Below are 57671 nucleotides of genomic sequence, written 5' to 3'. Positions count from 1 at the left end.
ATGCCCGCTGGCTCGGCGGCATGATGACCAACTTCAAGACCGTCAAGATCTCGATCAAGCGCCTGAAGGACATGGAAGCCGCCAAGGAAGCTGGCGCGCTGGAAACCATGAGCAAGAAGGAAGCGCTGATGTTCGAGCGCGAAATGGACAAGCTGCAAAAGTCCATCGGCGGCATCAAGGACATGGGCGGCGTGCCTGACGCCATCTTCGTGGTCGACGTCGGCTACCACAAGATTGCCGTGACCGAAGCCAAGAAGCTGGGCGTGCCCGTCATCGGCGTGGTCGATACCAACCACTCGCCGGAAGGCATCGACTACGTGATCCCGGGCAACGACGACTCGAGCAAGGCAGTTGCCCTGTACGTGCGCGGCGTGGCCGACGCGATCCTGGAAGGCCGTGCAAACGCCGTGCAGGACGTGGTTGAAGCCGCACGCGGCGGCGACGATTTCGTCGAAGTCGAAGAAGCCTAAAGGCTTGCTGCCGAGAGGACCCCGTACCGCGCGCATCGCAAGCTGACACATCATCGCTAGCCAACCGGCCCCTGGGCCGGGGCGCTGCGCGCAGCCGGGGGCTTTCCGGCAACCGAGGGGGCGAATCTTACGCCCCCTTTTTTCGAATTGTTGTCATCCGCCCCTGGCATGATCTGGCGCGGGTGAAGTTGAACTTACCTCCGGTCCCGGATCGCGCCACATCGACGGCGGGGTAGGGCGGGGCGAACCATTCAAGGAGTGACAAATGGCGGCAATTACCGCAAGCATGGTGGCAGAACTGCGCGCGAAGACCGACGCGCCGATGATGGAATGCAAGAAGGCCCTGACCGAGGCCGAAGGCAACCTGGAAAAGGCTGAAGAGCTGCTGCGCGTCAAGCTGGGCAACAAGGCCAGCAAGGCCGCTTCGCGCGTGACCGCCGAAGGCGTGGTCGTGTCCTTCATCGAAGGTACCACCGGCGCGCTGGTGGAACTGAACTGCGAAACCGACTTCGTGTCGAAGAACGACGACTTCATGGCGTTCTCGAACAAGGTCGCCGAGCTGGTCGCCAAGCAGAACCCGGCCGACGTGGCTGCGCTGTCGGCGCTGGAAATCGACGGCGTGACCGTGGAAGCCACCCGTACCGCCCTGATCGGCAAGATCGGCGAAAACCTGGCGATCCGCCGTTTTGCCCGCTATGCCAATGGCGGCAAGCTGGCTGCTTACCTGCACGGCACCCGCATCGGCGTGATGGTCGAGTTCGACGGCGACGAAACCGCCGCCAAGGACGTGGCCATGCACGTTGCCGCGATGAAGCCGGTGTCGCTGTCGTCCGCCGACGTGCCCGCCGACCTGATCGCCAAGGAACGCAGCATCGCCGAGCAAAAGGCTGCCGAATCGGGCAAGCCGGCCGAAATCGTCGCCAAGATGGTCGAGGGCTCGGTGCAGAAGTACCTGAAGGAAGTGTCGTTGTTCAACCAGACCTTCGTGAAGAACGACAAGCAGACCGTCGAGCAGATGCTCAAGGCCGCCAACACCACGGTCAAGGGTTTCACCCTGTACGTGGTCGGTGAAGGCATCGAGAAGAAGCAGGACGACTTCGCCGCTGAAGTGGCCGCCCAAGTGGCAGCTGCCCAAAAGGCCTGAAGTCCTGGCGGCCAGGGTGCCCGGTAGGGTGCCCCACCGGTCGCCGTATAATGCCGAGGGGCACCGCAAGGTGCCCCTCGGCACAAATGACCGCGCCGCGTTTACCCGTGCGGCGCGGGCTTGGTAGCCCGTTTCCGCAGTCGTCTGACCTGCCGTGCCCCAGGGGCGCTTTGAACGCGAGTTTTTCTTGTGTTATCGCGCTGTTGCCGTGCCGGAGCCAGGCCACCCCGAAAACCGGCTTTTATAGCGGCGGCACGCCGATCCGTGCCGCCTGCCTTCAAATTTCCGGCTCAACAGAACGAGCCGAACCAGCTCCGGGGATCAATATGCCAGCCTATAAGCGCGTCCTACTGAAATTGTCCGGCGAAGCCCTGATGGGCGATGATGCCTTCGGCATCAACCGCTCCACCATCGAAAGCATGGTCAATGACATCGCCGAGATCGTGAGGCTGGGCGTCCAGGTCGCGGTGGTGATCGGTGGCGGCAATATTTTCCGCGGCGTGGCCGGCGGGGCGGCGGGCATGGACCGCGCCACGGCCGACTACATGGGCATGCTGGCCACCATGATGAATGCGCTGGCCCTGCAGGATGCCATGCGCCACGCCGACATCGTGGGGCGCGTGCAGTCGGCCCTGCGCATGGACCAGGTGGTCGAGCCTTACATTCGGCCGCGCGCCATCCGCCAGCTGGAGGAGGGTAAGGTGGTGATCTTCGCCGCCGGCACCGGCAACCCGTTCTTCACCACCGATACCGCGGCGGCCCTGCGCGGCGCGGAAATCGGCGCGGAGATCGTGCTCAAGGCGACCAAGGTGGACGGCGTCTACACCGCCGACCCCAAGAAGGACCCCAGCGCCACGCGTTATACCACCATCTCCTTTGACGAGGCGATCTCGCGCAACCTGCAGGTGATGGATGCCACGGCATTCGCCCTGTGCCGCGACCAGAAGCTGCCGATCAAGGTGTTCTCCATCGTCAAGCCGGGTGCGCTCAAACGCGTAATCCTGGGCGAAGACGAAGGTACTCTGGTGCACGTATAAGTGCTGCACCAGGCGCTGGCGCGCTGCCGCCGAAGGTGGCGCGCGTGCCGGCAAAGAGTAGAATGATTCATTTTCGATCCCGCCGTCCGGGATCATGGTTACCCGTTTTCGGAGGTAAAGATGAGCGTCGCCGACACCAAGAAGAGCGTCGAGCAGAAAATGCAAAAGACCATTGAAGCGTTCAAGGCCGACCTGGCCAAGATTCGCACTGGTCGTGCACACACCGGTCTGCTCGACCACGTGCAAGTGGATTACTACGGCTCCCCGGTGCCGATCAGCCAGGTGGCCAACGTCGGCCTGGCCGATTCGCGCACCATCAGCGTGCAGCCTTGGGAAAAGAAGATGGTCAGCGCCATCGAGAAGGCCATCCGCGACGCGGACCTGGGCCTGAACCCGTCGACCATGGGCGAGACCATCCGCGTGCCCATGCCCATGCTGACCGAAGAGCGCCGCAAGGAACTCGCCAAGGTCGTCAAGGGCGAGGCCGAGGGCGCCAAGATCGCCGTGCGCAACCTGCGCCGGGATGCCAACGAGCAGTTCAAGAAGCTGGTCAAGGACAAAGCCATTTCCGAGGACGACGAGCGCCGCGGCCAGGACGATGTCCAGAAGCTGACCGACAAGTTCGTTGCCGAGATCGACAGGATGGTCGCCGAGAAGGACAAGGAGATCATGACGGTGTGACGCTTGATGCGGCGGCTTGCCAGCCGCCGCTGTGTCCGGTACCGTTTCCCATCATGCATCACATCAGTTCCACGCTCAGCGTCCCCGACTCTACCTATGTGCCCCGCCACGTCGCCATCATCATGGATGGCAACGGCCGCTGGGCGACCAAGCGGCACCTGCCACGCGTAGCCGGCCACAGCCGTGGCCTGGATGCCGTCCGGGCCGTGGTGGAGGCCTGCGCCGCGCGTGGCGTGCAGTACCTGACCCTGTTCGCGTTCAGTTCCGAGAACTGGCGCCGCCCGGCGGACGAAGTCTCGTTCCTCATGCGGCTGTTCATGACCGCGTTGCGCCGCGAGGTGGTCAAGATGCACGCCAACAATATCCGGGTGAGGGTGGTCGGCGACCTGAGTCGCTTCAGCCCGCGTATCCAGCAGCTGATCGCCGACGCCGAGGCCCGCACGGACAACAACACCGGCCTGACGGTGACGATCGCCGCCAATTACGGCGGCCGCTGGGATCTGCTCCAGGCCATGCGCAAGATGCTGGCGCGCTCGCCCATGCTCGATCCGGAGTCCGTTGACGAATCCATGCTCGCGCCGCACCTGGCCATGGCCTACGCGCCCGAGCCGGACCTGTTCATCCGCACCGGTGGCGAGCAGCGCATCAGCAATTTCCTGCTGTGGCAGCTGGCCTACTCCGAACTCTATTTCACCGACGTGTTCTGGCCGGATTTCAGCCCCGCCGAGCTCGACAAGGCGTTTGCCTCGTACCGGCAGCGCGAGCGCCGCTTCGGTCGTACCAGCGCGCAAGTGGTGGCACCACCCGGCCTTTCCGGCACCGCCTGAAGCCCGTTTTCCATTTTTTCACCGGAATCCCGCAGCGCATGCTTCTTACCCGTGTCATCACCGCCGTATGCCTGTTGCTGCTGATCCTGCCGATCCTGTTTCTGGCACCTCCGTCGGCGCTGGCCGGCCTGGTGGCGGTGATCGTCGTCCTGGCGGGCTGGGAATTCGGCCGCCTGATCGGGCTGCGCGGCTTCTGGCCCTATGTCTATGCGGTGGCCTGCCTGGTTGCCCTGATCGGCTGGCATGACGCCGCCGACCGCCAGGCGCTGACGCGCCTGCTGCAGATCGGCGTGGCCTGCTGGGGCGTCGCCGTGGTGCTGCTGGCGCGCGGCGTGCGCCAGGCGAGCCCGTCCTTTACCTTGCTGGGCGCCATTCTCGGCCTGTTCATGCTGCCCGCGTTCGGCCACGCCACCCTGATCCTGCGAGAGCTGGGCATCGGGGTGCTGCTGTCAGTAGCGGTGCTGGTCTGGGCGGCCGATATCGGCGCCTATTTCGTCGGCAAGGCCATCGGGCGGCGCAAGCTTGCCCCCACCATCAGCCCGGGCAAGTCCTGGGAAGGCGCCATCGGCGGCTGGCTGGTGGTGCTGCTGATCGCACTCGGGCTGGCCGCTACCCAAGCTTTTTCCCCGACCTGGTTCTCTCGCATGGCCGACCATAAGGGCCTGGCCGTCGTGGCGCTGCTGTCGACCCTGCTGGTGGTCGCCAGCGTGGTCGGCGATCTCTTCGAGTCGTTGCTCAAGCGCCAGGTTGGCATGAAAGACAGTAGCCGGCTGTTGCCCGGCCATGGCGGCGTGCTCGACCGGATCGACGCGCTGTTGCCCGTGTTTCCGCTGGCCGCCTTGCTGGCCATCTATCTTTGAGTTGATCTGATATGCGTCGTATTACCGTCCTGGGTGCCACCGGCTCGATCGGGGAAAGTACGCTTGATGTGGTCAAGCGCCACCCCGAGCGCTATGCCGTCCATGCGCTGACGGCGCACCGGCAGGTCGACAAACTGGCGGCGCAGTGCCGCGAGTTCCGCCCGGCGCACGCTGTGGTAGGCACCGCCCAGGCCGCAAGCGAGTTGCAGGCGCTGCTGCGTGCCGACGGCATCAAAACCGAGGTGGGCTATGGCGAAGCGGCCCTGGAAGCGGTGGCGGTCGATCCCGCGGCCGATTCGGTGATGGCCGCCATCGTCGGCGCCGCCGGGTTGCGTCCCACGCTGGCCGCGGCGCGGGCGGGCAAGCGCGTGCTGCTGGCCAACAAGGAAGCGCTGGTGATGTCGGGCCGGCTCTTCATGGATGCCGTGCACGAGCACGGCGCCACGCTGCTGCCGATCGACAGCGAGCACAATGCCATCTTCCAGTGCCTGCCGGCGGACGATCCGCGCCTGAGCGCGGGCGTCTCCAAGATCCTGCTGACGGCTTCCGGCGGCCCGTTCCGGACTCGGGACCCGGCTACCTTGCACGATATCTCGCCGGACGAGGCCTGCGCCCACCCGAACTGGGTGATGGGCCGCAAGATCTCGGTCGACTCCGCCACCATGATGAACAAGGGGCTGGAGGTGATCGAGGCGCACTGGCTGTTCGCCGCGCCGGCGGACCGCATCGAGGTGCTGATTCACCCGCAGAGCATTGTGCATTCGATGGTGTCCTACGCGGACGGCTCGGTGCTGGCCCAGCTCGGCAACCCGGACATGCGTACGCCGATCGCCTACGGGCTCGCCTATCCCGAGCGCATGCACGCGGGCGTTTCCCCGCTGGACCTTACCCGTGCCGGCGCGCTGACCTTCGAAACCCCGGATCTGGCGCGTTTTCCCTGCCTGGGCCTGGCGTTCGACGCCTTGCGGGCGGGCGGGGTGGCCCCGGCCATCCTGAACGCCGCCAACGAGGTTGCCGTCGAGGCGTTCCTGCAAGGCCGGATCCGTTTTACCGACATCGCGCGCATCGTGGCGCAGGTGCTGGCGCAGGCCTCGCCGGGCAGTGTCGACACGCTGGAAGGCGTGATGGACATCGACCAGGATGCGCGCCGCCGCGCTGGCGCCTTGCTGGAAAGCGCGCGTTCGTGCTGACGCCGGTGTCGGTGCGGCCGGGATCGGCGACAATAGCGGCGCACCGGCCGATGCTGGTGCACCGGTTGCCGGGCCTCGTGCCCGGCGTCTACTTTGTGCCATCGGGGCGTTCCAGCCCCTGACGACAAGCTGCCTGCCATGCAAACCGTAATTGCTTTCGTCGCCGCCCTTTGCATCCTGATCTATTTCCATGAAATGGGTCACTACCTGGCCGCGCGCCTGTGCGGGGTCAAGGTGCTGCGCTTCTCGATCGGCTTCGGGCGGCCGCTGGTGCGCTGGGTGTCCAAGGGGCGGGACCGTACCGAGTGGACCATCGCCGCGATTCCGCTCGGCGGCTACGTCAAGATGCTCGATGAGCGGGAGAGCGATCCGGGCCATGACGCGCCGCTCGATCCCGCGGACCTGCCACGCGCCTTCAACCGGCAACCGGTGGCCAAGCGCTTCGCGATTGTGGCGGCTGGTCCGCTGGCCAACTTTGCGCTGGCCATCGTGCTGTATTTCGTGCTGTTTGCCGGCGGCATGCGCGAGGCCGCGCCCATCGTCGCGGCGCCGCCTGCCGGCACCCCCGCGGCTGCGGCGGGCTTGCGCGAGGGCGACCGCGTGTTGGCGCTGCAGGCCAATGGCGAGACCGAGCAGGTGCGTTCCTGGAACGACCTGCGCATGGCCGTGTTCGCCCAGGGCTTTGGCGACGCCAGCGCGGTGCTGCACGTGCGCGCTGCCGATGGCGCCGAGCGCGATGTGAAGCTGCCGCGGTTGCCGAATACCGGCGGCAATCCCGAACAAGACCCGCTTGCCACCCTGGGGCTGGCCCTCAAGGGCGGGCCGGTGACGATCACTGAAGTCCTGCCGGACTCCGCTGCGCAACGCGCCGGCCTGCGCCAGGGCGATCGCGTGGTGGCCTGGCAAGGACACCCGCTGACCCAGGCTGGCGAACTGATCCGCGGGGTCAGGGCGCAGCCCGGCGCCGAGGTCACGCTTGGCATCGAGCGGGAGGGCCGGCGCCTGGATGTGCCCGTGAAGCTCGATACGGTTCCCGCGGCGCAGGGCGCCAGCGCGGCAGCCGCCGCCACTGGCAAGCTGGGCGCCGCGCTGAGCCAGGCGGTCGAGATGGAAACTGTGCGCTACCAGCCGGTCGAGGCGCTGAGCCGCGCGGTCGGGCAGGTCTGGAGCACCAGCGCGCTCTCGCTCAAGCTGCTCGGAAAGATGCTGGTGGGGCAGGCTTCGCTGCAGAACCTGAGCGGCCCGCTGACCGTGGCGGACTACGCGGGGCGCGCCGCCCACCTCGGCTGGCAGCCCTTTGTCGGCTTCCTGGCGTTGGTCAGTGTTAGCCTCGGTGTATTGAATTTGTTACCTATTCCGGTATTGGATGGGGGGCATTTGCTGTATTATTGCGTTGAATTTTTGACTGGCAGGCCCGTACCAGACCACTGGCAGGCTGTGCTGCAGAAGGTCGGCATCGCCTGCGTCTTGCTCCTGACTTCGCTCGCCTTGTTCAACGATGTCAGCCGGCTGTTTTTAGCGCGCGGCTAGACATAGGTTGCCGGCTGCGGCGTGCGGGTGTCACTGACACCCCGCGCCTGCCGAGCCAAGGCGCAGCCCCGTGAAGCATCGGAGCCCAATCCTGCATGGAATCAAAGAGGGGATCAAGATTGATCAGACATAAGCGCATCTCGCTGGGCGTGCTGGCGAGTGCCATCATCGCAGCCTGGACCCCAGTGAGTTGGGCCGCGGAGCCATTCGTCGTCAAGGACATTCGTGTCGAGGGCCTGCAGCGGGTCGAGCCGGGTACGGTGTTCGGCTACCTGCCGGTCAAGGTCGGCGAAACCTTCAGCGACGACAAGGGCGCGGACGCCATTCGTGCCCTGTATAACACCGGGTTCTTCAAGGACGTCCAGATCCGTTCCGAGGACGGCGTGCTGGTGGTCCAGGTGGAAGAACGTCCCGCCATTTCCCAGCTCGAATTCGTCGGCATCAAGGAATTCGACAAGGACACCCTGCGCCGCTCGTTGCGCGCGGTGGGCGTGGCCGAGGCCCGGTACTACGATAAGGCCCTGATCGACAAGGCAGAGCAGGAGCTCAAGCGTCAGTACGTGGCGCGTGGCTACTATGCCGCCGACGTCCAGACCACGATCACCCCGGTCGACCGCAACCGCGTGTCGGTGGTGTTCAATGTCGACGAAGGTCCGGTGGCCAAGATCCGCCAGATCAATATCGTCGGCAACAAGGCCTTCAAGGAAAGCACGCTGCGCGATGAAATGCAGCTGTCGACTCCGAACTGGCTGTCCTGGTACACCAAGAACGACCTGTATTCCAAGCAGAAGCTCACCGCCGACCTGGAAGCACTGCGTTCGTACTATCTGAACCGTGGCTACCTCGAGTTCGCCATCGAATCGACGCAGGTGTCGATCACGCCGGACAAGAAGGACATCTTCCTGACGCTGAACATCAAGGAAGGCGACCAGTACAAGGTGTCGGATATCCGCCTGGCGGGCGAGCTGCTCGGCAAGCAGGCCGAGATGGAAAAGCTGCTCAAGCTGCAGAAGGGCGAGGTCTTCTCGTCCGAGAAGCTGACCCAGAGCACCAAGGCCATTACCGACCTGCTGGGCACCTACGGCTACGCGTTCACCACCATCAACCCGCAGCCGCAGATCGACAAGGAAAAGCGTGAAGTCGCGCTGACCCTGATGGTCGATCCTGGCCGTCGCGTCTATGTGCGCCGCGTCAACGTGGTGGGCAACAGCAAGACGCGCGACGAAGTGGTGCGCCGCGAAATGCGCCAGATGGAAAGCTCGTGGTTCGACAGCGAAAAGCTGACGCAATCGCAGGCCCGTATCAACCGTACCGGCTACTTCACCGACACAAACATCACCACCGAGGACGTGCCCGGCGCGCCCGACCAGGTCGATGTCAACGTCAACGTGACCGAGAAGCCGACCGGGCAGATCAGCCTGGGCCTGGGCTTCTCCTCCACGGACAAGCTGGTGCTGCAAGCCGGCCTGCGCCAGGACAACGTGTTCGGGTCGGGTACCAGCCTGGGCCTGGACGTGAACACCGCGAAGTCCTTCCGCACGATCTCGCTGACGCAGTACGACCCGTATTTCACGGTGGACGGCATCAGCCGCTCAACCGATATCTACTACCGTACGTCGCGGCCGCTGTACTACACCGGTGACCAGGACTACAAGATCGTATCGGAAGGCGGCAACGTCAAGTTCGGCGTGCCGTTTACGGAAACCGATACCGTGTTCTTCGGTATCGGCTACGAGCGCACCCAGGTGACCATTTCGCCGAACACGCCGATCCAGTACGGCCAGTGGCTGAACAAGATCGGCAAGTCGAGCGGCGATCCGATCAACAACTTCCCGTTCACGATCGGCTGGGCCCGCGATCGCCGCGACAGCGCGCTGGTCCCCACCAAGGGACCCTACACGCAGGTCAACCTTGAAGTGGGCGTGCCCGGCGGCGATACGCAGTACTATCGCGCCAGTGCCCAGCAGCAATATTTCTATCCGCTGTCCAAGGCCTTCACGCTGGCCTTCAACGGTGAAGTGGCTTACGGTCACGGCTATGGCAACACGCCGTTCCCGGTGTTCAAGAACTTCTACGCCGGTGGTATCGGTTCGGTTCGCGGCTACCAGACCAGTACGCTGGGCAAGAAGGACCAGAACGGCAACCCGATTGGTGGCGCTTCCAAGATGATCGGCAACGTCGAATTCATCTTCCCGCTGCCGGGCTCTGGCGTGGACCGGACCCTGCGCCTGTTCACCTTCTTCGACTTTGGTAACGTGTACGAGGAAGGGGCCCCGATACTGTTCAGCCAGCTCAAGTATTCGACGGGCCTGGGCATGTCCTGGCTCTCGCCGATCGGTCCGCTCAAGATCAGCGTGGGCTTCCCGCTGAAGAAGGATGAGACCGACAAGGTGCAGCGCTTCCAGTTCCAGATCGGTACTGCGTTCTGATCGGGCATAGAAGATAGAAGATTGAGGAACGGATTCATGAAAACAACATTCCCACTGATCAAAAGCCTGACGGCGGCTGCGCTGACGGTTGGTGCGCTGCTGGCAGCCGCGCCCGCCACGGCGCAGGAAGCGCGCATCGCCGCGGTCAATTCCGAGCGTATCCTGCGTGATTCGGTGCCTGCCAAGCAGGCCCAGGTCAAGCTGGAACAGGAGTTCTCCAAGCGCGACCGCGAGTTGCAGGACATGGCCCAGAAGATCAAGGGCATGGCCGACAAGCTCGACAAGGACACCGCCGTGCTGGCCGATGCCGACCGCCAGCGCCGTCAACGCGAAGTGGCCGATCTCGATCGCGAATTCCAGCGCAAGCAACGTGAATTCCGCGAGGACCTGAACCAGCGCCGCAATGAGGAACTGGCCCAGGTGCTCGAGCGCGCCAACCGCGTGATCCGTCAGCTTGCGGAGCAGCGCAAGTACGACCTGATCGTGCAAGAGGCCGTGTACGTCAATCCTCGCATCGACATTACCGACGATGTGATGAAAGCGTTGAACGCCGGCAGCAAGTAAGCTGCCAGTTTTCGCCGTCCAAGGAAGTACTGCCATGCAAACACCCACACTGGGTCAGCTCGCCACCGATACCGGCGCGCAGGTTGTGGGTGATCCCGACCTCGCCGTGCGCGGCCTCGCGCCGCTCGACCAGGCCGGTCCCGACCAGCTCTCGTTTCTCTCGAATCCCCTGTACCTGCCGCAGGCGCTGGCCTCCGGCGCCGGCGCCGTGATTGTGTCGGCGACCGACCTGGAGCGCATTCGCGCCGAAGGGCAGGCCGACGGCCGCAACTGGCTGGTGGCACGCAATCCCTACGTGTGCTTTGCGCGAATCGCGCAGGGGTTCGATCGCCGCGCCAATACCGACCACCGTACCGGCATCGACCCGCGCGCCAGCGTGGCGCCCGATGCCGTGGTGCCGGCGTCCTGCTTTATTGGCCCCAACGTGGTGATCGAGAGTGGGGCCCGGCTAGGCGAGCGGGTGCGTATCCTGGCCAACGGCTTTGTCGGCGCCGGGGCGCAGATTGGCGATGACACGCTGATCTACGCCAATGTCTCGATCTATCACCAATGCGTGGTGGGCATGAGGTGCATACTGCACAGCGGTGTGGTGCTGGGGGCGGATGGCTTCGGCTTTGCCCCGGACATTGGCCCGGCTGGCGTCGAGTACGTCAAGATTCCCCAGACCGGCCGCGCTGTGCTGGGCAATGACGTCGAGGTCGGCGCCAATACCGCCATCGACCGCGGCGCCATGGCCGACACGGTCATCGAGGACGGCTGCAAGCTCGACAACCAGGTACAGATCGCGCATAACGTGCGGGTGGGCGCGCATACTGTGATCGCGGGATGCGCAGCGATTGCCGGCAGTACCAAGGTCGGGCGCTTCTGCGTGATCGGGGGGTCTGCCAACTTTGCCGGCCACCTGAACATTGCCGACCGCACCACGGTGTCCGGTGGCACTTCGATCACTAAATCCATTTCCAAGCCCGGCGGGCATTTCACCAGCGTGTTCCCGGTCCAGCCGCATGGCGAGTGGGAACGCACCGCAGCCACCTTGCGAGGCCTGAGCAAATTGCGCGATCGCGTGATCCAGCTCGAGAAGCGCTTGCAAGGGCAGGACGCCGGCAAATCTATCCAGCATACCGAAGAGAAAAAACCATGAACGCCGTCGATATCGACATCCGCAAGATCCTCAAGCTGCTGCCGCATCGTTACCCGTTCCTGATGGTAGACCGCGTGCTTGAACTGGAGCCGCAAAAGCGTATCAAAACGCTGAAGAACGTCACCATGAACGAGCCGTACTTCCAGGGCCATTTCCCGGGTCACCCCGTAATGCCGGGTGTGATGATCCTCGAAGCGCTGGCGCAGTCGGCCGGCTTGCTGACCTTCGGCGAAGACGTAGAGCGCAAGGAAGACTCGCTGTATTACTTGGTCGGCATCGACGGCGCGCGCTTCAAGCAGGTCGTGACGCCGGGCGACCAGCTGCACATGACGGTATCTGTCGAGCGCTATATCCGCGGCATCTGGAAGTTCAAGGCATTTGCCACCGTCGACGACAAGGTGGCTTGTGAAGCTGAGTTGATGTGCACCGTCAAACAAGCCGACTAAGAAACCTGCCTTCGGGGCTACGCCCTGGGCAGGTCTTGGACGTATTTGGCTCACTGTGTTGACCGTTCAATCTTTTCATCTCAGACCATAGGACAGGACGCATGACGCAAATCCATCCCAGCGCACTGGTTGACCCGAAGGCCGAGCTTGCAGCCGACGTGACCGTCGGGCCGTTTTCCATCGTGGGTCCCAACGTGCGCCTTGGCAGCGGTACCCAGGTGGGCGCGCATACCACCATCGAAGGGCATACCACCGTTGGCGCGGATAACCGCATCGGGCCTTACGCTTCGGTGGGCGGCACGCCGCAGGACATGAAGTACCGCAACGAGCCGACCCGGCTTGTGATCGGTGATCGCAATACCATTCGCGAATTCACCACCATCCACACCGGCACGGTGCAGGACCAGGGCGTGACCAGCATCGGCGACGACAACTGGATCATGGCCTACGTGCACATCGCGCACGATTGCCAGGTGGGCAATCACACGGTGTTCTCCAGCAACGCGCAGATCGCCGGCCACGTGCAGGTGGGCGACTGGGCCATTCTTGGCGGGATGAGCGGGGTGCACCAGTTCGTGCGCATCGGCGCGCACGCCATGCTGGGCGGCGCCTCTGCCCTGGTGCAGGACCTGCCGCCGTTCGTGATCGCCGCTGGCGACAAGGGCGGCAATAAGGCTACGCCGCACGGCATCAACGTGGAAGGCATGCGCCGCCGTGGCTTTGACGCCGCGCAGATCGCGGCCCTGCGCCAGGCTTACAAGGTACTGTACAAGTCCGACCTGAGCTTTGAAGCCGCCCGCAACGAGATCGCGCAACTGATTGCGCAGGCCGAAGGCACCGCCACGGCTGCGTTGCAGGATTTCCTCGACTTCATTGCCGCCACGCAGCGCGGCATTGTGCGCTGAAGCCGGATACAGCCATGGTCGACGGTGTCCTACCGGCCATGGAGGCCACGCCGGTTGCGGCGGGTGCGGGCAATCGCGGCACCATTGCCATGGTGGCTGGCGAGAACTCCGGCGACCTGCTTGCCTCCCTGCTGATGGGCGGGCTCAAGGCCCGCCTCGGTGAAGTGAGTTATGCCGGCATTGGCGGCCCCCGCATGATGGCGCAGGGGTTCGAGTCGCAATGGCCGATGGACACCCTCTCGGTCAACGGCTACGTGGAGGTGCTGGGCTCGCTGCGCGAGATTCTCGCCACGCGCCGCGCCATCAAGGAAAAGCTGCTGGCGCAGCCGCCGCTGTGCTTCATCGGCGTGGACGCGCCGGATTTCAACTTCGGGCTCGAAGTGCCACTGCGCCGTGCCGGCATTCCGGTGGTGCACTTCGTCAGCCCGTCGATCTGGGCCTGGCGCGGCGGGCGCATCCGCACCATCGCGCGCGCGGTCGACCACATCCTGTGCCTGTTTCCGTTCGAGCCGGAGATCTACGCCCGCGCCGGGATTCCCGCCACCTATGTGGGCCATCCGCTGGCCGACGTGATCCCGATGGTGCCGGACACGCAGGGCGCCCGCGAGAAGCTTGGCCTGCCGGCCGGGCCGCGCGTGGTGGCCGTGCTGCCCGGTAGCCGGCAGTCCGAGGTGCGCAACCTGGGCGCGACTTTCTTCGCGGCCATGGCGCGCATGCACAGCATGGACGGCAATCTCGCCTTTGTGCTGCCGGTTGCCAGCGCGCCGCTGCGAGAGATCGTCGCGGGCCTGCACCAGCAGTATCCGCAGATCCCGCTGACCGTCGTCGACGGGCAGTCTCACCTGGCCATGGAAGCCGCCGACGTGATCCTGCTGGCTAGCGGTACCGCCACGCTGGAGGCCGCGCTGTACAAGAAGCCCATGGTGATTTCGTACAAGGTGCCCTGGCTGACCGCGCAGATCATGAAGCGGCAGGGTTATCTGCCGTATGTGGGCCTGCCCAACATCCTGTCCGGGCGTTTTGTCGTGCCCGAGTTGTTGCAGGATGACGCCACGCCCGAGGCATTGGCGCGCGAGACGCTGCTGCAGTTGAACGACGAAGGCAATACCGCGTTCCTGCGGGACCATTTCACCCAGATGCACCAGACGCTTAAACGCAATACCGCCGAGATCGCTTCGGCCGTGGTCGCCGACCTGATCCGGCAGCGGAGGGGCGTGTAATGGCGCGCCGACCCACAGCCACCGCGAAGGGCGATGCGGCCCAGCTCGGCTTTGACCTGGCCGGCACCGCCGCGCAGGCACGCCACTTGTGCGGCGTGGACGAAGCGGGCAGGGGCCCGCTGGCCGGCCCGGTCTATGCCGCCGCCGTGGTGCTGGATCCGGCCCGCCCGATCCAGGGCCTGGCGGACTCCAAGGTGCTGACCGCGCGCCGCCGCGAGGCGCTGTTCGACGAGATTCGCGAGCGCGCCCTGGGCTGGCATATCGCCCAGGCTTCGGTGGAAGAAATCGACACGATCAACATCCTGCATGCCACCATGCTGGCCATGCAGCGTGCCGTGCATGGCCTGGCTGATTCCGGCCTGGAGCCGGACCTGGTGCAGGTCGACGGCAACCGCTGCCCGCAGGTGCGCTTTGCGGTCGAGGCCATCGTGAAAGGCGATGCCAAGGTGCAGGCCATCTCGGCGGCTTCCATCCTCGCCAAGGTGGCGCGAGACCGCGAGTTGCTGGTGCTGCATGCCGCATACCCGCAGTACGGCTTCGATGCCCACGCCGGTTACGGCACGCCGCAGCACCTGGCCGCGCTCACCGAGTTCGGCGCCACGCCGCACCACCGGCGCTCGTTTGCGCCCGTGCGCGAAGCCATCGCGATGGGGCGGATCGCGCCCGTGGCCGCCATCCCGGCGCCAGCATTCCCGGAGCCGCTACAGTGAAACACGTCACGTCGCGCGAAAACGCGCTGTTCAAGCACCTCAAGGCACTGACTGGTTCCACGCATGCACGCCGCAAGGCGGGGCAGTCGGTGCTGGATGGCGTGCACCTGGCGCAAGCCTACCTGGACGCGCTGGGCCAGCCGGTGCAGTGCGTGGTGTCGGAGCGGCACTACGATCATGCCGAGGTGGCGCAGCTGCTCAGGCAGATTGAGCCCGAGCGCGTGGTCCTGCTGGCGGATGCCTTGTTCGATCTGATCGCCGGCGTGGTCAACGGCATCGACCTGATGCTGGTCATCGATACGCCCTCCGGCCACTTGCCGTCGCATATCGACACCGATTGCATCATCCTGGACGGCGTCCAGGATGCCGGCAACGTCGGCTCTATCCTGCGCAGCGCTGCGGCCGCAGGCATCCAGCACGCCTTCCTCGTCACGGGCAGCGCCTTCGCCTGGTCCACCAAGACCCTGCGGGCCGCCATGGGCGCCAATTTCCACCTGAACATTGTCGAGCACTGCACGCTCGACATGCTGGCGCCGCGCCTGGCGGTGCCGCTGCTGGCCACGTCCTCGCACGCGCAGGCAGCCGTGTTCGACACCGATCTGCGCGCACCTGTAGGCTGGGTGGTCGGCAATGAAGGCGCGGGCGTGAGCCCGGAATGGATGGCCAAGGTCAGCCGCACGGTGGGCATTCCCCAGCCGGGCGGGCTGGAATCGCTGAATGTGGCGGCCGCGACGGCGATCTGCCTGTTCGAAGCGGTGCGGCAGCGCCGCCCTGGTTAAGCCTGCCACCACTTCGCCGCACTGACGGGCCTGCGCGCCCGCCGCGCGGCGTCAGCCTGACTCAATAGTTGCTGTCGCGGTCCACCTTGATCTCCTGCAGGATCGTGGTGGCGATCTCTTCGATCGACTTGTGGGTGGACGACAGCCACTTGATGCCCTCGCGGCGCATCATGGCCTCGGCCTCGTTGACCTCGTAGCGGCAGTTTTCCGGCGCAGCGTACTTGCTGCCCGGGCGCCGCTCATTGCGGATCTCGGCCAGGCGCTGCGGGTTGATCGACAGCCCGAAGATCTTGCTCTTGAACGCGTAGAGTGCGGTAGGCAGCTTGCCGCGCTCGAAGTCGTCGGGAATCAACGGGTAATTGGCCGCCTTCAGCCCGTACTGCATGGCCAGGTAAAGGCTGGTCGGGGTCTTGCCGCTGCGCGACACGCCCACCAGGATGATGTCGGCCTCGGCCAGGTTCTTGTGCGACTGGCCATCGTCATGCGCGAGCGAGAAGTTGATCGCCTCGATGCGGTTCTGGTAGGCCTCGGTGTCCGCGTTCTGGTGAAAACGTCCGATCGCATGGGTGGACTTCAGCCCGAGTTCCTTTTCCAGCGGCTCGATAAAGGTCTGGAACATGTCCAGGATCATGGCCTTGGCGCGGCGGATCGCCTTGTTCGACTCCTGGTTGACCAGGGTGGTGAAGACGATGGGCTGCACGCCTTCCGCGTAGAAGGCCTCGTTGATCTTGCCCACCGCGATGTGCGCTTTTTCGGGCGTGTCGACGAACGGCATGCGCACCTTGCGGAAACGCATCTCGAACTGGGCCAGGATCGAGTGGCTGAAGGTCTCGGCGGTAATGCCGGTGCCATCGGAGACGATAAAGACCGTGCGGATGGCGGGGCGCTCCTCCTCCTTACGCGGTTCCTGGGGGTGCTGCGGCGCAAGGGGCGCGGCGGGAGCGTCGGGCTGGGGAGCGTCGGGGAGGGACATGTATGGACAATTATTTTTGAATCCGCGTTCCGCGAAAGTGCGGTGCGGCACGGTAGAATAGCGGCGATCTTTTCGCTAAGCAATTCCGCCAGCGCTGTTGGCACAACGATTCGGCCACGAATTGTCAACAATGTGCGCTGCAGCAATCACGATCGCACACCGATTGTGAGCCGCTGGGGCTGTTTAGCCAAGCGATCCGTCCGGTAGCAGAACTCCAACAATATTCCGGGCGTCAGCAACAGGTTTCTTACTTTGTTTTGAGGCTTTTATGAACAACCCGGCAATTGACGGCGCATACCTGCTGCCGTTCGAGCAGTTGCGCAAGGAAGATGTGGAAACCGTGGGCGGCAAGAACTCGTCGCTCGGCGAGATGATCTCGCAGCTGGCCGAAGCTGGCGTGCGTGTGCCCGGCGGCTTTGCCACCACTTCGCTGGCTTTCCGCGACTTCCTCGCTCATAGCAACCTGACCCAACGCATTTCCGATCGCCTGAAGGCCCTCAACGTCGACGACGTCAAGGCCCTGGCCGAAGCCGGTGCCGAGATCCGCAGCTGGGTCGTCGAAGCGCCGTTCCAGCCCCGCCTGGAAAAGGAAATCCGCGAGTTCTACGCGCGTGCCGAGGAGCGCGAAGGCGCCGAGGCTTCGTTCGCCGTGCGTTCGTCGGCGACCGCCGAAGACCTGCCGGATGCATCGTTCGCCGGCCAGCAGGAGTCGTACCTCAACGTCAGCGGCATTGACGATGTGCTGGACAAGATCCGCCACGTGTTCGCCTCGCTGTACAACGACCGCGCCATTTCCTATCGCGTGCACAAGGGCTTCGCGCACGACATCGTCGCGCTGTCCGCCGGCGTGCAGCGCATGGTGCGCTCGGATGTGGGCGCCGCAGGCGTGATGTTCACCATCGACACCGAATCCGGCTTCCCCGATGTCGTCTTCATCACCTCCAGCTACGGCCTGGGCGAAACGGTGGTGCAGGGCGCGGTCAACCCGGACGAGTTCTACGTCTTCAAGCCCACGCTGCAAGCGGGCAAGTACCCCATCATCCGCCGCTCGATCGGCTCCAAGCTGATCAAGATGGAATTCACCGCGCCGGGCGAAGCCGGCCGCGTCAAGACCGTCGACGTGCCCATCGAACTGCGCAACCGCTACTCCATCACCGACGCCGATGTGTCGGAGCTGGCCAAGTACGCGATGATCATCGAGAAGCACTACGGCCGCCCGATGGACATCGAGTGGGGCAAGGACGGCCGCGACGGCAAGATCTACATCCTGCAGGCCCGCCCGGAAACGGTGAAGAGCCAGTCCGCCGGCAAGGCAGAGCAGCGCTTCAAGCTCAAGGGCACCGCGCCCGTGCTGACCAGCGGCCGCGCTATCGGCCAGAAGATCGGCACCGGCCGTGTCCGTGTGATCAATGACCCGTCCGAAATGGAGCGCGTGCAGCCCGGCGACGTGCTGGTTGCCGACATGACCGATCCCAACTGGGAACCGGTGATGAAGCGCGCCGCCGCCATCGTGACCAACCGCGGCGGCCGTACCTGCCACGCGGCCATCATCGCGCGCGAGCTGGGCGTGCCCGCCGTGGTCGGCTGCGGCGACGCCACCGACCTGCTCAAGGACGGCACGCTGGTGACGGTGTCGTGCGCCGAGGGCGATGAAGGCCGCATCTACGACGGCTTGCTGGAAACCGAGGTCACCGAAGTGCAGCGCGGCGAAATGCCGGAGATCGACGTCAAGATCATGATGAACGTCGGCAACCCGCAACTGGCCTTCGACTTCTGCCAGATCCCGAACCAGGGTGTTGGCCTGGCCCGCCTCGAGTTCATCATCAACAACAACATCGGTGTCCACCCGAAGGCCATCCTCGACTACCCGCAAGTCGATGCCGACCTGAAGAAGGCCGTGGAAAGCGTGGCCCGTGGCCATGCCAGCCCGCGTGCGTTCTACGTGGACAAGCTGGCTGAAGGCATCGCCACCATCGGCGCGGCGTTCTACCCGAAGCCCGTCATCGTGCGCCTGTCGGATTTCAAGTCCAACGAGTACAAGAAGCTGATCGGCGGCTCGCGCTACGAGCCGGACGAAGAAAACCCCATGCTGGGTTTCCGTGGCGCCTCGCGCTACATCTCCGAAGACTTTGCCGAAGCCTTCGAGATGGAATGCAAGGCCATGAAGCGCGTGCGCGACGACATGGGCCTGACCAACGTCGAGATCATGGTGCCGTTCGTGCGCACGCTCGGCCAGGCCGAGAAGGTCATCGGCCTGCTGGCCAAACACGGACTGAAGCGCGGCGAGAACGGCCTGCGCGTCATCATGATGTGCGAAGTGCCGTCCAACGCCATCCTGGCTGAAGAGTTCCTGCAGTACTTCGATGGCTTCTCGATCGGCTCGAACGACTTGACCCAGCTCACGCTGGGCCTGGACCGGGACTCCGGCATGGAGCTGCTGGCCAAGGACTTCGACGAACGCGACCCGGCCGTCAAGTTCATGCTGTCGCGCGCTATCTCTACCGCGCTGCGCCTGGACAAGTACGTTGGCATTTGCGGCCAAGGCCCCTCGGACCACCCGGACTTTGCGCTGTGGCTGGCCAAGGAAGGCATCAAGTCGATCTCGCTGAATCCGGATTCGGTGGTCGATACCTGGAAGCAACTGGCTTCCTGAGGCATTTGACGTCACAATAGCGGTACACCGGCCCTGCGCCAGGTGTTCCGAACCCCCGCAGGCGCCCTGGCGCTGCGGGGGTTTTTTGTTTTGGCCGTGGCCAGGACAAACGTAGGTAAGCACGTAAGCAAGTAAGCAGTTAAGCAAGGAGGCAAAGATGGCGCCGTACTACATCTGGTTTGCGCTGGCCGCGGTGCTGGTGATCGCGGAACTGGGCCTCGGCACCTTGTATTTGCTGATGGTGGCGCTGGGCGCCGCGGCGGGTGGCCTGGGTGCGCTGGCCGGGCTTGGCGCAGCCGCCCAGACCCTGCTGGCGGCGCTGGTGGCGCTAGCCGGCTTTGTCGCGCTGCGGCGCTCCCGCTATGGGCGCGTGAGGCGCGATGCGGCGGAGCGCGATCCCAACGTCAACCCGGACATCGGCCAGGAACTCGAGGTGTCGGCATGGGGCGACGCCGGGCGGGCACGCGTGCGTTACCGCGGCACCGACTGGGACGTGGAACTCCAGGCGGCCGGCCCGGCAGCGCCCGGGCGTTTTCGCATCGTCGAGGTGCGCGGCAACACGCTCTTCGTCAGCCCGCGATAGAGCAAGGTAGGGCGAGGCAGGGCGCGGCCTCGGTTTCCCCCGTTTTTTGCAGTTCGCTTTTCTCAACCCCGTCACGGAGGTCCCATGTTCGAATTCTTCGGCAGCCTGCTGCCCCTGCTGATCCTGGTCGCCGTCATCGTGCTGGTGGCGCAAAGCTTCAAGATCGTGCCGCAGCAACATGCCTGGGTGCTGGAACGTCTCGGCAAGTACCGCGCCACGCTGACGCCGGGGCTGACTGTCGTGCTGCCCTTCATCGATCGCGTGGCCTACAAGCATGTCCTGAAGGAAATCCCGCTCGATGTGCCGAGCCAGATCTGCATCACCAGGGACAACACGCAATTGCAGGTGGACGGCGTGTTGTATTTCCAGGTAACCGATCCGATGAAGGCATCCTACGGGTCCAGCAATTTCGTGGTGGCTATCACCCAGTTGTCGCAGACCACGCTGCGCTCGGTGATCGGCAAGCTGGAGCTGGACAAGACCTTCGAGGAGCGCGAGTACATCAACCACAGCGTGGTCAATGCGCTGGACGAGGCCGCCGCGAGCTGGGGCGTGAAGGTGCTGCGCTACGAGATCAAGGATCTCACGCCACCCAAGGAAATCCTGCATGCGATGCAGGCGCAGATTACCGCCGAGCGTGAAAAGCGCGCGCTGATCGCCGCGTCGGAAGGCAAGCGCCAGGAGCAGATCAACCTGGCCACGGGCGCGCGCGAGGCCGCCATCCAGAAGTCCGAAGGCGAGCGGCAGGCGGCCATCAACCGGGCACAGGGCGAGGCTTCGGCGATCCTGGCGGTGGCGGAGGCCAACGCGCAGGCCATCGAGAAGATCGGGCATGCCATCCGCACGGACGGTGGCATGGAGGCGGTGAACCTGAAGGTGGCCGAGGAGTACGTGAGCGCCTTCGGCAATCTGGCCAAGCAGGGCAACACGCTGATCGTGCCGGGCAACCTTGGCGACATGAGCACCATGATTGCGTCGGCGCTGCAGATCGTCAAAGGCCAGCAGAAGGGGGCTTGAAGCGAGGGGGCTTGAAGGAGAAGGCTTGCACAGAGCAGGCAGTCATGCGGCGTGCCGCCGGGCTGCCTTGGTCTTTTACTCCTTGCCCGCACCCTTCATGATGCGTGCCTTCTCCCGCTGCCAGTCGCGGTCCTTCTCGGTTTCGCGCTTGTCGAACATCTTCTTGCCCTTGGCCAGCCCGATCTCGCATTTGACGCGTCCGCGCGTGTAATGCAGGTTGAGCGGCACGATCGTGAAGCCGCGCTGCTCCACCTTGCCGATCAGGCGCTTGATCTCTTCTGCCTTGAGCAGCAGCTTGCGGGTGCGCACCGCGTCGGGCGAGATGTGGGTGGATGCGCTGTTCAGCGCGCTGATATGGGCGCCGATCAGGAACAGCTCGGCGTCGCGAATGACCACGTAGCCTTCCTTGATCTGCACGCGTCCCGCGCGGATCGCCTTGACTTCCCAGCCCTCGAGCACGATCCCCGCCTCATATCGCTCTTCGATGAAGTAGTCGAAAAAGGCTTTCTTGTTGTCTGCGATGGTCATGCGGTCCGGATAGTGGAAATGGAGATAAGTAAAACAAGCACCAAAAAACGTAGGGGAAAGACGCTGCAGGGCCGTGCAAGGCCGTCAGGCCGCGGTTTGGGCGCTATCGTGCGCGCCCGGGGTGCCGTCGGCGCGCGCGTGGGCTAAAATCGGGATTCTAGCAAACCGGCCCGCTCCGGTGGATTCCGCAGTGCGTCATGGCGCTGGCGGCGCCTGCGCGGGCCATGATTCCCCACTACATGGCAGACGTCCATAAATCCGTGCTGCTCGGCCATTCCGCCGAGCAGATGTACAACCTGGTCACGCAAGTCGAGGACTATCCCAAGTTCCTCCCCTGGTGCGGTGGCGTGGAGGTGTTCGAGCAGACCGAGACGATGCTCGACGCCAAGATCTACATCCACTTCAACGGCATCAAGCAGTATTTCCACACCCGCAATACGCAGGAGCGGCCCACCAAGATCGATATGGTGTTCGAGGATGGCCCCTTCAAGACCTTCAGCGGTTCCTGGCGCTTCACGCCGTTGCGCGAGGATGCCTGCAAGATCGAATTTCACCTGCATTACGAGTTTTCCAGCTTCCTGCTGGAGAAAATCATCGGGCCGGTGTTCAGCATGATCGCCAATACGTTTGTCGATGCGTTCGTCAAGCGTGCCGAAATGGTCTACGGCAATGGCTGAGCACGACGCCGGCACCGCGGCTCCGGTGCGCATCTCGGTTTGCTATGCCCGCCCAGGCGACGCCTTCCTGAAGGAGGTCGAGGTGCCCTTCGGCACCAGCATTGTCGCCGCGATCGCGGCCTCGGGCCTGCTGCAGGCTTGTCCCGAGGTGGATCCCGCCACCATGCGGGTCGGCATCTTCAGCAAGCTCAAGACGCCGGATACCCTGGTGCGGGCCGGCGACCGCGTCGAGGTCTATCGCCCGCTGGTGGCCGATCCCCAGTCGGCCCGTAACCGGCGCGTGCAAAAGACCCGCAAGGGCGGCACGCGCGAAGGGCAGAAATGGCTGCGTGGCGGCTGACAGGCCCCGGCGCGGAGCTGCGCACGCGCTCAGACGCAGTTTTGTGCGAGCGCGGCGTTGACGCGTTGCAATTCGGCTTGCCGCTCGTCATCGTTCAATTGCTGCGGCGAGCCATCTGGCGCTGACACGGCAATGCGGCGGTTCTGCTGCAGGGAAGTCGCATAGTTGCGCGATTGCGCGCAGCGCACCTGGCGCTCCTGCGCGGCCAGGTCCTTGGCGGCCTGGTCCGCTTCGGCCTTTGCCTGCGCGGCGCGGCGTTTCTCGAAGGCTTCCTCGGCACTTGCCATGGACTCGGCTTTCACACTGCCATTGCCCTTTGCGCCCGGCGCCGGCGCAGCCTGGGTGGCGGCGGCAACGCCTGCAGGGCTGGTTGCAGCGGCTGGCGGCTCGACCGGGCGCAAGCTGCCGGCAAAGCGTCCAGGTGCCTTGATCACGCTGGCGGCAGGCACCGAGGGCGGCGGCGGCACGTCGCTGTAGACCATGCGGCCGCTGCCGTCGCGCCACTGCCATTGTGAATCCGCCTGGGCGGTGGCTGCCTGGCACAGGCAGGCGAGGGCGGCCAGCGTGGCGAGCTTGATGTGCGCGGTCGATCGTTTCATGGCTTAGCGTGTTGGGGCAGCCTGCGGTGAGAGTGCGTGCGGCAGCAGGGCGCACAGGGCTGGAACCCCGCTTTGCGAGTGACTCGTGCGCCCTTGGCTGACGGGATTGGCCGCTAGTTTAGGCAGACTTGTCGACAGCGTGCAAGCGAACCGACCAGGCCACGCCAATCATGAGCAACGCGATGGCCGCGATCTCCAGCGGGCGCGGCAGGCGATGGTCGAAGACAAAGCCGTACGCCAGCGCGAACAGCGTCTCGAATACGATCATTTGCCCCGAGAGCGTAAGTGGCAGGCGGCGGCTGGAGATATTCCAGAGGTTGTTGCCGATCAGTGACGCACCAAGCGCCACGGCCGCGTTGACCATCCAGAACCACTGCCAGTCGCGGCCGCCGCTGGCCGCATCCAGGCTGTCGCCGGCGACCAGCCAGCCCAGCAGTGCCAGCAGCGCAAGCACCACCGACACCACGCCGGTGGAGATGCCATACAGCGCGGACCATTCATTGCCGCTGTATTGCGGGTTGCGCTGCAGGTAGCGTGCGTTGTCGACCGCGTAGAGCGTCCAGCACACCAGCGCGCCGGCCGCGCACATCACGCCGGCCAGCCGTTGCCAGACCGTGCGCACCGCCTCGCCCGCGGCAGCGCCGTGCGCATGTCCGCCGCCGGCGAACAGGTCGATATTGATGCAGGCGATGCCGGCGGCCACCACCAGCAGCGGCCAGATCAGGCGCGACAGCGGCACGGCGCCATGGTCGCGCCGGCCCATGATGGTCACGGAGATGGGCAGGATGCCGATGATCAGCGAGGTGGGGCCCACGCCGGCCAGCTGCACGCCGAACGCCAGCAGCACGTAGTACAGCAGGTTGCCGGTGAAGGCCTGGCGCAGCAGCGCAAGGCAGTCTGCGCGCGTGAGCTTGCGCGCAATGCGCTTCATCAGCGGCAGCGCGGCGATGAAGGCGACCAGCCCATAGGCCAGGTAGCGGCCGATCGCGAGTTCCCAGGGGGAGAAGACGGGCAGCAGCTTGGGGGCGATAAACACCATGCCCCAGAAGGCGCCGGCCAGCAGGCCGCACAGTACGCCAATACCCATTGTGGCTTGCCTATCCCTGAAAAAAAGACAAAGAGCATAGCAGACTTGAACAAGGGCACTCGCAGGCGCGTCAAGAAACGTGCCATTCCTGTATAATTCGGTTTTGCGCCTAGAGGAATTGCTATGCGTCTTGTCCAGAAAGCACTCACATTCGATGACGTGCTCCTCGTGCCGGCGTATTCGTCGGTACTGCCCCGGGATGTTTCGCTCCGTACCCGCCTGACCCGTTCGATCGAATTGAACATTCCGCTGGTATCCGCCGCCATGGATACCGTCACGGAAGCCCGCCTGGCAATTGCCATGGCGCAGGCCGGTGGTATCGGCATCGTCCACAAGAACCTGAAGCCGGCCGACCAGGCCCGGGAAGTGGCGCGCGTGAAGCGCTACGAATCCGGCGTGCTGCGTGACCCGATCACCATTCCCCCCGACATGAAGATCCGCGATGTGATTGCACTATCACATCAATACGGCATCTCCGGTTTCCCGGTGGTGGAAGGCAAGACCGTGGTCGGCATCATCACCAACCGCGACCTGCGTTTCGAGGAAGAACTGGACGCGCCTGCGCGCGCCAAGATGACGCCGCGCGAGAAGCTCGTCACGGTGGGCGAAGACGCATCGCTGGAAGACGCCAAGCGCCTGATGAACCGCCACCGCCTCGAGCGTGTGCTGGTGGTCAACAAGGACTTCGAGCTCAACGGCCTGATCACCGTCAAGGACATCCAGAAGGCAGTGGAACATCCGCTGGCCAGCAAGGATGACCGCGGCCAGCTGCGGGTCGGCGCCGCAGTCGGCGTGGGCCCTGATAACGACGAACGCGTGGACCTGCTGGTCAAGGCTGGCGTGGACGTGATCGTGGTCGATACCGCCCACGGCCACAGCCAGGGCGTGCTGGACCGCGTGCGCTGGGTCAAGCAGAACTACCCGCAAGTGCAGGTGATCGGCGGCAACATCGCCACCGGTGCCGCCGCGCGCGCGCTGGTCGATCATGGCGCCGACGGCGTCAAGGTCGGCATCGGCCCGGGCTCGATCTGCACCACCCGTATCGTTGCTGGCGTGGGCGTGCCGCAGATCACTGCGGTTTCCAACGTGGCCGAAGCCCTCAAGGGCACTGGCGTGCCGCTGGTGGCCGATGGCGGCATCCGCTACTCGGGCGACATCGCCAAGGCACTGGCTGCCGGCGCGCATGTGGTCATGATGGGCGGCATGTTCTCCGGTACCGAAGAGGCACCGGGCGAAGTGTTCCTGTACCAGGGCCGCTCCTTCAAGAGCTACCGCGGCATGGGTTCGGTCGGCGCGATGAAGGACGGCGCGGCAGATCGCTACTTCCAGGAAGACAACACCGCCAACGTCGACAAGCTGGTTCCCGAAGGCATTGAAGGCCGCGTGGCCTACAAGGGCTCGGTCACCGCCATCATCCACCAGATGTGCGGCGGCGTGCGTGCTTCCATGGGCTACTGCGGCAGCAGCTCGATCGCCGACTGGCACGAGACGTCCGAGTTCGTGCAGATCACCGCCGCGGGCATGCGCGAGTCGCATGTGCACGACGTGCAGATCACCAAGGAAGCGCCGAACTACTACATCGACTAAGTCGGTGTCAGTGAGTCGACCAGGCAGGTCTTTATGAACTGGCGGCTGTGCGGGACCTGGATGTCCCGCCAGCCGCGCGCCGGCTGCGCCGCCCGGCGCCGCCCGCAAGCCAGGCACTGCGCCTGGCCGGAGGAGTTCTCATGAAAGTATTGCTGCGTGCCGTGCTGTTCCTGGACGCGTTGCTGAATCTGCTGCTCGGCATCGTCATGCTGCTGTCGCCTTTCACGACCCTTTATAGCGCGCTGCAACTGCCGCAGCCGCAGCCCGCGATGTACGGGCAGTTGCTCGGCGTGGCCCTGGTCGGCCTGGCCTTGCTGCTGTGGCAGGCAACCGTCAATGGGCAGCTTACGGTGGCGGTGGCGCGAACAGTCGGGCAGGTCAATCTCACCAGCGCGGTGCTGATCGTGGCGTGGATGCTTATGTTCGAGCTGCCGGTGCAGGGCGCCGGCAAGATCTGGCTGCCGGTGCTGGCCGCGGTCCTGGCCTTCTTCGCCGCGGTGCAGATCCCGGCCGCCAAGCGCGTACGCGTGCGCGAACGCGAGCAGCGTGAACAACGCGAGCTGCAAAAAGAGACGCAAAACAAGGATGCCGGCACCGCCCCCGTGGCACGCCGGCCGCAATCACCCGAATACCGGCGCGAGCCGGGTGTCACGCCGCCGCCCGGCTATGGTCCGGGCACCGAAGTGATGACCGAGCCCGCACCGGACGAAACGCCATCCGCCCATCATGCACGACAAAGTCCTCATCCTTGATTTCGGCTCGCAAGTTACGCAGCTGATCGCCCGCCGCGTGCGCGAAGCGCACGTCTACTGCGAAATCCACCCGAACGACGTCACGGACGAATTCGTGCGCGAGTTCGCGCCCAAGGGCATCATCCTGTCCGGCAGCCACGCCAGCACCTACGAAGACCACCAGCTGCGCGCGCCGCAGGCCGTGTGGGACCTCGGCGTGCCGGTGCTGGGCATCTGCTACGGCATGCAGACCATGGCCGTGCAACTGGGCGGCAAGGTGGAGTGGAGCGACCATCGCGAGTTTGGCTACGCCGAGATGCGTGCGCATGGCCACACCGCGCTGCTCAAGGACCTGGAAGATTTCTCCACGCCCGAAGGCCACGGCATGCTCAAGGTCTGGATGAGCCACGGCGACAAGGTCGCCGAGCTGCCGCCGGGCTTCAAGCTGATGGCCTCCACGCCGAGCTGCCCGATCGCCGCCATGGCCGACGAAGCGCGCGGCTACTACGCCGTGCAGTTCCACCCGGAAGTCACGCATACCGCCAAGGGCCGCGACATCCTGGAGCGCTTCGTGCTGAAGATCGCGGGCGCCAAGCCTGACTGGGTCATGCATGACCACATCACCGAAGCCGTCGCCAAGATCCGCGAACAGGTCGGCGACGAAGAAGTGATCCTCGGCCTGTCCGGCGGCGTCGATTCCTCGGTGGCCGCAGCCCTGATCCACCGCGCCATCGGCGACCAGCTCACCTGCGTGTTCGTCGACCACGGCCTGCTGCGCCTGAACGAAGGCAAGATGGTGATGGACATGTTCGCCGGCCGCCTGCACGCCAAGGTCATCGCCATCGACGCGTCCGAGCAGTTCCTCGGCCACCTGGCTGGCGTGACCGATCCCGAGCAAAAGCGCAAGATCATCGGCCGCGAGTTCGTCGAAGTGTTCCAGGCCGAGGCCAAGAAGCTGACCAACGCGAAGTGGCTGGCCCAAGGCACGATCTACCCCGACGTGGTGGAGTCCGGTGGCACCAAGACCAAGAAGGCCACCACCATCAAGAGCCACCACAATGTGGGCGGCCTGCCGGAGACGCTCGGCCTGAAGCTGCTCGAGCCGCTGCGCGACCTGTTCAAGGACGAAGTCCGCGAACTCGGCGTGGCGCTCGGCCTGCCGCCGGAGATGGTCTACCGCCACCCGTTCCCCGGCCCGGGCCTGGGCGTGCGTATCCTGGGCGAAGTCAAGCGTGACTACGCCGAGCTGCTGCGCCGCGCCGACGCGATCTTCATCGAAGAGCTGCGTGGCACGGTTGCTACCGAGCAGGATGCCGCTGCGGGCATGTGCGAGCCTTCGCAAGTGGGCAAGAGCTGGTACGACCTGACCAGCCAGGCCTTTGCGGTGTTCTTGCCAGTCAAGTCGGTTGGCGTGATGGGCGACGGCCGAACCTATGACTACGTGGTCGCGCTGCGCGCGGTGCAGACCACCGATTTCATGACGGCGCATTGGGCGCATTTGCCGTACGCGCTGCTGGGCCGCTGCTCGAACCGCATCATCAATGAGGTTCGGGGGTTGAATCGCGTGGTGTATGACGTGTCGGGCAAGCCGCCGGCAACGATCGAGTGGGAGTGAAATCGGGTCCTTCGGGGACTATCGCCAGCTATCGAAAAATCGTCGTAACGTATTGATTTAAAAAGAAATGGGTTGCGACGGCTATCGGTCGCCATCGCCGGCCAGCGGAACTGGTTGGCGGTAGAAGTGGCAGTAGAACCAGGAGGCCGGATTAAGGCCCTCCCGCTTACTATCCAGACCAAATCGGTCTTTGACGGTAAAAGTCTCTTCGGGAAAGCTGGCTTTATGCGGTTTTCCCGGCATCAGCAGGTCTCCTGGCCCCTGACGGTAAAAGCCGTCATGAACAGGAGGAAAAACCTCGATGCTTACCGACACCGCACTGCGCAATCTCAAGCCTAAATCCAAGACATACAAGGCTTCCGACCGCGATGGCATGTATGTGACGGTATCGCCCACCGGTACCGTCACCTTCCGCTAGGTTTACCGTCTCAATGGCCGGCGCGAGACGCTGACCATTGGCCGCCACGGGCCGTCCGGCATCTCGCTGGCGATGGTTCGAGAAGAGCTGCTCGACGCCAAGAAGGCCGTCGCCCAAGGCAAGTCCCCAGCCCACGAGAAGCAGCGCGAAAAGCGCCGACTGACCGCCGCCAAGACCTTTGGCGACGTGACCGACAAGTGGCTGGTGGATGCCCGGATTGCCGACAGCACCGAGGCGATGTGCAAGAGCATCGTCGATCGGGACATTCTGCCGGCCTTCCAGAACCGGCTGCTCAATGAAATCACCGCTGATGACCTGCGCGCCCTGTGCGGTAAGGTGAAGGTGCGCGGTGCGCCCGCCACCGCGGTGCATGTCCGCGACATCGTGAAACAGGTCTATGCCGTCGCCAGCCTGCATGGTGAGAGGGCGATCAACCTGTTCGAACACGATCTGCCACGGTTGACGGCCGAGCCAATCAGCGCGGAGGCCTTGCGGGAGAGCCGTGAGCGATTGCTGGCACGCGGGGCAGCGTGGCTGGACAAGCCTTCGTGCGCATTTCTTCGGTCAGTAGAAGACGAGAAGCCAGACTTCGGCATTCTCGGGCTTTCTCATGCGAGTCAGTTGCCGGGTGTTCGGCGGAAGTTGCATAACCTGGCCCAGCGTGCCGCGGCCAAGCGCGAGGCAGATCGCCGCGAGCTTGAGCAGACACTGGAGCGAATCGCAGGCCGGGCCGGGTGAACCGCCGGTGCTATTGCTAACCTAACCGGGATTCTTGGCCCGGCCGTTCGGCATAGTTTTTTTTTGCGTCCAGCAGGGCGCACTTCCTTTCTGTGTAGATGGAAGTCACACGGAAAAAGCGGCGTTCGTCATGAAATAGTCACAAAATTCGACGACATTGCTGGCGAAGCATCCACCCCGCTATTTCCAAAAACTCCGGCGACTCATGCGTTTGAAATGACAGGCAACTCGGCATCGGTCAGCGTGCTTGCGCTGACAGGATTCTTGAGTGGCTTGGGGCTCCTGATTGCGACTGGGATGGTGCGTGCGCAGTCGACGGGTACGTCGGGCGGGCCATCACGGTCGGACATGCCTCTGCATGGACAGGCCACCGCTGCCACATTGCCGTTGGCGGATGCGCCGGCCATCAGCCTCGCGGCGGGGAGAAATGAAAGGTTTTTCGATTTCGACATACCCGCGCTACCCTTGGATTCCGCACTTGACCGCTATGCGGCGCAGTCCAGACGGCCGGTGCTTTTTCGAAGCGAACTCGTGACCGGGCGCATGTCGTCAGCTGTGCAGGGGCGCTTCTTGCCCGAAGTCGCGCTGAACCAGCTACTCAAGGGCACCGGCCTCGTCGCAGAACGAGACGATGCAGGGGGAGGCGGCAGTGCCTTTGTCTTGATGCAAGCCGATGAGCACGCTGCACCGGCACCCTATGCCGGGATCGACAATCTGGTCAGTGATCGACGGTATCCTGGCCAGGTTCAATCCCGCATCTGGCAGGCGCTCTGTAGCACCCCACGGACCGCCCCCGGGACTTACCGCGCGCTGATGCGCTTTCAATTGAGCGCCGATGGCCGCATCCAAGGGGTGCGCTTGCTGGGTTCGACGGGGGAGCCCCAACGTGACGTGGCGCTGATGGAGACCTTGAGAACGATTCAGGTCCCTCCGCCGCCGCTGGATATGGTGCAACAACCGTTAATTATGTTGATAGTCCCCGGGGATCACAATGGCACGCTTCGCTGCGGCAGGGGGGCATCCTAGCTATGTCCGACGACGTGCAGCCGGCCTTGTTGGACCATTTGGCCAATCGCTACGCCAAACTTAAGCGCAGTCTCGTGCGGGTGCTGGGCAGCGATGATCTGGCCGGCGATGCTTTGCACGATACCTATCTGAGGTTGCAGCGCCAGGAGAGCCGCGGGCCGATCCTGAGCCCGAGTGCCTATCTGCTGCGCATGGCGGTCAATATCGCCGTCGACATCCAGCGCAGGCAGAGCCGCAACTTGTCGACAGACGACGTTGACGCTCTCATGGCGCTGTCCGATCCCGCACCCGGTCCGGCGCAGGTGGTTGAAGACCGTGCCGAGCTTGAGGCCTTGAGCAGAATCATGGCGCGCTTGCCAGAGCGCCGGCGGCAAATCTTGCTGCTGGTCCGCTGGGAAGGATTGCCGCAAAAGGAAGTGGCCGAGCGACTGGGGGTTTCGATACGCACGGTCGAGAACGAATTGAAGCGCGCGCACGATTTCTGTGCCCAAATGTCGAGCAGACAAAAATAGTTGAGGGATTTGAGCATTGTCATTCGTCTTTACTCGTGAAACGCAATCCGCGCCGAAGCTGCGCGCCGCTCGCCGACTCTATCCAGCGCGTGTCGTCATGGTGGCTTGATTCGATATCGTGAAGAAACCCATCGACCAACATGCCGTCTCCAACGACGTGCTCCAGGAGGAAGCGCGGGCCTGGGTGCGCTTGCTCACCTCGCGCGAAGTCAATGCATGGGATGCGCAAGGATTTCAACGCTGGCTGCAGAGCAGCCCGGCCAATAAGGAAGCGTTCAACGAAGCCAGGCGGGTCTGGACTGCAATGAAGCCGGCGGCAGGGGAATTGCTGCGTGCCAATCCGGAGATCGCTGCCGCACACAGCCATGCGTCACGCCCCATGCAGTCGGGGCGTCGTGCATTCATGGGCGCGGCGGTGAGTGCTGCGGCCGTAGCGGCCGTTGCCGCGGTGTACCCACCCCTCGGGGTCTGGCCAGCAATCACGGAGTGGGGGGCGGACTACCGTACCGCCGCCGGCGAGCGGCAGGAAATCGGGCGAGCCGGCAGTGTTCTGGTTACGCTCAACACGCGGACCAGCGTTCGACGACAGATGGACCATGGCGAAATGGTCGGCCTGGAACTCATCAATGGACAGGCCGCCGTCGACCTGTCCCGGGACGGCCAGCGCTTCGTCGTGACGGCGGGAGCGGGCCGAAGCGTAGCCGAATCGGGACGCCTCGACGTGAAGTCTCTCAACGGCAAGGTCTGTGTCACCTGTCTTGAGGGCGCCGCACGCGTGGAGCATCCCTCGGGGATTCGCGCACTCCTGGCTCGGCAGCAAGCAATCTACGACGATCGTATCGTCAGCCCCGTCGCCGGCGCTGATCCGCAGGAGGTGTCGGCTTGGCGCACCGGAGAAATGGTATTCCGCAATACGCCGCTTGCCGAGGTGGTCGAAGAAATCAACCGCTATCGCCCCGGCCGTGTCGTGCTGGTGAACGCCGCTGTTCGCGCCCATCTGGTGAGCGGTCGATTCCTGGTTACGTCTCTCGACGCGGTGTTATGGCAAATCGAGCATACCTACAAGCTTGAAGCCACGTCCTTGCCAGGAGGACTGCTGGTCCTGAGTTGATCTTTCCGGCACGAGGGCTGGCCTTTGCACTGCGCAAAGTGCATCGGGTGTGGAATGCCCACCGCCTCACGAGGTTCGCCGCTGTAGCCCGGCGAGAAAGTGCAAAGTCAAAAAATAGTTGAGGGATCTGGCGGTAGCCATTCGTCTTGTCTCAGCGAGTTCCTGTTGCCGCTTACTGCGAAGCGGAACCAAACAAAACTCGAAGGACGTGGCAGCCCGGCACCGGGCGGGCTGCCGTAGCGGAATCGACTCAACTATTGGGCAGGACTTCAGATGAGCACACGCGGGCGCAAGTGCGCAATAGCGAAATCACGACACCTGGCACCGGCGGCATGGCCATTGCGCACGGCGCCGCTGACCCGGGCCGTTGCCATGCTGCTTGCCACTGGCGGGGTTTGGGGCACGGCGCAGGCGCAGCAGGCGTTCAGCAGTGCATGGTTTGCGTCCAAGGGCGCGGCGCAGAGCGCGGCGCAGCAGACCGGGCGCCTGCCCAACGGCATGCCGGTGTCGGCGCTGGCCAGCCCCTCGGCGCAGCAGCAACAGGCCAACGCCGAGCTGCAGCGCTCGCTGGCCAACCTGGGCACGGCCGCACAGGGCATCGCGGCGATGCAGGCGGCGCAGGCCAGCGCGCGCGCGGCCGCCGCGGCGGCGAACGCCACGGTGCCGGACGGGCTGGCCGAGGGCGGCCTGAAGATCGACACCAACAGCCTTACGCAGGGCTGGGTCAACGCCAACGCGCCGGCGCAGACGGTGGCCGACGGCAAGACGACGGTGGCCATCCAGCAGACCGCGGACCGCGCGGTGCTGAACTGGGAGACCTTCAACGTCGGGCGCAACACCACGGTGGATTTCAAGCAGCAGGCGGACTGGGCGGTGCTGAACCGCGTCAACGACCCGCAGGCACGGCCGAGCCAGATCCAGGGGCAGATCCGGGGTGATGGCACGGTGATGATCGTCAACCGCAATGGCGTCATCTTCAGCGGCACCAGCCAGGTCGACACGCGCAACCTGGTGGCGGCCGCCGCGCGCATCAGCGACAGCCAGTTCACGAGCAACGGCATCTACGGGCTCAATGGCACGACGCCAAGTTTCACCGATGCCTTGGGCAAGGTGGAGGTGCAGGCCGGCGCGCGGATTGCTACGCGCACGCCGGCCACGGTGACGCAGGGCGGGGGCTATGTGCTGCTGCTGGGCGCGGAGGTCGGCAATGCGGGCACGATCGCCACGCCGCGCGGGCAGGCGGCGCTGGCCGCGGGCGACAGCTTTGTGATCCGGCGGGGGGTGGGCACCGACGGCAACACCACGTCGACCACGCGCGGCAACGAGATCTCGCCGCGGTTCGCGGCCGGCGCTAGTAGTGCAGGCAGGGCGGGCAAGGTGGCCAACAGCGGGCTGATCCTGGCCACGGAGGGCGACGTGACGCTGGCCGGGCGCGACGTGCAGCAGCTCGGGGTGGCGGTGGCGACCACTACGGTCAACACGCGCGGCACGGTGCACCTGCTGAACTCGGCGGTGGACACGCAGGGGCGGGTGACGCTGGGGCCGGGCGCGGTGACGGCGGTGCTGATCGACGATGACGGCAAGACCACGGCGCTGGACAGCCAGCGTGACGCGCTGATCCAGGACTCGGCGGCGCAGGACCTGCTGCGCGGGGGGGCGGCATCGGGGCTGTTCGACAACCTGTCGAGGCTGTCGGACCGGCGCGACCAGTCGCGGGTGGAGATCGTCAGCGGGGGCGACGTGCTGTTCCAGGGCGATTCACTGACGCTGGCCACGGGCGGGCAGATCGCGGTGAGCGCGACGGGGCGTAGCTTCGTGGCCAACCGGGCGCTGCTGGATGTGTCGGGGGCGGTGGGCGTGGCGCTGGCGATGGACACGAACAACGTGAGGGTCAATGTGCAGGGCAACGAGCAGCGCGATGCGCCGGGCAACCGCGACAGCGGGAACCTGCTCAATGCGAACGTGTGGATCGACCGGCGCCGGCTGGTGTACGTGCCGGCGGGCGTGGGCGGCTACGCGACCGAGCGCTGGTACACGGGAGGCGGGCTGCTGGAGGTGGGCGGCTACCTGGGCAACCAGGGACACCGGATCGGCGAGTGGGCGGCGCAGGGCGGCACGGTGACGCTGGGCGGCAAGGAGGTGGTGACGCAGGCGGGCTCGTCGATCAACCTGTCGGGCGGCAGCCTGGACGTGCAGACGGGATACCTGAGGCAGACGTGGTTCAAGGGGGCGGACGGGACGCTGAGCAACGCCAATAACGCGCAGGCGGGGGTGTTGTACACGGGGGTCTACACCGGCTTCGACGACGAGCACCCGCGCTGGGGCAAGACGGCGACGCAGTCGTATGCGAGCCCGCTGATCGCGCCGCAGCAGGTGCTGCAGAACGGCTACACGGTGGGCCGCGACGCGGGTCGCCTGCAGGTGAGCGCACCGACGGCGGTACTCGAAGGCGAGGTGGTAGCCCGGGTCTTCAACGGGGCGCAGCAGACGCAGGCGCGCGCGGCCGGTCTCGCCGACGGCTACAAGCAGGGGCAGTACGCCGTGGCACAGGCGGGCGGGCTGGCACTGGGGCAGTACACGGGGCCGGGGCGCACGGGGGTGTTCACCAGCGAGGTGAAGATCGGCACGGAGGTGGGCGTGACGCCGGGCATGGGGGCGGCGGACGCGCTCGACCCGCAGCGGCAGAACACGGTGTGGCTGGACGCAGGCATGTTGAACGGTTTCCAGCTCGGCGCGCTGGACCTGGCCAGCGGCGGGCGCATCGTGGTGAGCCAGCCGCTGGTGCTCGCCGATGGCGGCCAGCTGAGCCTGGTGGCGCCCAATGTCGACGTCAATGCCAATATCACGGCGCACGGCGGCACGGTGAACGTCTCGAACCTGTTCCTGCAGGCCGGAGCGAAGACCCCGATCACGCTGACGGCGGCCGACGGTTCCTCCGCACTTGCCTTGGCGCCGGGGGCGACGATCGATGCGCGCGGGGTGTGGGTCAACGCGCGCACCGATCCGGATACGCTCACGGGCCTCGCCTATCTTAACGGTGGCAACGTCACCTTCGATTCGTCGGGCGACCTCATGCTGGGCGATGGCAGCCTGATCGACGTGTCGTCCGGTGGCGCGATCCTCGCCAGCGGCAAGACCATGGGCGGCAAGGGCGGCAACGTCACCCTGATCGCCGGCGACTCGATCAACCAAAGCAGCGACGGGACGCTGGCGATCAAGGGCGAAATCCGCGCCTACGGTGTCAACGGCGGCGGCACGCTGACCGTCTCATCGCCGGACAGTGTCCTGATCGGCGAGAACGCGATGCTCAGCGGTGGCGTGCTGGCAAGCGGCACGCCGGCTTCGACGCCGCTGAGGCTGAGCCAGCCGCTGACGATCCGGGCGGGGCAACCGTTGCCTTTCACGCTGACGCAGACGTTTGCCAAGCTGACGCTGGATGTCCCTGCTCCCACCGTCATCTCCCTGGTGAACTGGCCCAGTGCGCCGACCGCCGCGGACTGGGTCGTCCCGGACGGTGTGGACCTGTCCTCCAAAGGGATCGATGGCCTGCTGGTCTACTACAGTCCCGGTGACGTGGTGCCGGCCGGGACGCGCATCGTTGGTGGCCCCGACCATATCCCGGCCGGCACCGTTATCCCCTCGAGCGTCTTCCCGAATGGCATTGCCATCAACCCTTACCATCTCGTCTATGCTGCGGGCTCGGTCCAGAGCCGGGACATGACCTACCAGGCCGGTACCGTGATCCCGGTCGGCGTGGCCTTGGGCCAGACCGTGTCGGTCGTGCCGCTGCCCTCGCTCGATGGCGCCTTCTTCCGCGCCGGCTTCTCCAACTACGATATCAACGGCGGCCGCGGCGTGCTGATGACGGATGGGGCGGCCATCGCGCCGGCCATGCCCGTGTACCGGTTCACGTCCGACAGCCTCAATGTACGCGCGGGCAGCAATCCCTCTTCGGCGATGTCCTCGTGGCTCCCGCCGCTATTCGCCGAACACCCGCAAAGCGCAACGCTGAGCCAGCGCGGGGGTGCCAGCCTGGCGCTGCGCTCGCTGGCCAAGTCCGCGAGCGGGGACCCCTCGGGCGGCGCCATCGTGATCGGCAGCAATGCCAGCATCGCCGTCGATGCGGGGCAGAGCATCCGGCTCGATGCCTTCGGCCAGGTGACGGTCGATGGCAGTCTGACCGCGCGCGGCGGCAGCATCAGCCTGACCAATGAAACGGACGGCAGCACGGATCTGGCGCGCAACTTCGATGCGGCCGGGGCGAACCGCGGCGTGTCGGTCTGGGTCGGTCCGCACGGCAGGCTCGATGTCTCGGGCCAGGCCTACACGGCGGTGGATGCCCTGGGCCGCAGCTATGGCGCGGTCACGGATGGCGGCACCATCAAGCTGGGCGGCGGCACGGCCTTTGTGGTGATCCGTCCTGGCGCCGAGCTGAACGCGGATGGCCGCGCCGTGACCGTCGATGCCTCGACCGTTCCGGGCCAATCCAGCGCCGGCACGATCACGCTGGCGGGCAATGGGGGCGGCATCGCGCTGTCCTCGATGAGCGGCCTGGACCTGGGCGGCAACTTGCATGCCGCAGCGGGCGGAAAGGGGGCCGCGGGCGGGGAGCTGTCCGTTGCGCTGATCACGCCCGCCTTCCCCGATCTGCTGGCGCAGATCCCGTTCAGCGTGCTGGTGCCCAGCGTGATGACGGTAACGCAAGCGCGTGTGGCTGCGGCAGCTTTGTCCGAGCCGGGCGCCCCGGTGGCCACGCTGCCGTTCGGGCAGGCGACGGTGAGCGCCGACATGGTCAAGCAGGGCGGCTTCAGCGCCCTGTCCCTGTCCTCCGGCGACTACATCGTCTTTTCCGGCGACGTCGCCCTATCCTTGGACAGGAGTCTCAAGCTCAATGCCGGAGCGTTCACCTCCGGACCGCGGGTTCCGGGCACCGACCCGGCGCTGACGCCAGGCAGTGGCGCCGTCCGCCTGGCGGCGCCGTATGTCATGCTCAGTGGCACGCCGGTCGTCGTCCGCGACGGCAGCCGGAGCGGCACCATCTACAACCCGGGGGCCGCTCCTTCGCCGACCACGGCGACCCTGGCGGTGGACGCGAACCAGATCGATGTCCAGGGCCTGGTCGTCTTCTCGGCCCGCAACAGCTACTACGATCCCGCGCAGAATACTTATCTCAACTCTCCGGCCCCCGGTTTCCGTTCGGCGAAGCTGGTCAGCCAGGGCGATATCCGTTTCCTGCCCACCACGGTCCAGCAGGGCACGACGCTGGCATCGGCATGGGACCTGGACCTGGAAGCGGCTCAGGTCTATCCGGCCACCAATGCGGTCGCCAGCGTCATCGCCGGCCAGAGCAATAACGGCTATGCCGCCACGCTGAGGATCGGCCGCACCACGGCCACGGTGCCGGACGCTCCGCTGTCGGTCTTCGGTCATCTCAGCCTGGTTGCCCCCATCATCGAACAAGGCGGGATCGTCCGTGCTCCGTTCGGGCGTATCGATATCGGAGGGAATCCGTACTCGATCCTCGCGCAGACGGTCGATCTGCTGCCCGGCAGTGTGACGTCGGTATCGATGGCCGGATTGACGATTCCCTACGGCGGGACGATCGACGGCGTCACATACAACTACAACGGCAACGCGGTCCTGGGCTCGAGTCTGACCGGGTATAACATGAACGGCATCCAGTCCGGCGTACAGCTTCAAAGCCAGAACGTGAATGTCCGGGACGGCGCGCTCGTCGACCTGTCCGGCGGCGGCACGCTGACCGGCGCAGGCTTCGTCTCCGGGCGGGGCGGCTCGGTCAACATCCTCGGCACGCCGCTGATCAATGCCAACCCGGCCAACCGGTTCAGCAAGGCGGGCGACAAGGTCTACGCCATCCTGCCGGGCTATGCCTCCGGCTACGCGCCGGTGGCGCCCGAGAACGGCGCGGGCGACCCGGACATCGGCCAGCAGATCACGCTGGCGGCCGGCGTGCCCGGCCTGCCCGCGGGCACCTATACGCTGCTGCCCTCCAACTACGCGCTGCTGCCCGGCGCCTACCGCGTTGAACTCGGCGCGAGGGGCGCCAAGGTGGCGGGCGGCGCGACGGCCATCGGCGGCGGCAGCTATCTCACCTCCGGCGTCACGGGGATCGCCAACACCGGCATCCGCAGCCAGCTGCCCACCACCGTGCTGGTGACCCCGGGCACGGCCGTGCGCTCGTATTCCCACTACAGCGAACAGGGCTACAGCGACTTCCTGACGGCGCAAGCCGCGCTCTCCGGCAGCCTGCGCCCGCTGTTGCCCATCGATGGCAAGGTCCTGGACGTGCAGTTCAATGCGGCCAGCGACATGCCGATGCCGTCGCCCACGCCGGCGCCGTCCGCGCTGAACTTCGGCGGGACGGTGCTGTTTGCCCCCTCGCAAGGCGGCGTCGGCGGCCAGGTGGCCCTGCGCAATGTCGGCGAGGTGTTCAACGAGGCACCGACCGCCGGGTTCTCCGGCATTTCGGTGAGCGCCGGCAGCATCAACGCCATCGGCGCGCCGCGCCTGACCGTTAACGCCTTCCTGGCGCCGGCCAACGGCTCGCTGCAGTTCTTCGGCAACAATGGCGCAGATCTCTTCATCCGCGACGGCGTGACCCTCAAGGCGGGCGAGATGTTCCTGGTGGGCGGGAACATCGCGGTCGGCAGCGGGGTCACGCTGTCGACGGTCGGCCGGGGTGCAGTGCCGTTCGACTCCGATTCGACGGGACTGCGCTACCTGGCAGACCCGGTGACCGTGCTCGCCCTGTCGAACGGAAACGTGAACCTGGTCGGCTCCGCCAACAGCAACGGCTCGATCGCGGTCGGCGCCGGATCGTCGCTGTACGCCGAAGGCACCCTGGCCTTTGCCACCAACGGGCAGTCGAGCCTCGATCCGAGCGCCCATTTCGGCGCGCGCAACATCACGCTGGCTGTGGGCACGCTCAATGTGGGCGCCGGCAGCGCCGTCGCGGCGGCGGGCGCGGGCGCAGGCCTGCTGATCGACCAGGCGCTGTTCAACACGCTGCTGCACGGCGACCCGGACCATGGCGCGCCCGCGCTGCAGCGCTTCACCCTGAGCGCGGCCAACGCCATCAACACCTTCGGTACCACGGGGCTGGATGCCACAGGTTCCGGTGTCGACCTGCAGTTGGCGACGCCCGCTATCTACGGCTATGGCAACGCCGGCGACCGCGCGACCTTCGCCGCGGACAGGATCGCCTGGAGCGTGGTGCCAGGCACCTCGCCGGCGGCCTTGGGCGCGGGCGGCCCGGGCACCGGCACGGGCACGCTGGACCTGGTGGCCAGGGAGATCGACCTCGGCCAGTTCTTGTCGCTGGACAATAGCAAGGCCAGCCGCACGGTCTATGGCTTCGGCAACGTCAACCTGACGGCCAGCGAGAAGATCGTGTCGGCCGGAAACGGCTCGCTCTTTGTCTATCAGGCGCCCAGCGCGGATCCGGCGGCCGTGTTCGGCCAGAGCGGCACGGGTGGCAACCTGACACTGGCAACGCCGCTGCTGACCGGCATGCAGAAGTCGATCATGGCCTATACGGCGGGTGGGGCGCTGAACGTGGTGGCGCCGCAAGGCCAGGCGCCGAGCCAGGCTAGCTCGACCATCGCAGGCGCGCAGATCGACCTGGGCGGCGACAGCGTCGCCATCGGCAGCACCATCCTGCTGCCGAGTGGCAAGCTGGTGGTGAACGCCACCCACGACATCGCGCTGGACGCGGGCAGCCGCATTGACCTGAGCGGCCAGCCGTCGACCATCCAGCGGGCTACGGTTTATGGCTTCGGCGGCACGGCCAGCTTCCACAGCGCGCAGGGCGGCGTGGTGCAGGCTGGCGGCTCGCTGATCGACGTCTCGGCGATCCATGCGAACGCCGGCGAGATCACGATCGATGCCGGCAACGGGCAGGTCGCGCTGAACGGTACGCTGAACGGTGGCGCGACCGACGGCCAGGCCAGCGGCGACTTCAGTGCCCGGGCAGGAGCGTTCGCCGACTTTGCCGGGCTCAACGCTGCGCTGACCCGGGGCGGCTTCTTCGATGCCCGCAGCTTCACCGCCAGGCAGGGGGACCTGGTGGTCGGCGACGGTGTGAAGGCGCACCAGGTGTCGATCGCAACGGACGGCGGGCAGCTGACCGTGAGCGGCACCATCGACGCATCGGGCGCGGCGCCGGGCACGATCAGGCTGTCGGCCGCCCACGGGCTGACGCTGGCATCGAGCGCCGTGCTCGATGCGCATGGCGCGGTGCTGCAGGTCGACAGCTACGGCCAGCCGATCGAGGCGAAGAACCGCGGGCATGTCGAACTCACCGCCGCCGGAGGTACCCTGACGCTGCAGCCGGGCGCCACCATCGACCTGTCCACCCCGGATGGCGTGGCCCATGGCGATATCGTGCTGAATGCGCGGCGCGCCGGCGAGACCTCGGGCGACATTGCCATCAGCGCGGGCGGTCCGCTCGCCATCAAGGGCGCGAACAGCCTCGCGCTCAATGCCTTCTGGACCTACAACCTGCCGGGCGGCAGTACCATTTCGCAGGCAACGCTCGACGGCTACGACGCGGCCAGCACGGACTTCATCCACACCGCGCTCGGCAATGCCGCACTCGCTTCACGCATGGCGGGCCTGTCGGCCCTTGGCGGCGCCTTCCACCTGCGGCCGGGCATCGAGATCGCTTCCAGCGGCGATCTTTCGACCTCGGGGGATATCGACCTGGCCGGGTATCGCTACGGACAGGGCGCGGATCGCGGCCCGGCATCGCCGACCTACGGCGCCGGTGAACCGATGGCCCTCGTGGTCCGCGCGGGCGGCAACCTGACCATCGGCGGCAGCATCTCGGACGGATTCCAGGCCGGCGCATCCATCGCGCCCACTTTTGCCGCCATCCTGCCGTCTTCCCTGTCCACGGATAAGGTCCACTTCGCCGCGCAGGGCGCCCTGCTGTGGCGCCTGGTCGCCGGTAACACCGTGGCGGTGACCGCGGCAGGGGGCTGGACCGTGCCCACGCTCGCCACCGGCGCGGGCCTGCCGATGTCTTTCCGGCCGCAAGCGCTCGACGGTACCACCTATGCTTCGGGAACCGTCATCCCGTATGGCACGCAACTCAAGCGCCTCTATATCGCGGTCGGCCTGGAGAGCAAGGTCACGGGCTTGTCGCTGCAGACGGATCCGGGCAGCCCCGCGGCTGCCGCGACCTCGGCGCGGGCGAACATGCTGGCGGCCGGTTCGCTGTCGGCGTCGCTGCGCCTGGTCGCTGGCGCGGATACCACAGCGGCTGACCAGCGCGCACTGCAGGCGACGCAAGCGCTCGGCGGCGGCGGCAACCTCACGCTCAACGACCCGGCCTACAACGCCGACCTGACGGGAACCTTCTTCAGCGTGCTGCGCACAGGCACCGGCAGCCTCGACCTGCTGGCCGGCGGCAGCTTCAGCGAGGCCACGCCTTACGGCGTCTATACCGCCGGTACGCAGTCGGCGCCGCTCAGGACGGCCGACGGCCGCAACCCCTACGATCTTGCAGCGACCGTCACCGGCGGCGTGTCCCAGGCGTGGTACCCCGAGCACGGCGGCGACCTGCTGCTGACGGCGCAACAGGACGTGACCGGCAACATCCAGCTCGCCGACGGCACGTTGCGCTTCGTCGACAGCAACCTGACCAGCAACTGGCTGTGGCGCCAGGGCGGCGGAGGGGGCAGCCCCGATCCTGCCGCATGGTGGATCAACTTCGGATCCATGGCGAAGACCAATGCCAACAGTTCCGCCTTGGGGCTGATCGGCTTCCAGGGCATCGGGACACTGGGTGGCGGCAACCTGACGGTGGTCGCGGGACGCCATGCCGGCGTGACGACGGACGGCGCCAGCTTCAGCTCGACCGGTCTCGATCTCGCCGTCGCCTCCACCGGCCGGGTCATGGCGGATGGCACCCTGGTGCAGACCGGCGGCGGTGACCTGACCGTCAAGGTGGGGGGCGTCCTCAATGGCCGCCAGGCCCAGGGTTCCAACGGCTATTCCACGGACTATTTCGGCTCGGTGACCGCGCTGAGGGGCGACATCGCCATCGATGCCGGGGCGGTGGGCGTGATCGCGCAGAATACGGGACCGTCGTACTGGACGTCGTACGATCCCCGCGTGCTGGATGTCTCGACGATCAAGCGCTCGATGCAGACGCCCGGTCCGACGGTCGTGCCGGGCGACGGCATCGTGACGGTGTCCACGCGCGGCGACCTGGTGCTGGGCGGCGCCGGCGATGCCGGGATGACGGCGCTCGCGGACAGCGCCGGGATGTACTACACGGTGCCTGGCGCGATCGTCAAGGGCGCCAATGCGCAGTTCACCTTGTGGCGGCCTTCGACGGCGATCCGCCTGCTTGCTGCGGGCGGCGATGTCGCGCCGTTGAACGGCGCCTTGTCGGGCAGCGGCAGTCAGAACGGCAATGGCTTCTTTCCCGGCAGCCTGTCCGTTGCCGCGGCCAACGGTGACATCCGGCTGCGCGACACGGACTCCGCGGGTGCCCTGCCAGGTGTCATCGAGCTGATTCCGTCGCCCACCGGCCAGCTGGAGCTGCTTGCGGCAGGGTCGATCTATGGCTCGGGCTCTACCGTGTCGATGTCGGGCGCCGACATGGCCAGCCTGGCGACCCCCGCGCGACCGCTCTTTCAAACCACCTCGGGCCCGGGCGGCCCCAGCAATGCGGCCGCCGATGGCGCGGTGCGCGTGAACGCATCCAACCCGATCGCCTTCGGCGAAGACAACCCCACGAGCAACCTGCATGCCCAGGATCCGCGCCCGGCCCTGGTCTATGCGGGCATCGATATCGATGACCTGCAGATCGGACAAGCGCTGTCACGGAACTGGTCGCCCTCGAGCCAGTTCATGCCGACGCACCGCACGTGGTATGTCGCGGCCAAGCCGTTCGAAGTGCTCGCGGGCCGCGACATCGTGGGGACGGGCCCGACGCCGAGCGTGTTCCTCAACGTGGGGGCGAACGACATCACCGTGATGCAGGCGGGCCGCGACATCTTCTATCAGTCGGTCAATGTCGCCGGCCCCGGCCTGCTGCAGGCCCAGGCCGGACGCAACCTCAATCAGGGCTACTACGGCGCGCTGACGAGTGTGGGCGACATCGTCAACCCGTCGAACAAGTCGGGCGGGGCCGGCATCACGGTGCTGGCCGGTGCCGGCGCGAACGGCCCCGACTACGCGGGCTTCGCCAGGCTCTACTTCGACGCGGCGAACCAGCTGAACGCAGGCACGCCGCTGGCGGGCAGCGGCAAGGTGGCGCATGCCTACGACGCAGAGCTGCTGGCCTGGCTGCGGCAGCGTTTCGGCTACAAGGGCGCGGCGGCCGATGCGCTGGCGTACTTCCTGGCGCTGCCCGGCGAGCAGCAGGGCGTCTTCGCGCGGCAGGTTTACTTCCAGGAGCTGCTGCTCGGCGGGCGCGAGTACAACGATCCGGCGAGTTCGCGCTATGGCAGCTACCTGCGCGGGCGCGAGGCGATCGCGGCGCTGTTCCCGGCCACGGATGCGCGCGGCAAGGCGATCGCCTACCAGGGCGACATCACCATGTTCAGTAGTATCACGGGTTCCACCACCGTCAACGGGCAGACGGTGCCAGTCATTACCGACGCCGGCGTGCATACCAACTTCGGCGGCGACATCCAGATGCTCAACCCGGGCGGCAAGACGCTGGTCGGCGTGGAGGGCGTGCCGGCGGGAGCCGGCGCCGGCCTGCTGACGCAGGGTGCGGGGGACATCGCGCTCTACGCGAAGGGCAGCATCCTGCTGGGCCTGTCGCGCATCATGACGACCTTCGGCGGCAGCATCCAGGGCTGGTCGTCGGAAGGCGACATCAACGCCGGCCGGGGCTCCAAGACCACGGTGGTGTACACCCCGCCCAAGCGGGTCTACGACGCGCTGGGCAATGTCACGGTGTCGCCGAACGTGCCGTCCTCGGGCGCCGGCATCGCCACGCTGAGCCCGATTCCTGAGGTGCCGCCCGGCGACGTGGACCTGGTGGCGCCGCTGGGCACCATCGATGCCGGTGAGGCGGGCATCCGGGTCTCGGGCAATGTCAACTTCGCGGCGCTGCAGGTGGTAAACGCGGCCAACGTGCAGGTTCAGGGGAAATCGACAGGGCTGCCGGTGGTCGCCACCGTGAATGTGGGGGCGATGACCAATGCCAGTTCAACGGCGTCGCAAGCTGCCGCCGCTGCGCAGGATGCGATGTCGCGGGATCGCGCGGCGCAGCGGCAAAACCTGCCTTCGATCTTCACGGTGCGCATGCTTGACGCTGGCACGGAGTCGTCGTCGCCCGCTGACGGCGAGAGCAAGAAGGTGCCTGCTGGCGGCCTCCAATCCAGCGTGCCATACGATCCGGCGAGTCCAGTGCAGTTCGTCGGCATGGGCGGGCGGTTCAATCCTGCCCAGCTGGAGCGACTGACCGACGACGAGCGCCGCAATCTGAAACAGATCCGGTAGCAGCCAATCGAGCGGCATGCGCGTCTATCGTGGCATCGCCTTCTCCAACTCCTCTCAGCGTTCGGCATTGCGTCGTCGAGGCGGGAGCGTTCGCGCTGGAATCACCTGTGCGGTTGAGGACTTCGTAGTGGAACACGGAGATAGACGTCTCATGGATACGAGCATTGCGCATTGCGTCAAGGCGCTCGGGACAACTGGCGGCGCGGCCGGTGCGGCCTCCCATGCTGGTGAGTCCGGGGTCGTCCTGCGCGACTTCCTGGTATCGAACTATGACCAGCTCCGTCGACGTCTGACGCGCCATGTTGGTTGCCCCGATACGGCGCGCGACAGCCTGCAGGAGGCGTGGCTGCGCCTGGGGAGCGCGACACTTCCTGACGCGGTACGTAGCGCCGAGGCTTACGTGTATCGCGTCGCTTGCAACCTCGCGACGGATCAGTTGCGTGACCGTCGCATTTGGCCATCGCCGCTCGATGCAGACACCGTGTTCGAGCATCTTGCCGACCAAGGACCGGGGCCGGAAGCCGTCGTGGAAGCGCGCTCGGATCTGGCGGCGCTCGATCGCGCGCTGGAGAACGTCCCGGGCCGCCACCGGCGCGTGCTGGTGGGCTTGCGCCTGGAGGAACTGACCCGCGAGGAAGTGGCTGCACGCCATGGCATTTCGCTGCGCAGCGTGGATACGGTGCTGCGTCAGACCCTGGACTACTGTGCGACGCAGACCGGGCGGCGCGCCGTCGGGGGTGTCAACACGCCGCGGCGCGCGTTACTGCACGCGAGAAGGAGGGACTGCGGTGCCTATGCATCGGAAAAGGAGGCGCCAACCGGAGCGTACTCCGCGCTTGTGGATACCGCCCATTCCTTATGCCCGGTCGAATAAGTGTGAACGACATAGACGGACAAATGTTCCTTCGGCAATTGGCGTGCTATGTGCCGCACACGGCTTGATCGGAGCCGCTGCCGGGCACCTGCGCCGCTGCGCCCAGCCTGTTCGTCCCCAGGGCGCGGATCAGCACGTCACGATTGGTCAGGATGTGCTCGCGCATCAGTGCCTCGGCGCGGCCGACCTCGCGCAGCGCCAGCGCGTCCACGATGCGGTAGTGCTCCGCGAGCGCCTGCCGACTGTGGTCGCGCTGGTACAGCAGCATCAGGGCGTCATGGTCGTGGGGATGCGATTTGCTGTCAAAGATGATGGGCAACTGCCGCGCGCGGCGCACGGCGTCGGTCAGCCAGCTGTTGTCCGCCAACTCCAGCAGCGCGTAGTGAAAGTCGAGATTCATGTTCTGCCACTGCAGGGCCTGCTGGTCGTTCCACTCTTGCTCGTGCAGCACCCGCCGCTGAGCCGCCAGGAGGCCGCCCAGGCGCTCCTGTTCGGCATGCAGCAAGCCGCGCTCGCCGATCAGCCGGCAGCCCAAGCCCTCGAGCGTGGCCCGCACGGTGAAGGCGTCCTTGATGTCCTTGGGCTGGAAGCGGCGGACCAGGAAGCCGCGATTGGGCTGGTAGACCAGCAAGCCCTCGTCGGCGAGCCGGGCCAGCGCATCGCGCACCGGCGTGCGGGAGACGCCCAACTCCTGGGCCAGTGTGACCTCCATCAAGTGGGACCCGGGCGGAATCTCGCCGTCGAAGATGCGGTTGCGCAGGGTATCCGCGACTGATAGTGCGCGGGTCCGGGAAGTTTCGGGTGAAGACATCGTTCTGGATTTAGGATTCAGTCGGTGTGGATGTGTCGGCTGCGGATGAGATTACCCCACATTGTCCGCTCGCCGGCAAGGAACCGGCTGGTCTGCTCGGGTGTCGAGGGGAATTTCTCTGCTCCGCTGGCCTCGATCGCCTGGGCGAGCTGCCCGTCATCGAGCGCCTGCGCGAGAGCGCCATGCAGCTTGCCGACGATCTCCTTCGGCGTTTCGGCCCGCGTGAACAGGCAGGTCCAGCTATAGATCTCCACCGGGATGCCCGCCTCCGTCAGCGTGGGCACGTCCGGCAGCGACGCGATCCGCGCGCGCGACGTTACCGCGAGCGGCCGCAGCGTGCCGCTGCGGATATGGGGCAGCACGGTGGCCGGATTGGAAAACATCATCTGTACCTGGCCGCCGATGGTGTCCGCGATGGCCGGGGCATTGCCGCGATAGGGGATGTGCGTGAGCACGACGCCGGCCGCCTGCGCGAACAGTTCGCCAGACAGGTGGGAAGTGTTGCCATTGCCCGCGCTGCCGAAATTGATCTGCCCGGGCTGCGCCCGTGCCATGCGCAGCAGGTCCGCCAAGGTCTTCGCCTTCGATGCCGCATTGACGACGAGCACGTTCGGGCCGCGGCTGACGCAGCCGACCGGCGTGAAGTCGCGCGCCGGATCGTAGGGCGGGCGCGCCATCAGCAAGGGTGCGTTGATCTGCTCGGCGGGCGTCCCCAGCAGCAGGGAATAGCCGTCCGCCGGCGCGCGCAAGACCTGCGCGGCACCCAGCGTGCCGCTGGCGCCGCTCTTGTTCTCCACCACCACGGATTGGCCCAACTGCCGGGACAGGTTCTTCGACAGCAGGCGGGCGATCGTGTCGGTGGTCCCGCCGGCAGGGAATGGCACGACCAGCGAGAGCGGTCGCGCGGGCCATGCAACGCTCGTTTCGGCGTGCGCCCAGCAGGCGGGGCAGATGGTGCCGACGAGCGCGAGCAGCAGGACGGGGCGAGTCCGGCGTAGGGATTTCAGGCTTGGCATGTGCAGGTCTCCTTTCTTCTGTATGTATGCATGTTAGCGTAATTAATGCTTCATGATTACTTTATTTCTTGAAAATATAAAAACATGCATACATACTGTGCGAACCACGACCACCAAGACTCATCATGCGAAAGACTGCATTACTCCAGAAACTGATCCACGCGCCGGAACTCCTTGTCATGCCCGGTGCCTTTGACCCCCTGTCCGCCCGCATCGCGCAGGAGGCGGGTTTTCCCGCGGTGCAGTGCTCCGGCTTCGGCATTTCCGTGAGCCGGCTGGGACTGCCGGACTACAGCTTCCTCTCGCTGTCCGATATGGTCGCGGCCACGCAGCAGATAGTCGACGCCATCGACCTGCCGGTCATGGCCGACGGCGATACCGGCTTCGGCAATGCCGTCAACGCTTGGTATGCGGTCAAGGCCTTTGAGCGCATTGGCTGCGCGGGCGTCAATATCGAGGACCAGGTCATGCCCAAGCGCTGCGGCCACCTGGAGGGCAAATCCATCGTGCCGCTGGACGAAGCAGTGCAGAAGATTCGCGCTTGCGCCGAGGCGCGCACGGATCCGGATTTCGTGATCAACGCGCGTACGGACGCGCTTGCCGTAGGCGGCATCGAGGAAGTGATCCGTCGCGGCAATGCCTACCTGGAGGCGGGGGCGACCATGATCTTCGTGGACGGCATGACGTCCAAGGAGCTGGCGCGGCAGGCCGTGCAGGGAATTCGCGGGCCAGTGGCGATCAATGTGGTCGAAGGCGGCAAGTCGCCCGAAGCCTTCACGTTCGAGGAGATGCAGGGCATCGGCATCGCGCGCGTGAGCCTGCCCGCCACGCTGATGCTGGCGGCCATCCAGGGCATGCGCGACGCGCTGGCGGCGCTGCGTGCCAACGGTTACGCCGGTGGCCCCGGCGCGCGGTTGGCGGACTTTCGCGAGCAGCTCGAGCTGGTCGGCTTCAAGGAGGTGTTCGCGCTGGAGCAGCGCTATTTGGCCGGGCTGCAGCATCCCGGCACCGCACGGTGAGGTGAGCATTATGTATGCATCACCGCGCAACATCATCGAGAAGATCTGGGACCAGCACGTTGTGGGCCAGCTGGAGGGCGAGCAGGCGCTGCTACATGTCGACCGGGTCTTCCTGCACGACCGCGCCGGGCCGCGCGTGCTGGCCGGCCTGGAGGAGGGGGGGCATCGCGTGGCGCATCCGAGCCTTGTGTTCGGCACCATGGACCACATTGTCGACACTCAGCCGGGCCGGGGCGACGACACGCTGGTTCGGGGCGGGCGCAGCTTCATTGAGGCCTTTCGCGCCGCCACGCGGCGCTCGGGCATCCGCCTGTTCGACCTGGGCACTCCACGCCAGGGCATCGCGCACGTGATCTCCCCAGAGCTGGGCATCGCCTTGCCGGGCACCACCCTGGTCTGCTGCGACAGCCATACCTGCACTGTTGGGGGCATTGGCGCGCTGGCATGGGGCATCGGCACTACCGAAGGCGAGCACGCTGTCGCCACGCAGTGTCTGGTGCGAAGCAAGCCACGGACGATGCGGGTATCGTTCCAGGGCAGCCTCGGGCCGGCGGTGTCGGCCAAGGACATGGTGCTGGCCTTGATCGGCAGGTTCGGCGTCAGCGGTGGCGACGGGCATGCCATCGAATTTTCGGGCGAGGCAGTGCGGACGCTGGACGTTGAGGGGCGGCTGACCCTATGTAATATGGCCGTCGAGTTCGGCGCCTGGACTGGTCTGGTGGCGCCAGACGCGCGTACCGTCGAATGGCTGGCGGGGCGACCCTTTGCCCCTTCAGGTGCCGCCTGGGATGCAGCGGTTTCGGATTGGCTCGCGCTGCGCTCGGACGACGACGCGCACTGGGACAAGGAACTGGAGCTGGACTGCGCGGAGCTCGTTCCCCAGGTGAGCTGGGGAACCCATCCCGGCCAGGTCGTGGGCATCACCGGCACAGTGCCGCCTCCCGCCGACGCGGATGCCGAGCGCGCGCTGCGCTATATGGAGCTGCACCCCGGGCAGCCGATGCTGGGGACTCCCATCGATGCGGCTTTCATCGGCTCCTGCACCAATAGCCGCCTGCCCGACCTGCGCGCCGCCGCGCAGGTGGTGCGAGGACGACGCGTGCGCCCTGGCGTAAAGGCCATCGTGGTGCCCGGATCGACCAGTGTGAAGCATGCCGCAGAAAGCGAGGGCCTGGATCGCGTGTTCACGGAAGCTGGCTTCGAGTGGCGCGAAAGCGGCTGCTCGTTGTGCTTCTTCGCCGGCGGCGATAACTTCGACCAGCCTGGCAAGCCGGGGCGCCGCGTGATCACCAGCACCAACCGCAACTTCGAGGGCAGGCAGGGCCCGGGCGTGCGCTCTCACCTGGCCAGCCCGGCAACGGTGGCCGCCTCAGCCGTCGCCGGCTGCATCGCCGATCCACGCCCGCTGCTGCGCTAGGGAGCATCACATGGAACAGTTCATCCAACTGAAGGGAATCGCCGCTGCGCTGATGCGAGCCAACATCGATACCGACCTTCTCATTCCCTCGCGCGAGATCAACTCACCCGGGCGAGATGGCTATGGTGAGAAGCTGCTCGCGCCTTGGCGCTATGAAGCCAGCGGGAGCGGGAACGGACAGCGCGTCGAGCGCCCCGACTTTGTGCTCAATCGCGAACCCTACCGCCGGGCGACGATCCTGCTGACCGGCGAGAACTTCGGCAGCGGATCCTCGCGCGAGGCCGCCGTCTGGGCGGTGCGGCAGTTTGGCCTTCGCTGCGTCATCGCGCCGTCGTTCGGCGCGATCTTCCAGAGCAACTGCTACCGCAATGGCGTGCTGCCGGTGGTGCTGCCCGCGAATGAAATTGCCGTGCTGGCCGCCGAAGCCGAGCGGGAGGTGCTGGAGCTGACCGTCGATCTTGAGTCCTGCACGGTGCAGCACCCGCAGGGCCGCTGCTTGCCGTTCATCGTACCCCCGAGCGAACGCACCCTGCTGCTCGAAGGGCTCGATGCCATTGGCCTGACTTTGAAGCGCCGGGCCGAGATCGAGGCGTACCAGGCGGCGCTGCGTGAGGCGCGTCCCTGGGTTTTGGCCGTAGAAGAGCCGCTTTGACATCTCAGGTGGCCAGAGACCATGCTGGCCACCTCACCGCAACGGTTCGACACAGACCATGACAAACACTGCATTCATCGGACTCGACTACATTGTCGATATCACGCACCCGGACGGCAAGATCGCGCATTGCATCTCGCGATGAGTGGCGTCGTTAAGACGTCTCGATGCCGCTCCCGACCTCGGCTTGGGGTGGCTGGATCTACACGGCGCTCGTCTTCACGAGGTTGCGCCCGCCGCCCTTCGCCGCATAACAAGCACTGTCTGCTGTCTTTATCCAGGCTTCCCACGCCCCGCCATTCCGGTCGCTCCAGGCCACACCGATGCTCGCGGTAACGCTAACGCTAACGCGCCCGCCGTCGATCACAATGGACATTGCTTCGATTCGCTTGCGAAGCCGTTCAGCGACCGCTCTGGCATCTTGCTCGTCGACGTTCGGAAGAAAGAGCGCGAACTCCTCGCCCCCGTATCGCGCAAGGACGTCTCCCTCCCGCAATCCATCTCGGACAGCTGTAGCCACCGACGCCAGTACGAGGTCCCCCACAGGATGTCCGAATCTGTCGTTGATCTGCTTGAAGTGGTCCACATCCAGGATTGCGAGAGCGCTGTTTGCGAGCGGCGCTGGGGGAAGGCGCCCCAGGAACCAGCGGCGGTTACCGACGCCGGTCAGCGCATCGGTGTCCGCTGCAAGCTGAAGACCCGCCTCGCGCCGCTCCCTGACGAGCGTCACAACCAGCAGCGCAATCCAGAAATTGAAGAATATCTGAAGAAAAAAGGCAGCCGAAAAGTCAAATTCCGATGGAATATCGAGAACGATGCAAACGAGGCGAACAGCATAGATCAGCGCACTCACCAGGAGGCACGCAGCCAACGGACGACGCGCAGGCAGTGGCTCGCTATGTCGGTCCAGCCATATCTCGACTGCCGAAGCCGCCAGGGACATTACCGCGGTCAGGTGAAAGACGCTCGCCCGCTGAGAATTCACAAGCGGGAATCCCGACACTATGCCAAATATGAACCACACCGCCGGCACGAGTATGACAATCCAGTAATGGCTCCGGCGGCGACCACTTAGGCGCCGTATGCCGTCCCAGAGCAGCGGATAGGCGATCGTCCCTAAAAGAAGACTCAAATGCGTCCACAGCCAAAGCGGTAAGGCGGCCCGCTCCCCAAACGCAGCCAGCACTGCACCGATTGCCAAGGCAATCAAAGCAACGGCGAGACGCCCTAGACCCGTGGGCCGGGACGAACGCTTGCGGCTATGCAATATCGCAGCGGCGCCTGCAATCAACGAGGTGTTGTGCAGAAGAATAATGGTGCCCACATCGAAAGTCAGGTGCATATAGCCCCTTCGGTTCCCATACGCGAATTATCGAAGAAGCACTTTTTCACAAAGATGACTGGCGCGATTGGGATTTGCCCCAGCCCAAATCGCGCATGCCCAGTGACTGACTCGCCGCGGAGCCGGTTAGCGAGGCCTACCTTGGTATCGAAGTGGACGACGCGCTCGAAACGGCTGCGCAAACCGAAGTATAACGGCGGCCGGGCCGGCGAACCGTCGCGTGTCTGCTGCGGACCGGACATCCGAATGCATAGTCACGACCCTGGAGGGTTCGACAACATCTGGGTCGGCCGATGGTACCGGTACCGCCGCTTCGTTTAAAGCCTCTTTTGGTACTTCGATCGACGCCGGCGGCAACGTCTACGTGGCCGATGCTGGCAACTGTGCGATTAGCAAGATCACTCCGCTGCAATGAGAGCGCGGCTCTGCCAGTATCGTCTTGTAAGTGCGGTGAAGTTGGGGCGCGTGAGCTTGCAGGTGGAGCTCCAAGCGATCACTCGTCGTGATGGACATTCATGATGGACGGTAAGTCGCCGGGTCGGGAGTGGGCGGAAGGCAAGCTGCCTCCGACGTTGATTCGTGCGTTGATTGGTGGATCTCGGCTTGTTGCAAAGAGGTAGGAGGAGGCTCCCACCACCGTCGACCAGTTCGGAGAATGGACGTCGTAGTGCAGGTGTAGTAGGAAAGTTCTACCGGACAGGCAGATGGGGCGTTTTGCTGAGGGCTTGGCCTCGTACGCGGCAGGCTAAACATACCCAAGGGTTGAGTGCAAACGCACGGGGATATGACGAGCCGTCAATTCGACCCCCACATTTACCACTCAAGGAGAGGCCATGGACGCGAGTCCGGACCCATACGGATCCAGCCTGTTCGTGATGGAAGCGCATCTGCGAGACTACTTGGCGACGAATCCACGGACTTTCCCGGGGCAGGCCGACTTGGCCTGTGGCCTCGGCACTCACCGCGACTTCGTCTTCAAAACTCGGGCCGCCTTCTCCGGAAATAGGTGATGCCACTCTTGGCGTGCCGTCGATACCACGATCGTGATCAGACCGTATCTGTGTCCCCCGATTGGCGTAGCCCGGCAGGTCGGCGGAGGGCGGGCAGGGCACGGCACCTTTTGTATCCTCTGGGTTGATTTATAATGGCGTGGCCAGCGTCGTCGCCCCGCAAATCGCTCCATCTCCCGCACCAGCAAAAGTTCAGCGCGGCCGACGGTAAAAGCGACGATAAAGTCCCATGCTAATCGCTGCCAATCCCCTAACCACGCGGGTCTGGGCGGCCTGTTGATGATGGAGTGGGGGTGGAATTCCCGTTGGGAAACATGATTCGCTAGTTGATTGACTATTAAAGCCCTGTTTTCACAGGGCTTTATATTTCGGATTGTCGCCTGGTAGTTCTCGCATTCTGGAGAGTGTTGGAGGAACTCGTGGCGATTCAGTTTGGTACAACGGCACTTGGCGCTGCCGTGGAGGTCGGCGTGGCACATGGAAGCTCGCCGATCCCAGCCATGTCCCGCGCCATGGCGTTCGCCTGAAAAATTATCCGTATGCGGCAGCGTTTGCGAAAGCTTCGATGCATTGCACGGCACCAGCGTGGCGGCGGATAGTAGTGGCTACGTCATTTTGTGCACCATTTTCAGAATTCCCCCATGGAAATTAAAGTCAACTTTCTCGATAAGCTACGTCTTGAAGCTAAGTTCGATGACTTCACCGTAGTGGCCGACCAGCCTATCCGTTATAAGGGCGACGGCTCGGCGCCTGGTCCTTTTGATTATTTTCTGGCCTCATCGGCCTTGTGTGCCGCTTACTTCGTGAAGTTGTACTGCGTAACCCGCAATATTCCTACCGAGAATATCCGCCTGTCGCAGAATAATATTGTTGATCCGGAAAATCGTTATCAACAGATTTTCAAGATTCAGGTTGAGTTACCGGCGGATATCTCGGAGGCGGACCGTCGAGGTATTTTGCGCTCTATCGAGCGTTGTACGGTGAAAAAAGTGGTGCAAGCCGGCCCCGAGTTTGTCATCGAAGAAGTAGAGAACCTGGATGCCGATGCTCAGTCGTTGCTGATGTTGACGCCGGCATCTGACGCCAGCACCTATATTGCGGGCAAGGATCTGCCGTTGGAGCAAACCATCGCCAATATGTCGGGCATTTTGGCGGATCTGGGCATGAAGATTGAAATCGCTTCATGGCGCAATATCGTTCCCAATGTGTGGTCGCTGCATATCCGCGATGCGCACTCGCCGATGTGTTTTACCAATGGCAAGGGTGCGACCAAGGAAAGCGCACTGGCATCGGCGTTGGGGGAGTTTATCGAGCGCCTGAATTGCAACCATTTCTATGGTGGTACGTTTTGGGGTGAAGACATCGCCAATGCGGCGTTTGTTCACTACCCGAACGAGCGCTGGTTCAAGCCTGGCCCTGAAGATGCGCTGCCGGCCGAAATTCTGGATGCGTACTGCCTGCAAATTTATAATCCCGATGGCGAGTTGTATGGCTCGCATCTGTACGACACTAACTCCGGCAATGTGCAGCGCGGTATCTGTTCGCTGCCGTATGTGCGGCAGTCGGACGGCGAAGTGGTGTATTTTCCGTCCAACCTGGTCGAAAACCTATTCGTCAGCAATGGCATGAGTGCCGGTAATACGCTGGCTGAAGCGCAGGTGCAATGCCTGTCCGAAATTTTCGAACGGGCGGTAAAGCGCGAAATTCTGGAAGGTGAAATCGCATTGCCTGATGTGCCGCACGAAGTGCTGGCGAAATACCCTGGCATTCTGGCCGGGATTCAGGGGTTGGAAGAGCAGGGCTTTCCGGTGCTGGTAAAGGACGCGTCGCTGGGTGGGACCTATCCGGTGATGTGCGTCACCTTGATGAACCCGCGGACAGGCGGTGTCTTTGCCTCGTTCGGCGCGCACCCAAGCTTCGAGGTGGCGCTGGAACGGAGTCTGACGGAATTGCTGCAGGGGCGCAGTTTTGAGGGCCTGAACGATTTACCTCAGCCCACCTTTGTCAGTAACGCCGTGACTGAATCAAATAACTTTGTTGAGCACTTTATTGATTCCAGCGGTGTGGTGTCGTGGCGCTTTTTCAGCGCCAAGGCGAATTTCGACTTTGTTGAGTGGGATTTTTCTGGCCAAGGTGAAAACTCCAATGCCGAGGAAGCCGCCACGTTGTTCGGCATTCTCGAAGACATGGGCAAGGAGGTATACATGGCGGTGTATGACCAGTTGGGCGCCGTGGCCTGCCGCATTTTAGTGCCCGGTTATTCGGAAGTTTACCCGGTGGAGGATTTGATCTGGGATAACACAAACAAGGCACTGTTGTTCCGCGCCGATATTCTGAATGTGCATCGCCTGGACGATGCCGGCCTGGCAGATCTGCTTGAGCGGCTGGAGAACAGTGAGCTGGATGAGTACTCCGATATTGCCACTTTGATCGGCATCGAATTTGACGAGAATACGGACTGGGGGAAGCTAACAGTTCTCGAGTTGAAGCTGCTGATTCATCTCGCCTTGCGGCAATTTGAGGAGGCGCAAGAACTGGTGGGCGCCTTCCTGCAATACAACGACAATACGGTCGAGCGTGGATTGTTCTACCAGGCCTTGAATGTGGTGCTGGAGGTGCTGCTCGACGACGACCTGGAACTAGACGACTACGCGGTCAATTTCCGTCGGATGTTTGGCGACGCTCGGATGGACGCCGTAATGGGGTCAGTGGACGGCAGCGTGCGCTTCTTCGGGTTGACGCCAACGAGTATGAAACTGGAGGGCCTCGATAGGCACCACCGCCTGATCGACAGTTACAAAAAACTGCATAAGGCGCGGGCCAATGTGGCGGCTACGGCCAGTTAGGGTTACGAACCATGGCTGGATAAAAAAGCTAGGTCAATCATTTTTGTTCCCTTTAACCAAGCGGGTTCAGGAGCTTGTTGATGATTGAGTGGGGGTGAACCCCATAGGGGTGCGTGTATCTTCTTGCGCCACCTGGCAATAAGAGGCAGTCAGTGAACTAAGCCCGCGATTCCGCGGGCTTAGTTACGTCTGGGCGCATCCTAAATATCTGGCATTGACCGGCAGCATCCCACGGAGATAACACGGATGGACACTTTTTCAGCACTGGCGGACGCCAGCAGCATCACCTTGCTGTGCGCGCCGTCGGTGAACGGATCGTGCCGATCCGTGATTTTTGCGCCGTCGGAATGAACGTGGAACTTGCCTGCTTTCGCGCCATCCGTGTAAGGATCGCGCGGCCCGGCGATATGGGTGTTGCCGTCAGCGGTCGAGGGGATGCCGGACGACTAGGCTAGGGCGGCGAGCGAAGCAGGTGCCTTGACTACGCGCGCAGGTCCCATACGGCCTCTCGAAAGAAGATGCGGTTGGCGGGGGCAGTTGAACGGTTTTTTTGCGATGTACCAATCCGGATCGGGTGGGGTCAAGAAGTGCGACCAGTTCACGTTTCGGAACGCCGTTGGCGTCACTATCATCGGTCTTCTTTTACTACCTATAGGTGAACTAATGCCCACGGAAGAAAATTCAAGGGTGGACATAGTGCCTATCATTCGACCGTATGCGCGTTTTCTTCAGGGCTGTGAATCAAGCGTTGAGCGATGTTTCGCGCGATCTTTCGACGTTCAAGTCGATTGCGCAGCTGGCCGGCCACAAAGGCGCTGATGATCAGCAGCAAGTAGAGGATTAGGAGATTGTGACGCCACGCATCGAGAGCGAGCTGGTGCGCAGCCAGTTTCGGATCGGGCGCCGGGAGGCTTGCTCGACTCGCCACGACGGCTTGGGTCATCCGGACAAGGCCGGCCGCCGACAGGAGTGGCACGAACACGAGCAGAGCGAGCAGTGCAGGCTTGGCGCGGCGCACTATCGCGTAGTGGCGCAAGCGGATCCACAGCCCCAGGCAACCATGTACCCAGCCCGGGGCAAGCAACGCAACCTGCAGGCCCTGCGTGCCGCTCGTGATCAGCATAATCACGATCCGCTCATAGTTCGGTTCGAAGCCGTAGAGAGAGGCGGCAAGCCGGGTCGCCACCGCATGGCGGATAAGTAATAGAGGGAGGCTGAGTCCCGCCCAGAGGCGGATCCATTCGGTGGGCGGCAGCACCCAGTGATGGCGCCCATAGACTGTGCGCAGCGCCAGTACAAAATGCAGGGAGGCCGAACCGTACAGCAGGATCGTTCCGGGCACGCTATGCCAGAGGCGCAGAGCCAGCGTGAGACCGCGCCCGGCAAGATCCAGCGACCAGATCCCGAGTGCATGATTGGCCAGATGGAGAAAGAGATAGATCAGCAGCACCACACCCGATCCGAGTTGCAAGCGGCGCATGATTGATTGCACTTTCCTTCCCCTTGATGCTCAACATGGAGAGAACTTCTGGCACAGCGGCTGCCGAACGGCTAACCCGGCAGTCGGACGCAGGCCATCTTCTCTAGTATGCAATGCGTAGACGTCCCTCCGTTGCCAGATATTCCCGCTCCCACACTCACTCATCTTCCTGCCGCACACGATTGCCCGTGAAGACGATTGCCATGGGAGGTGCACTGGCCACACGGCCGGCGCTTGCCATGCGGAATCAGCACGGGATCCATTTCAGGTCGCGGTTCCGGGAATAAAAATGGCATGCCGGCGGTCTCGTTCGGCGCGGCGCGCTTCCTGGCCGGGCTTGGCATCGGCGGCGTCATGCCAAACGTGATCGCGCAGATGACCGAGTACGCACCGCAGCGCGTGCGCAGCACGATGGTGGCATTGATGTTCAGCGGCTACTCGATCGGGAGCATGCTCGCCGCCCTGCTAGGCAAGGGTCTGTTCGAGACCTACGGATGGCAATCCGTATTCATCGCCGCGGGGCTCCCCGTGTTGCTGATCCCGCTGATCCTCAAGTCGATGCCAGAATCGGTGGCATTCCTGATCCGGCG

41 protein-coding genes and 2 pseudogenes (2 of these 43 only partly in view) are annotated in these 57671 nt (G+C 64.8%); 35 read left to right on the top strand and 8 right to left on the bottom strand.

Annotated features, from left to right (window positions below; genetic code table 11):
• From rpsB to AC1RQC_RS01155, 16 genes are all read left to right on the top strand, one after another.
• A protein-coding gene (rpsB, locus tag AC1RQC_RS01230) for a 30S ribosomal protein S2 (protein ID WP_043346950.1) crosses the window boundary here: on the top strand, positions 1–470 show its 3' portion. 274 nt of this gene lie to the left of the window's left edge; the window shows 470 of its 744 coding nt (coding positions 275–744); its start codon lies off the left edge, out of view; it ends in the stop codon at positions 468–470.
• Between the two features lie 265 nt (positions 471–735).
• Positions 736–1614, top strand: a complete 879-nt coding sequence (gene tsf, locus AC1RQC_RS01225; RefSeq protein ID WP_492371699.1) for a translation elongation factor Ts — start codon at positions 736–738, stop codon at positions 1612–1614.
• A 326-nt stretch (positions 1615–1940) separates the two neighbouring features.
• Positions 1941–2651 (top strand): UMP kinase, encoded by a 711-nt coding sequence (gene pyrH, locus AC1RQC_RS01220; RefSeq protein WP_043346948.1) that lies wholly within the window; start codon positions 1941–1943, stop codon positions 2649–2651.
• A 120-nt stretch (positions 2652–2771) separates the two neighbouring features.
• Positions 2772–3332: a ribosome recycling factor gene (gene frr, locus AC1RQC_RS01215; RefSeq protein ID WP_043346946.1), complete on the top strand. Its 561-nt coding sequence runs from the start codon at positions 2772–2774 to the stop codon at positions 3330–3332.
• 53 nt (positions 3333–3385) lie between these two features.
• Entirely contained in the window at positions 3386–4159 is a 774-nt protein-coding gene (gene uppS / locus AC1RQC_RS01210; protein WP_492371700.1) for an undecaprenyl pyrophosphate synthase, read from the top strand.
• A gap of 38 nt (positions 4160–4197) precedes the next feature.
• Positions 4198–5019: a phosphatidate cytidylyltransferase gene (locus AC1RQC_RS01205; RefSeq protein ID WP_492371701.1), complete on the top strand. Its 822-nt coding sequence runs from the start codon at positions 4198–4200 to the stop codon at positions 5017–5019.
• A gap of 11 nt (positions 5020–5030) precedes the next feature.
• Positions 5031–6209, top strand: coding sequence for a 1-deoxy-D-xylulose-5-phosphate reductoisomerase (ispC, locus tag AC1RQC_RS01200; protein WP_492882304.1), 1179 nt, complete (start codon positions 5031–5033; stop codon positions 6207–6209).
• A gap of 138 nt (positions 6210–6347) precedes the next feature.
• Positions 6348–7739: an RIP metalloprotease RseP gene (rseP, locus tag AC1RQC_RS01195; protein WP_492808589.1), complete on the top strand. Its 1392-nt coding sequence runs from the start codon at positions 6348–6350 to the stop codon at positions 7737–7739.
• 95 nt (positions 7740–7834) lie between these two features.
• Positions 7835–10168: an outer membrane protein assembly factor BamA gene (gene bamA / locus AC1RQC_RS01190; protein ID WP_492371704.1), complete on the top strand. Its 2334-nt coding sequence runs from the start codon at positions 7835–7837 to the stop codon at positions 10166–10168.
• Positions 10169–10204: 36 nt separating this feature from the next.
• On the top strand, positions 10205–10732 hold the full coding sequence (locus AC1RQC_RS01185) for an OmpH/Skp family outer membrane protein (RefSeq protein ID WP_492371705.1): 528 nt from the start codon (positions 10205–10207) through the stop codon (positions 10730–10732).
• Positions 10733–10766: 34 nt separating this feature from the next.
• Positions 10767–11873 (top strand): UDP-3-O-(3-hydroxymyristoyl)glucosamine N-acyltransferase, encoded by a 1107-nt coding sequence (gene lpxD / locus AC1RQC_RS01180; RefSeq protein ID WP_492882303.1) that lies wholly within the window; start codon positions 10767–10769, stop codon positions 11871–11873.
• On the top strand, positions 11870–12319 hold the full coding sequence (fabZ, locus tag AC1RQC_RS01175) for a 3-hydroxyacyl-ACP dehydratase FabZ (RefSeq protein ID WP_150983486.1): 450 nt from the start codon (positions 11870–11872) through the stop codon (positions 12317–12319). Before lpxD ends, fabZ begins: the two co-directional genes overlap by 4 nt.
• 101 nt (positions 12320–12420) lie before the next feature.
• A complete protein-coding gene (lpxA, locus tag AC1RQC_RS01170; protein ID WP_492371707.1) occupies positions 12421–13224 on the top strand; it encodes an acyl-ACP--UDP-N-acetylglucosamine O-acyltransferase in 804 nt (267 codons plus the stop codon).
• Between the two features lie 14 nt (positions 13225–13238).
• Positions 13239–14444 carry a lipid-A-disaccharide synthase gene (gene lpxB, locus AC1RQC_RS01165; RefSeq protein ID WP_492371708.1) on the top strand — a complete coding sequence of 402 codons (1206 nt, stop codon included), beginning with the start codon at positions 13239–13241 and terminating at the stop codon, positions 14442–14444.
• Positions 14444–15154, top strand: a complete 711-nt coding sequence (gene rnhB / locus AC1RQC_RS01160; RefSeq protein ID WP_492371709.1) for a ribonuclease HII — start codon at positions 14444–14446, stop codon at positions 15152–15154. Before lpxB ends, rnhB begins: the two co-directional genes overlap by 1 nt.
• Positions 15151–15933, top strand: coding sequence for a TrmH family RNA methyltransferase (locus AC1RQC_RS01155; protein WP_416048775.1), 783 nt, complete (start codon positions 15151–15153; stop codon positions 15931–15933). The genes rnhB and AC1RQC_RS01155 overlap by 4 nt, the downstream gene beginning before the upstream one ends.
• A gap of 61 nt (positions 15934–15994) precedes the next feature.
• Here AC1RQC_RS01155 and ppsR read toward each other — a convergent pair whose 3' ends face one another.
• A complete protein-coding gene (gene ppsR / locus AC1RQC_RS01150; protein ID WP_301542523.1) occupies positions 15995–16906 on the bottom strand; it encodes a posphoenolpyruvate synthetase regulatory kinase/phosphorylase PpsR in 912 nt (303 codons plus the stop codon).
• Positions 16907–17174: 268 nt separating this feature from the next.
• On the opposite strand from ppsR, the gene ppsA reads away from it, so the two are divergent.
• The 3 genes from ppsA (at position 17175) to AC1RQC_RS01135 (ending at position 21159) form a co-directional block, all read left to right on the top strand.
• Positions 17175–19559 (top strand): phosphoenolpyruvate synthase, encoded by a 2385-nt coding sequence (gene ppsA / locus AC1RQC_RS01145; RefSeq protein ID WP_492371710.1) that lies wholly within the window; start codon positions 17175–17177, stop codon positions 19557–19559.
• A gap of 157 nt (positions 19560–19716) precedes the next feature.
• Positions 19717–20142: an NfeD family protein gene (locus AC1RQC_RS01140; protein ID WP_492882302.1), complete on the top strand. Its 426-nt coding sequence runs from the start codon at positions 19717–19719 to the stop codon at positions 20140–20142.
• Between the two features lie 84 nt (positions 20143–20226).
• On the top strand, positions 20227–21159 hold the full coding sequence (locus AC1RQC_RS01135) for an SPFH domain-containing protein (protein ID WP_459371101.1): 933 nt from the start codon (positions 20227–20229) through the stop codon (positions 21157–21159).
• Between the two features lie 75 nt (positions 21160–21234).
• Here the strand turns inward: AC1RQC_RS01135 and smpB are convergent, their stop codons facing one another.
• Complete coding sequence (gene smpB, locus AC1RQC_RS01130) at positions 21235–21687, bottom strand: SsrA-binding protein SmpB (protein WP_006164727.1); 453 nt, start codon at positions 21685–21687, stop codon at positions 21235–21237.
• A gap of 239 nt (positions 21688–21926) precedes the next feature.
• Here smpB and AC1RQC_RS01125 point away from each other — a divergent pair, with 239 nt between their 5' ends.
• Positions 21927–22364 carry a type II toxin-antitoxin system RatA family toxin gene (locus AC1RQC_RS01125; protein ID WP_150983478.1) on the top strand — a complete coding sequence of 146 codons (438 nt, stop codon included), beginning with the start codon at positions 21927–21929 and terminating at the stop codon, positions 22362–22364.
• Positions 22357–22704, top strand: a complete 348-nt coding sequence (locus AC1RQC_RS01120) for an RnfH family protein (protein ID WP_492371712.1) — start codon at positions 22357–22359, stop codon at positions 22702–22704. The genes AC1RQC_RS01125 and AC1RQC_RS01120 overlap by 8 nt, the downstream gene beginning before the upstream one ends.
• A 29-nt stretch (positions 22705–22733) precedes the next feature.
• Here the strand turns inward: AC1RQC_RS01120 and AC1RQC_RS01115 are convergent, their stop codons facing one another.
• A complete protein-coding gene (locus tag AC1RQC_RS01115; RefSeq protein WP_492371713.1) occupies positions 22734–23303 on the bottom strand; it encodes a DUF4124 domain-containing protein in 570 nt (189 codons plus the stop codon).
• Between the two features lie 118 nt (positions 23304–23421).
• Entirely contained in the window at positions 23422–24390 is a 969-nt protein-coding gene (locus AC1RQC_RS01110) for a DMT family transporter (RefSeq protein WP_150983476.1), read from the bottom strand.
• A gap of 123 nt (positions 24391–24513) precedes the next feature.
• Here AC1RQC_RS01110 and guaB point away from each other — a divergent pair, with 123 nt between their 5' ends.
• The 9 genes and pseudogenes from guaB (at position 24514) to AC1RQC_RS01065 (ending at position 45488) form a co-directional block, all read left to right on the top strand.
• Complete coding sequence (gene guaB, locus AC1RQC_RS01105) at positions 24514–25977, top strand: IMP dehydrogenase (protein WP_006163509.1); 1464 nt, start codon at positions 24514–24516, stop codon at positions 25975–25977.
• Positions 25978–26117: 140 nt separating this feature from the next.
• On the top strand, positions 26118–26729 hold the full coding sequence (locus tag AC1RQC_RS01100; RefSeq protein WP_492371714.1) for a hypothetical protein: 612 nt from the start codon (positions 26118–26120) through the stop codon (positions 26727–26729).
• Positions 26704–28323: a glutamine-hydrolyzing GMP synthase gene (guaA, locus tag AC1RQC_RS01095; RefSeq protein ID WP_043346901.1), complete on the top strand. Its 1620-nt coding sequence runs from the start codon at positions 26704–26706 to the stop codon at positions 28321–28323. Before AC1RQC_RS01100 ends, guaA begins: the two co-directional genes overlap by 26 nt.
• 301 nt (positions 28324–28624) lie before the next feature.
• Positions 28625–29176: pseudogene (locus tag AC1RQC_RS01090) on the top strand (tyrosine-type recombinase/integrase); the annotation flags it as partial.
• Positions 29177–29695: 519 nt separating this feature from the next.
• Positions 29696–30505: a TonB C-terminal domain-containing protein gene (locus tag AC1RQC_RS01085; protein WP_492882301.1), complete on the top strand. Its 810-nt coding sequence runs from the start codon at positions 29696–29698 to the stop codon at positions 30503–30505.
• Positions 30506–30507: 2 nt separating this feature from the next.
• A complete protein-coding gene (locus AC1RQC_RS01080; RefSeq protein ID WP_253927749.1) occupies positions 30508–31017 on the top strand; it encodes an RNA polymerase sigma factor in 510 nt (169 codons plus the stop codon).
• 118 nt (positions 31018–31135) lie between these two features.
• Positions 31136–32128 (top strand): FecR family protein, encoded by a 993-nt coding sequence (locus tag AC1RQC_RS01075; protein ID WP_492808575.1) that lies wholly within the window; start codon positions 31136–31138, stop codon positions 32126–32128.
• 372 nt (positions 32129–32500) lie between these two features.
• Positions 32501–44614 (top strand): filamentous hemagglutinin family protein, encoded by a 12114-nt coding sequence (locus AC1RQC_RS01070; protein ID WP_492882300.1) that lies wholly within the window; start codon positions 32501–32503, stop codon positions 44612–44614.
• A 151-nt stretch (positions 44615–44765) separates the two neighbouring features.
• Positions 44766–45488: an RNA polymerase sigma factor gene (locus tag AC1RQC_RS01065; RefSeq protein WP_492882299.1), complete on the top strand. Its 723-nt coding sequence runs from the start codon at positions 44766–44768 to the stop codon at positions 45486–45488.
• 46 nt (positions 45489–45534) lie between these two features.
• On the opposite strand, the gene AC1RQC_RS01060 is transcribed toward AC1RQC_RS01065, so the two are convergent.
• Positions 45535–46299, bottom strand: coding sequence for a GntR family transcriptional regulator (locus AC1RQC_RS01060; RefSeq protein ID WP_492372455.1), 765 nt, complete (start codon positions 46297–46299; stop codon positions 45535–45537).
• A 17-nt stretch (positions 46300–46316) separates the two neighbouring features.
• Positions 46317–47315, bottom strand: a complete 999-nt coding sequence (locus tag AC1RQC_RS01055; RefSeq protein WP_492808569.1) for a Bug family tripartite tricarboxylate transporter substrate binding protein — start codon at positions 47313–47315, stop codon at positions 46317–46319.
• A gap of 125 nt (positions 47316–47440) precedes the next feature.
• Between AC1RQC_RS01055 and AC1RQC_RS01050 the strand changes: the two genes are divergently transcribed.
• From AC1RQC_RS01050 to leuD, 3 genes are read left to right on the top strand one after another with little or no spacing between them, the layout of a single operon-like run.
• Positions 47441–48334, top strand: coding sequence for an isocitrate lyase/PEP mutase family protein (locus AC1RQC_RS01050; RefSeq protein ID WP_492808568.1), 894 nt, complete (start codon positions 47441–47443; stop codon positions 48332–48334).
• A gap of 10 nt (positions 48335–48344) precedes the next feature.
• Entirely contained in the window at positions 48345–49751 is a 1407-nt protein-coding gene (locus AC1RQC_RS01045; RefSeq protein ID WP_492882298.1) for a 3-isopropylmalate dehydratase large subunit, read from the top strand.
• 10 nt (positions 49752–49761) lie between these two features.
• The gene (leuD, locus tag AC1RQC_RS01040) at positions 49762–50403 is read left to right on the top strand and encodes a 3-isopropylmalate dehydratase small subunit (protein WP_492372459.1); all 642 of its coding nucleotides are present in this window, start codon (positions 49762–49764) and stop codon (positions 50401–50403) included.
• A gap of 202 nt (positions 50404–50605) precedes the next feature.
• On the opposite strand, the gene AC1RQC_RS01035 is transcribed toward leuD, so the two are convergent.
• On the bottom strand, positions 50606–51745 hold the full coding sequence (locus AC1RQC_RS01035) for a GGDEF domain-containing protein (RefSeq protein WP_492372460.1): 1140 nt from the start codon (positions 51743–51745) through the stop codon (positions 50606–50608).
• 1651 nt (positions 51746–53396) lie between these two features.
• Between AC1RQC_RS01035 and AC1RQC_RS01030 the strand changes: the two genes are divergently transcribed.
• A complete protein-coding gene (locus tag AC1RQC_RS01030) occupies positions 53397–55601 on the top strand; it encodes an OsmC domain/YcaO domain-containing protein (RefSeq protein WP_492882297.1) in 2205 nt (734 codons plus the stop codon).
• A gap of 703 nt (positions 55602–56304) precedes the next feature.
• On the opposite strand, the gene AC1RQC_RS01025 is transcribed toward AC1RQC_RS01030, so the two are convergent.
• The gene (locus AC1RQC_RS01025) at positions 56305–57081 is read right to left on the bottom strand and encodes a hypothetical protein (RefSeq protein WP_492372465.1); all 777 of its coding nucleotides are present in this window, start codon (positions 57079–57081) and stop codon (positions 56305–56307) included.
• 303 nt (positions 57082–57384) lie between these two features.
• On the opposite strand from AC1RQC_RS01025, the pseudogene AC1RQC_RS01020 reads away from it, so the two are divergent.
• A pseudogene (locus tag AC1RQC_RS01020) lies at positions 57385–57671 on the top strand (MFS transporter); its annotated part runs 130 nt beyond the window's last position; the annotation flags it as partial.

It is taken from the genome of Cupriavidus sp. GW822-FHT03E04, assembly GCF_058801495.1.
This window is presented reverse-complemented; position numbering and strand designations above follow the sequence as displayed.

Bases quoted from the DNA above. Each gene is read 5' to 3' on its own strand.
- tsf (WP_492371699.1), top strand. From the start codon at position 736: ATGGCGGCAATTACCGCAAGCATGGTGGCAGAACTGCGCGCGAAGACC.
- pyrH (WP_043346948.1), top strand. From the start codon at position 1,941: ATGCCAGCCTATAAGCGCGTCCTACTGAAATTGTCCGGCGAAGCCCTG.
- frr (WP_043346946.1), top strand. From the start codon at position 2,772: ATGAGCGTCGCCGACACCAAGAAGAGCGTCGAGCAGAAAATGCAAAAG.
- uppS (WP_492371700.1), top strand. From the start codon at position 3,386: ATGCATCACATCAGTTCCACGCTCAGCGTCCCCGACTCTACCTATGTG.
- AC1RQC_RS01205 (WP_492371701.1), top strand. From the start codon at position 4,198: ATGCTTCTTACCCGTGTCATCACCGCCGTATGCCTGTTGCTGCTGATC.
- ispC (WP_492882304.1), top strand. From the start codon at position 5,031: ATGCGTCGTATTACCGTCCTGGGTGCCACCGGCTCGATCGGGGAAAGT.
- rseP (WP_492808589.1), top strand. From the start codon at position 6,348: ATGCAAACCGTAATTGCTTTCGTCGCCGCCCTTTGCATCCTGATCTAT.
- bamA (WP_492371704.1), top strand. From the start codon at position 7,835: ATGGAATCAAAGAGGGGATCAAGATTGATCAGACATAAGCGCATCTCG.
- AC1RQC_RS01185 (WP_492371705.1), top strand. From the start codon at position 10,205: ATGAAAACAACATTCCCACTGATCAAAAGCCTGACGGCGGCTGCGCTG.
- lpxD (WP_492882303.1), top strand. From the start codon at position 10,767: ATGCAAACACCCACACTGGGTCAGCTCGCCACCGATACCGGCGCGCAG.
- fabZ (WP_150983486.1), top strand. From the start codon at position 11,870: ATGAACGCCGTCGATATCGACATCCGCAAGATCCTCAAGCTGCTGCCG.
- lpxA (WP_492371707.1), top strand. From the start codon at position 12,421: ATGACGCAAATCCATCCCAGCGCACTGGTTGACCCGAAGGCCGAGCTT.
- lpxB (WP_492371708.1), top strand. From the start codon at position 13,239: ATGGTCGACGGTGTCCTACCGGCCATGGAGGCCACGCCGGTTGCGGCG.
- rnhB (WP_492371709.1), top strand. From the start codon at position 14,444: ATGGCGCGCCGACCCACAGCCACCGCGAAGGGCGATGCGGCCCAGCTC.
- ppsR (WP_301542523.1), bottom strand. From the start codon at position 16,906: ATGTCCCTCCCCGACGCTCCCCAGCCCGACGCTCCCGCCGCGCCCCTT.
- ppsA (WP_492371710.1), top strand. From the start codon at position 17,175: ATGAACAACCCGGCAATTGACGGCGCATACCTGCTGCCGTTCGAGCAG.
- AC1RQC_RS01140 (WP_492882302.1), top strand. From the start codon at position 19,717: ATGGCGCCGTACTACATCTGGTTTGCGCTGGCCGCGGTGCTGGTGATC.
- AC1RQC_RS01135 (WP_459371101.1), top strand. From the start codon at position 20,227: ATGTTCGAATTCTTCGGCAGCCTGCTGCCCCTGCTGATCCTGGTCGCC.
- smpB (WP_006164727.1), bottom strand. From the start codon at position 21,687: ATGACCATCGCAGACAACAAGAAAGCCTTTTTCGACTACTTCATCGAA.
- AC1RQC_RS01125 (WP_150983478.1), top strand. From the start codon at position 21,927: ATGGCAGACGTCCATAAATCCGTGCTGCTCGGCCATTCCGCCGAGCAG.
- AC1RQC_RS01120 (WP_492371712.1), top strand. From the start codon at position 22,357: ATGGCTGAGCACGACGCCGGCACCGCGGCTCCGGTGCGCATCTCGGTT.
- AC1RQC_RS01115 (WP_492371713.1), bottom strand. From the start codon at position 23,303: ATGAAACGATCGACCGCGCACATCAAGCTCGCCACGCTGGCCGCCCTC.
- AC1RQC_RS01110 (WP_150983476.1), bottom strand. From the start codon at position 24,390: ATGGGTATTGGCGTACTGTGCGGCCTGCTGGCCGGCGCCTTCTGGGGC.
- guaB (WP_006163509.1), top strand. From the start codon at position 24,514: ATGCGTCTTGTCCAGAAAGCACTCACATTCGATGACGTGCTCCTCGTG.
- AC1RQC_RS01100 (WP_492371714.1), top strand. From the start codon at position 26,118: ATGAAAGTATTGCTGCGTGCCGTGCTGTTCCTGGACGCGTTGCTGAAT.
- guaA (WP_043346901.1), top strand. From the start codon at position 26,704: ATGCACGACAAAGTCCTCATCCTTGATTTCGGCTCGCAAGTTACGCAG.
- AC1RQC_RS01085 (WP_492882301.1), top strand. From the start codon at position 29,696: ATGACAGGCAACTCGGCATCGGTCAGCGTGCTTGCGCTGACAGGATTC.
- AC1RQC_RS01080 (WP_253927749.1), top strand. From the start codon at position 30,508: ATGTCCGACGACGTGCAGCCGGCCTTGTTGGACCATTTGGCCAATCGC.
- AC1RQC_RS01070 (WP_492882300.1), top strand. From the start codon at position 32,501: ATGCTGCTTGCCACTGGCGGGGTTTGGGGCACGGCGCAGGCGCAGCAG.
- AC1RQC_RS01065 (WP_492882299.1), top strand. From the start codon at position 44,766: ATGGATACGAGCATTGCGCATTGCGTCAAGGCGCTCGGGACAACTGGC.
- AC1RQC_RS01060 (WP_492372455.1), bottom strand. From the start codon at position 46,299: ATGTCTTCACCCGAAACTTCCCGGACCCGCGCACTATCAGTCGCGGAT.
- AC1RQC_RS01055 (WP_492808569.1), bottom strand. From the start codon at position 47,315: ATGCCAAGCCTGAAATCCCTACGCCGGACTCGCCCCGTCCTGCTGCTC.
- AC1RQC_RS01050 (WP_492808568.1), top strand. From the start codon at position 47,441: ATGCGAAAGACTGCATTACTCCAGAAACTGATCCACGCGCCGGAACTC.
- AC1RQC_RS01045 (WP_492882298.1), top strand. From the start codon at position 48,345: ATGTATGCATCACCGCGCAACATCATCGAGAAGATCTGGGACCAGCAC.
- leuD (WP_492372459.1), top strand. From the start codon at position 49,762: ATGGAACAGTTCATCCAACTGAAGGGAATCGCCGCTGCGCTGATGCGA.
- AC1RQC_RS01035 (WP_492372460.1), bottom strand. From the start codon at position 51,745: ATGCACCTGACTTTCGATGTGGGCACCATTATTCTTCTGCACAACACC.
- AC1RQC_RS01030 (WP_492882297.1), top strand. From the start codon at position 53,397: ATGGAAATTAAAGTCAACTTTCTCGATAAGCTACGTCTTGAAGCTAAG.
- AC1RQC_RS01025 (WP_492372465.1), bottom strand. From the start codon at position 57,081: ATGCGCCGCTTGCAACTCGGATCGGGTGTGGTGCTGCTGATCTATCTC.